This is a genomic window from Pseudomonas sp. BN417 (assembly GCF_029871205.1).
Lineage (GTDB): Bacteria > Pseudomonadota > Gammaproteobacteria > Pseudomonadales > Pseudomonadaceae > Metapseudomonas.
The window spans coordinates 40,516-95,850 of record NZ_SSOJ01000166.1; the positions used below are offsets into that span (position 1 = coordinate 40,516).

A 55,335-nucleotide genomic window follows, 5' to 3' on the forward strand; every position below is an offset into this window, starting at 1 on the left:
TCTCGCGGCATCCATGCCGCTCGTCCCCCTGCGCAACGCTTCCGCTCGGCCTCCTGACGGGGCCGAGTCGCCGCCCCACCTCTTCTGCACAGGTTCAGGCAATGAGCAGGCATCAGGATTGCCGCGCCCTGTCAGGCGCGAGTCACCCCTCGCCCTTTGGGGCGAAGCGGCACGCTGTCGGAAGCACCGCTTCCGGTGCCGATGAGCGACTGAGCGCGAAGCGATCAGGCTGGGGCGCAGGGCGGGGGTGAGGGATGAATCAGGCAAGTGCGGAGGTCTGAAAATACCGTGTTAGGGCGTTTTATTCGATGCAACAGCAGCTAACGCAGACAGAGCCAATTCATTCGCCAGGCAGACCGCAGGGCTGCCCTACAAAAGCCCACTGCGAATCTTCAGCACATCCAGCTGCAGGCTGGCCTCGCTGGACAGTTCGCCATCCTCGCCGAACACCGCCAATCCCGAGCGGCCGCGGGCCTTGACCTTGTACAGGGCCCGGTCGGCGGTCTGGTAGAGCCCGGAGAAATGCCGGGCGTGCTGCGGGAAGAGCGCCACGCCGATGCTGATGGTCACCGACAGCCGCTCCGCGCCGTAGCACACCGGGGCGGCCAGTTCGTCCAGCAGGCGCCGGGCCAGGTCACAGGCCTCGACTTCGGCGTCCGCCCCGCCGATCAGCACGGCGAATTCGTCGCCGCCCAGGCGCGCCACCGCGTCACCGCCGCGCACGTGCTCGCGCAGGCGCTGGCCGATGGTGCGCAGCATCTCGTCGCCGGCGTCGTGGCCGAAGCGATCGTTGATCGGCTTGAAGTTGTCGAGATCGATCAGCATCAGCGCCAGCGCTTCGTCGTGGCGCTTGGCGTTGGCCAGGGCCGACTCGGTGCGCTCGATCAGGTAGCGGCGGTTCGGCAACTCGGTCAGCGGATCGTGGAAGGCCGCATGCTGCAGGGCCCGCTCGCGCTCGCTGAGGCGCACGTTGGCCGCGGCCAGTTCGGCGGTCCGGGCGGCGACGGCTGCTTGCAGCTCATCGGCGCTGGCCTGCATTTGCGCCAGGCGTGCGGCCTTCTCGCGGTCGGCCTGCTCCAGGGCGGCGGCGCGGTCCTGCTTGAGCATCTGGATGCGGTAGGCCAGGGCGAAGGAGAAGAGGATGGATTCGGCGGCGACGGCGACGGGGAACATGTAGGCGGTGAAATTGATCGGCTGGATGATGCCGGCAGCACGCATCACCAGTACCGCGGTGCTGACCAGCACGGTGCCGTAGCCGATCAGGTAGAAGCGCGCCGGGATGAAGCCCTGGCGCCAGCGGATCAGCGCGCTGATCAGGGCGGTCGGCACCGTCACTATCGGGGTCAGGGCGATCAGGATGGCGCCCTCGGCGCGGTAGCCGAAGACGTTGATCAGGATGGCGATGGCGTAGAGCACGCAGGCCACGTTGAACAGGCGGTCGGCCCAGCGCAGGCCGCGGCGGGTGTACAGCAGCTCCTGGGTGAAGCGCATGACGAAGATGCCCCAGAGTGCCGGCAGGGTAATGCGGTCCAGCCACAGGGGCACCGGCGCATCCGGCCAGAAGTACTGGAAGCCGTGCCCGGTCATGCTGAGGATGAACACCAGCGCCGAGGCGGTGGCCAGCACGTACCAGAGGTAGGCGGGGTCGCGCAGCGCCACCAGGATGAACAGGTTGTAGAGGAAGAGCGCCAGGATCACCCCGTAGACCAGTCCGAAGCCGAGGTTCTCGGTGGCCTTCAGCTCCTTGAGGTCATCCAGTTGCCAGATCTTCAACGGGAAGGAGTTACCCGCCGGATCGAAACTGCGGAAGTACAGGGTCAGCGGCTGCGCGCCGATTTCCGGCAGCTTGAACAGCATGCGCCGGTAGGAGTAGTCGCGAGTCTCGGCGAAGGGCAGCGCTTCGCTGGACTCCCGGGCCATCCAGCGGCCGTTGCCGTCCGGCAGGTAGAGACTGACCCGATAGACGGTAATGCCGGCGTTCTCCAGCCACCACTGCTTCGGGGCCTCGTTGCTGCGGCTGAGCTGCACCCGCACCCACCAGACGCTGCGGCTCTGGCCGACGCTGGCGCGGCCGTTGGCCGGCGTGAAGCGCTGCTGCACCGCCGGGCTGGCCATGTCCTGAATGCCCAGTTTGCCGTCCGGGTCTTCCAGCAGGTCGATCTGCTCATTGAGTGACGCGCCGCTGCTCTGCGGGGTCAGTTCGAAAGCCGCCTGCGCTGGCACGGCGAGGCCGAGCCAGCAAAGGAGCAGGAAGAGGGGGAGGCTTGGACGAGGCACCGCGCACGCTCCTTGTAAGAGTTCTACTACGTACGGCCTGGCGGTTCTTATGTCGGCAGAAGTATAGCGATCTGGAGAATTTGTGATCACTCTGTAAGTAATTTCCTACAGGCTTGCGTTCGGCCTAGCAGAAACCCAGCGTGGGCGTCGGATTTGCTCAAAATTTGTGCTATATTCCGCGCCCCGTGAAAAAGCCCGCTGGTCAAAAAATATGCAAGCTGCGAAGCCGCTGTTCGACTATCCGAAGTACTGGGCCGAGTGTTTCGGTCCCGCACCCTTCCTGCCGATGAGCCGGGAAGAGATGGATCAGCTCGGCTGGGATTCCTGCGACATCATCATCGTGACCGGCGATGCCTACGTCGATCATCCGTCCTTCGGCATGGCCATCATCGGTCGCCTGCTGGAATCCCAGGGCTTCCGCGTGGGCATCATCGCCCAGCCGGACTGGCGTTCGAAGGACGACTTCATGAAGCTCGGCGAGCCGAACCTGTTCTTCGGCGTGGCGGCGGGCAACATGGACTCCATGATCAACCGCTACACCGCGGACCGGAAAATCCGTTCCGACGACGCCTATACCCCGGGCGGCCTCGCGGGCAAGCGCCCGGACCGCGCCAGCCTGGTCTACAGCCAGCGCTGCAAGGAAGCCTATACCCACGTACCGGTGGTGCTCGGTGGCATCGAGGCGTCCCTGCGCCGCATCGCCCACTACGACTACTGGCAGGACAAGGTGCGCCGCTCGATCCTGATGGACGCCACCGCCGACATCCTGCTCTACGGCAACGCCGAGCGCGCCGTGGTGGAGATCGCCCAGCGCCTGTCCTGGGGCGAGACCATCGAAAGCATCACCGATGTGCGCGGCACCGCCTTCCTGCGCCGTGACACCCCCGAAGGCTGGTTCGAGATCGACTCCACCCGCATCGACCGTCCGGGCAAGATCGACAAGATCATCAATCCCTACGTCAACACCCAGGACACCGCCGCCTGCGCCATCGAGCAGGAGAAGGGCCCGGTGGATGACCCGGAGGAAGCCAAGGTGGTGCAGCTGCTGCCCAACCCGCGGCTGACCCGCGAAAAGACCGTGATCCGCCTGCCGTCGTTCGAGAAGGTGCGCAACGACGCGGTGCTCTACGCCCACGCCAACCGCGTGCTGCACCTGGAGACCAACCCCGGCAACGCTCGCGCCCTGGTGCAGAAGCACGGCGAGGTGGACGTCTGGTTCAACCCGCCGCCCATCCCGATGACCACCGAGGAAATGGACTACGTCTTCGGCATGCCCTACGCCCGTGTCCCGCACCCGGCCTATGGCAAGGAGAAGATCCCGGCCTACGAGATGATCCGCTTCTCGGTGAACATCATGCGCGGCTGCTTCGGTGGCTGTACTTTCTGCTCCATCACCGAGCATGAAGGCCGCATCATCCAGAACCGCTCGGAAGAGTCGATCATCCGCGAGATCGAGGAAATCCGTGACAAGGTGCCCGGTTTCACCGGCGTCATTTCCGACCTGGGCGGCCCCACCGCCAACATGTACCGGATCGCCTGCAAGAGCACCGAGATCGAGAAGCACTGCCGCAAGCCGTCCTGCGTCTGGCCGGGCATCTGCGAGAACCTCAACACCGACCACTCGGCGCTGATCCAGCTGTATCGCTCGGCCCGCGCGCTGCCCGGGGTGAAGAAAATCCTCATCGCCTCCGGCCTGCGCTACGACCTGGCCGTGGAGTCCCCCGAGTACGTCAAGGAACTGGTGACCCACCATGTCGGCGGTTACCTGAAGATCGCTCCCGAGCACACCGAGGAAGGTCCGCTGGGCAAGATGATGAAGCCCGGCATCGGCTCCTATGACCGCTTCAAGCAGATGTTCGAGAAGTACTCGAAGGAAGCGGGCAAGGAGCAGTACCTGATCCCGTATTTCATCGCCGCCCACCCCGGCACCACGGACGAGGACATGATGAACCTCGCCCTCTGGCTCAAGCGCAACGGCTTCCGCGCCGACCAGGTGCAGGCCTTCTACCCCTCGCCCATGGCCAGCGCCACCGCCATGTACCACTCGGGCAAGAACCCCCTGCGCAAGGTCACCTACAAGAGCGAAGGGGTGAAGATCGTCAAGAGCGAGGAGCAACGCCGCCTGCACAAGGCCTTCCTGCGCTACCACGACCCGAAGGGCTGGCCGATGCTGCGCGAAGCGCTGGAGCGCATGGGCCGAGGCGACCTGATCGGCAACGGCAAGCACCAGCTGATTCCGGCCTACCAGCCCGCCACGGACGAGTACCACAGCGCCCGTCGCAAGAACTCCACCCCGGCCGGCAGCAAGAAGGTGGGCAAGGCGATGCTGACCCAGCACACCGGCCTGCCACCGCGTGGCAGCGACGGCAGCAATCCCTGGGACAAGCGCGAACAGGCCAAGGCCGCGGCTTTCGCCCGCAAGCAGGCGGAAAACAAGGCGGCCGCGTCCGAGAAGGGCGGCGGCAAGAAGAAGCCCGCCAAGCGGCCAGTAGCGCCGCGCTGATGTAAACGCCAGCCTTCGGGCTGGCGTTTTTGTTTCCGGGTCGGCCAGACGTCGAGAAGGGACTCGCACCGGGGCTGTGAAGTTACCAAAGACCGTAGGATGGTCGGGCGGCGTTCCGCGAGTAACGCGATACCCATCATTCTTCCCCACAGGTATTCGCAGCCCCATCGTTGGTGCTTATGCCCAATCGGCCTAAGCAGGCCCGCGCGAATTCCCTTCTCCTTCATCTTCCGCCGCTAGGCTTTGAATTCACCCCCTCGGTCGGGCCGTTGAACCATTTCTGTGCGGCTGCGCCGTCCGGGGGCGACTACGGCCCCTTTCCAGTGCTTGAAGGGGCGGAAATCCAAGGTACGGGGGCTGGCACAAGTCTTGCGCGGCTCCCGGCATCGCCCAGGCCCGCAGGAGGCACGCCGTGTCGATCCATGTCGCACTGCATCACGTCACCCACTATCGCTACGATCGCGAAGTCAACCTCGGGCCGCAGATCATCCGCCTGCGGCCGGCGCCCCACAGCCGTACGCGCATCCTCGGCTATACCCTGAAGGTGGCGCCCGGCAAGCACTTCATCAATTGGCAGCAGGACCCCCAGGGCAACTACCTGGCGCGGCTGGTCTTCCCGGAAAAGACCCGCGAGATGAAGGTGGAGGTCGACCTGGTCGCCGAGATGGCGGTGTTCAACCCCTTCGACTTCTTCCTCGAGCCTTACGCCGAACAGATTCCGTTCAGCTACACCGCCGACGAACAGCGCGAGCTGGCGCCCTACCTCAGCTGCCTGCCGGAGACGCCGCTGTTCGCCGAATACCTGGCGCGCATCGACCTCACGCCCAAGCGCAGCGTCGATTTCCTGGTGGCGCTCAACCAGCAGCTGTCGCGGGATATCCGCTATCTGATCCGCCTGGAGCCCGGCGTGCAGACCCCGGAAGAGAGTCTGGAGAAGACCTCCGGCTCCTGCCGCGACTCGGCCTGGCTGCTGGTGCAGCTGCTGCGCCACCTGGGGCTGGCGGCACGCTTCGTCTCCGGCTACCTGATCCAGCTCACCGCCGACCAGAAGTCCCTCGACGGTCCCAGCGGCACCGAGGTGGACTTCACCGACCTGCACGCCTGGTGCGAGGTCTACCTGCCGGGCGCCGGCTGGGTCGGCCTGGACCCCACCTCCGGCCTGTTCGCCGGGGAGGGCCATATTCCCCTGGCCTGCAGCCCGGAGCCTTCTTCCGCAGCGCCCATCAGCGGTGCGGTGGAAGACAGCGAGTGCGAGTTCGCTCACGAGATGCGCGTCGAGCGGGTCTGGGAGGCGCCGCGGGTGACCAAGCCTTATAGCGAGGAACAATGGCAGGCCATCCGCGAACTGGGCGCACGCATCGACGCCGACCTGGTTCGTGGCGACGTGCGCCTGACCATGGGCGGCGAGCCGACCTTCATCGCCATCGATTACCCCGACGACCCCGAGTGGAACACCACCGCCCTGGGGCCGAACAAGCGCCTGCTCGCCGCTGACCTGTTCTACCGCCTGCGCCGACACTATTCGCCCCAGGGGCTCGTGCACTTCGGCCAGGGCAAGTGGTACCCCGGCGAGCAGCTGCCGCGCTGGTCGCTGAACTGCTACTGGCGCCGCGACGGCGAAAGCCTCTGGCAGGACCCGGCGCTCTATGCCGATGAAGGCCGCAGCTATGGCGCCGACGCCACGCTCGCCGCGCGCTTTCTCAAGGGAGTGGCAGGGCGCCTGGGCGTTTCGGCGGAGCACCAGTTCCCGGCGTTCGAGGACTGGTTCTACTACCTCTGGCGCGAGCGCAAGCTGCCCGCCAACGTCACCCCGGAAGATGCGCGCCTGGCCGACCCGCTGGAGCGCGAGCGCCTGCGCCGGGTTTTCGAACGTGGCCTCGGGGATGTAGTCGGCCAGGTGCTGCCGCTGGCGCGCAGCGCGGCGGGCGACGCCTGGGACAGCAGCCGCTGGTACCTGCGCGACGAGCATTGCCGGCTGATCCCCGGCGATTCGCCCCTGGGCTACCGCCTGCCGCTGGAATCCCAGCCCTGGGCCAGCGAGGCCGACTACCCCTATGTGAATCCGGCTGATCCCAGCCAGGCCTTCCCGCCATTGCCTCGCGCCGCGCAGATCCGCCAGCAGCTGCGTGACGGCGCGCCGCGTCCCATGGCGCAAGCCCGCGAGCCGGGCCTGCATAAGTCGGCCGCCGGTATTGTCCGCACCGCCCTCTGCGCCGAGCCCCGCGAGGGCCGGCTCTACCTCTTCATGCCGCCCCTGGACGAGCTGGAGGCCTACCTGGAGCTGGTGGCCGCCATCGAGGCCACGGCCGGAGAACTGGACTGCCCGGTGCTGCTGGAAGGCTACGAGCCGCCCAGCGACCCGCGCCTGGTAAATTTTCGCGTCACCCCGGACCCGGGAGTGATCGAGGTGAACATCCACCCTTCGGCCAACTGGGACGAACTGGTGGAACGCACCGAATTCCTCTACGAAGCGGCGCGGCAGAGCCGGCTGTCCAGCGAGAAGTTCATGGTCGACGGCCGCCATGTCGGCACCGGCGGCGGCAACCACTTCGTGCTGGGCGGTGCCACGCCGGCGGACTCGCCCTTCCTGCGCCGCCCCGACCTGTTGCGCAGCCTGATCAGCTACTGGCACAACCACCCCTCGCTGTCCTACCTCTTCTCCGGCCTGTTCATCGGCCCCACTTCCCAGGCGCCGAGGGTGGACGAGGCGCGCAACGATGCCCTCTACGAACTGGAGATCGCTTTCAGGCAGATGCCCGAGCCCGGCGCCGACTGCCCGCCCTGGCTGGTGGACCGGTTGTTGCGCAACCTGCTGGTGGACGTCAGCGGCAATACCCACCGCGCCGAGTTCTGCATCGACAAGCTCTACTCGCCGGACAGCAGTACGGGCCGCCTCGGCCTGCTGGAGCTGCGCGCCTTCGAAATGCCGCCCCATGCGCGCATGAGCCTGGCCCAGCAATTGCTGCTGCGCGGCCTGGTGGCGCGCTTCTGGAACGAGCCCTACCAGCCGCCTAAGCTGGTGCGCTGGGGCACCGAACTGCACGACCGTTTCCTCCTGCCGCACTTCGTCCAGCAGGACTTCGAAGACGTGGTCCATGAGTTCAACGCCGCAGGCTATCCGCTGCGCAGCGAATGGTTCGCCCCGCACTTCGAGTTCCGTTTCCCGAAATATGGCGACTACTCGGTGAAGGGCATCGACCTGGAACTGCGCCAGGCCCTGGAACCCTGGCACGTGCTGGGCGAGGAGGGCGCCGCAAGCGGTGCCGTGCGCTACGTGGACTCCTCCCTGGAGCGGGTGCAGCTGAAGGTCAGCGGCATGACCCCGGACCGCTACGTGCTCACCTGCAATGGCCATCCCGTGCCGCTGCGGCCCACCGGGCGGGTCGGCGAGTTTGTCGCCGGCGTGCGCTACCGCGCCTGGCAGCCGGCGTCTTGCCTACAGCCCACCATAGGCGTGCAGGCGCCGCTGGTGTTCGACCTGGTGGACACCTGGATGCAGCGCTCCCTGGGCGGTTGCCAGTACCATGTGGCGCACCCTGGCGGGCGCAGCTACGACAGCTTCCCGGTGAACGCCTACGAGGCGGAAAGCCGGCGCCTGGCGCGCTTCTTCCGTCACGGGCACACCCCGGGCAAGCTGCAGGTCGGTCAGCCGCTGGTCGACGACGAACTGCCCATGACCCTGGACCTGCGCCGCCTGTAGGCTGCAAGGGTGGTGTCCCGGCCGGCGCCGCTGCGGCCGGGCGCCGCGTCGTCCGCTAAAGTTTCCCTGCTGCCCTTCTGCCGAGCCTGTCGATGTCCGAGCTGCTAGACAACTACCCCCTGACCGCCACGGCCTATCACGAACTGCTGGACGCCGAGGGCGCGGTGCGCCCGCACTGGCAGCGCCTGTTCCAGCAACTGGAGCGCGCCTCGCCTGCCCAGCTGAAGCAGCGCCAGGATCTGCTGGCGCGGCAGATCCAGGAAAATGGCGTCACCTACAACGTCTACGCCGACCCCAAGGGCACCGACCGTCCCTGGGAACTCGACCTGCTGCCCAACCTGCTTTCGGCCGAGGAATGGCAGCCCATCGCCGCCGGCGTGGCGCAGCGCGCGCGCCTGCTCAACGCCATGCTGGCCGACCTGTACGGCGAGCAGCAGCTGCTGGCCGAGGGGCTCCTGCCCAGTGAGCTGGTCTTCGGCCATCCCAACTTCCTCTGGCCCTGCCAGGGTGTACAGCCGCCCGGCGGCATCTTCCTGCACAGTTACGCGGTGGACCTGGCCCGCGACGCCGACGGCCGCTGGCACGTGCTGGCCGACCGCACCCAGGCGCCCTCCGGCGCTGGCTACGCCCTGGAGAACCGGCAGATCGTCTCCCGCGCCCTGCCGGAGCTCTACCGCGACTTGCGGGTGCAGTACCTGGCCGGCTACTTCCGCACCCTGCAGGAAACCCTGATCAGCCAGGCCCCCAGCGACGGCGAGACGCCCCTGGTGGTGTTGCTGACACCGGGGCGCTTCAACGAGACCTATTTCGAGCACCTTTACCTCGCGCGCCAGCTCGGCTTCCCGTTGGTGGAGGGCCATGACCTGACGGTGCGCGACGCCACCCTCTACCTCAAGACCCTGGGCGGTCTGAAGCGCGTCCACGCCGTGCTGCGCCGCCTCGACGACGATTACTGCGACCCGCTGGAGCTACGCACCGACTCGGCCCTGGGCGTGCCCGGCCTGCTGGACGCGGTGCGCCACGGCCGGGTGCTGGTGGCCAACGCCCTGGGCAGCGGCGTGCTGGAGTCGCCCGGCCTGCTCGGCTTCCTGCCCCGGGTCAGCCAGCGCCTGCTCGGCGAAGAGCTGTTGCTGCCCACGGTGGGCACCTGGTGGTGCGGCACCGGGCAGGGCATGGGCAAGTCGCTGGAAGGCCTGGCCGGACTGGTGATCAAGCCGGCCTTCCCCTCGCAGAGCTTCGAGCCGCTGTTCGGCCACGCCCTGGAAGATGGCGCCCTGCTGGGCCTGCGCAAACGCCTGCACGCCCACCCCCATGCCTATGTCGCCCAGCGCATGGCCCAACTGTCCCAGGCGCCGGTCTGGCAGGGCGACGGCGAGCGCGGCGAGCTGCAGTCGCGGGCCATCGGCATGCGCGTTTTCGCCGTGGCCGGCAGCGACGGCCGCTACTGGGTGATGCCCGGCGGCCTGACGCGCGTGGCCTCGGCGGCCGACGCCGAAGTGGTCTCCATGCAGCGTGGCGGCGCCAGCAAGGACACCTGGGTGCTGGCCGACCTGCCGGTGGTGGGCGAGCCCCTGCGCCCGCGTACCCTCGGCGTGCGCGACCTGATCCGCCAGGACCCCTACCTGCCGTCGAGGGTGGTGGAAAACCTCTACTGGTTCGGCCGTTATGGCGAGCGCTGCGATGACGGCGCGCGCCTCCTGCGGGTGGTGCTGTCGCGCTACGTGGATGCCGACGGCGACGAACAGGCGCTGCAATCGGCCCTGCAGCTGGCCGGCGCCATCGGCCTGCTGCCGCTGGGCGACGAGCCCTTGGAGGAGCGACTGCTGGCGGCCCTGCTGGACGACGAATGGCCGAGCAGCGTCAGTGCCAACTTGCGTCGTCTGCACTGGGCGGCGGCCCAGGTGCGCGGCCGGCTATCGCGGGAGAACTGGCACGCGGTGCTGGAGCTGAACCGCGAGGCCCAGGCGCTGGACCCTGCGCGCACCGACCTGGGCGAGGCCCTGGACTTCCTCAACCGCCTGCTGATGTCCCTGGCGGCCCTGTCGGGCTTCGCCCTCGACGACATGACCCGCGACGACGGCTGGCGCTTCCTGATGATCGGCCGGCGCATCGAGCGGGTGCAGTTCTATGCCGAGAGCATCGCCGGTTTTCTCGAAGGCGGCGCCGCCTGGGACCCGGTGGCCCTGGACTGGCTGCTGGAGCTGGGCAACAGCACCATCACCTACCGCTCGCGCTACCTGGCCTCGCCGCAGCTGATCCCGGTACTCGACCTGCTCCTCCTGCACGAGCAGAACCCCCACGCCCTGCGCTTCCAGTTGCAGGCGCTGGAGCGCTCCCTGGGGCGTCTGCACCTGGAGTTCGGCGCGCCCCAGGAGCTGGTGCTCAGCGGCCTGATCGGGCGCCTGCTGGCCTTCGACCTGGCGACCCTGGAAGACCCGCTGTTCGGCAGCGAAAGCCTCGATGAAGTGCTCGCCGGCCTGGCCGGGCTGCTGCGGGAGATCGCGCAGAACGTCGGACAGGTCTCCGATCGCCTCGGATTGCGCTATTTTGCCCACGTCGACGATGTCAGCCAGCAAACGGTGTCCACCTGATGCGAGCGCAAGCCCAGTCCAGCGCCCCTGTGCAGGGCGCCCGCTACCAGGTGTTCCACGACACCCACTATCGCTATTCGGCGCCGGTTTCCCTGTCCCAGCAGCTGGTCCACCTCTGGCCGCGGGACTGCCCCTGGCAGCGGTGCAGCGGCCAGCAGTTGCTGGTGGAGCCAGAACCCACCCTGCGCCAGGACCTCGCGGACGTGTTCGGCAACCCGCTGACGCGCCTCGCCTTCGAGCGCCCCCACGACGAACTGCAGGTGAACACCCGCCTGCAAGTCGAGGTGCTGCCCCACGCTCCGATCGACCTGGCTGCCTCACCGGCCTGGGAGCTGGTGCCGGCGAGCCTGGCCTATACCGGCCGCGCCTTGTCGCCCATCGAACTGGAAGCCTGCCGCTACCGGGTGGAGTCGCCCTATGTGCGCATCAAGCGCCAGTTCGCCGAGTACGCCGCCGGCAGTTTTCCGGCGGGTCGGCCGCTGCTGCAGGGCACGGCGGCGCTGATGGAGAAGATCTTCAGCGAGTTCGACTTCGACTCCGACGCCACCCAGGTGGCGACGCCGCTGACCGAGGTGCTGGAGCGCCGTCGCGGGGTCTGCCAGGACTTCGCCCACCTGATGCTCGCCTGCCTGCGCTCCCGCGGGCTGGCGGCGCGCTACGTCAGCGGCTACCTGCTGACCCAGCCGCCGCCTGGTCAGCCACGGCTGATCGGCGCCGATGCCTCCCACGCCTGGGTGTCGGTCTACTGCCCGCGCAGCGGCTGGGTGGATTTCGACCCCACCAACAACATCCTGCCCAACCTGGAGCACATCACCCTGGCCTGGGGCCGCGACTTCTCCGATGTTTCGCCCCTGCGCGGGGTCATCCTCGGCGGCGGCAGCCACGACCCCGAGGTGCGGGTGACCGTAATGCCGCTCTGGGAACTCGCCGTCTGACGCTCTTGTAGGTTGGGCTGAGCTACGCGAAGCCCAACGCGCCTGGCCAACTTCTGCACACCCGGCTACAGCGTTACTCCCCTACGGGCGTTACTCCGGGCCGGACAAGCACTTTACTGGCGCCGTGCTAGTTTTTTCGGGGCCACTTCTCTCCTGCAAGGTGCTTCGCCATGGATGAAACAACGATCGTCAATGTAGGTACCGAGAAGGTCAGCGCGTTCATGACCACCGTCATGCAGTACGCCACCACCTTCGGCATCAAGATCCTCGCGGCCATCGCCTTCTGGGTGATCGGCCGCTGGCTGATCAACTTCGCGGTAAGCCTGGTCCAGCGTTCCCTGGAGCGGCAGAAGGCGGACCCGACCGTGCTGCGCTATGTCGGCTCCTTCATCACCGTGACCCTGAACATCCTGCTGGTGGTGGGCATCCTCGGCTACTTCGGCATCCAGACCACCAGCCTGGCGGCGCTGATCGCGGCGGTCGGCCTGGCCATCGGCATGGCCTGGTCGGGGCTCCTGGCCAACCTGGCGGCGGGCGGCTTCATCATCGTCCTGCGCCCCTTCAAGGTCGGCGATTTCATCAGCGCGGGAGGGGTAACGGGGACGGTGAGTGAGATCGGCCTGTTCGGCACCACCATCAACACGCCGGACAACGTGATGACCCTGGTGGGCAACAACAAGATCTTCAGCGACACCATCCAGAACTTCAGCCACAACAGCTATCGCCGGGTGGAGCTGAAGGCCCAGCTGTCCGGCGCCGCCGACTATCAGGCCGCCGCGGCGCTGCTCAAGCAGCGCATCGCCGCCATCCCCAACGTCCTCACCGACCCGCCGGTGGATGTGGAAATCCTCGAGTTCAACCTGGTCGGCCCGGTGCTGGCGGTGCGTCCCTACTGCCACAACGACAACTACTGGCAGGTGTATTTCGATACCAACCGCACCATCAAGGACGCCCTCGGCACCGACTTCCCCGCGCCCATGCCGGCGCAGACCATCATCGTGCAGCAGCCGCAGGGGTAGCCTGTATCCGGGCTACACCCGAGGCACCGTTTGCCCCCTCTCCCTCCGGGAGAGGGTTGGGGTGAGGGAATCCGTGCCATCGCTGCGGCATTGAAGGGCAGGCCGGCGGCCTGCTTTCTGATACCGCATGGGTATCGCTCCGCTCGCGGAACGCCGCCCGACCCATCCTACGGTCTGCGCAGGTGCAGGACGGGAAACGCCTTGCCCAGGGCGTCGACTTCCGAGCGGCCGGCCCGGACGAAGCCCATGCGCAGGAAGAAGCCCACTGCCTGCGGGTTCTGTTCGTTAACGTCGACCGTCCGGGCCCCACAAGCCAGGGCGTGCTCCATCAGTGCGCGGCCGATGCCCCGGCCATGCTGCGCCGGATCGACGAAGAGCATGTCCACCCGGTCTCCGGTCGTACCGATGAAACCGGCGATGCGGCCTGCGGCGTCACGCAGGCAGGCGAGCCGCATCGAATCCAGGTAGGCGTCGCGTACCAGGGGCTTGAAGAACTGGATGTCGTCTTCGCTGAGGAAGTGATGGGTGGCGCGCACCGCGTCCTCCCAGACTTCCACCAGGCGCTGGCGGTCGGCGGGGGAGAGGGTCTTCAGGGTTTCGATCGTTGTCATGATTGGGTCACCAGTGGTGCAAGGACTTGTTCCAACGGTAGAGCAGGCGGGCGAAGGCCTTGTAGGCCAGTTGCGCCAGGCCGTGGATGAGCGGCAGGGAGAACAGCCGGGCCTTCCATTCCTCGCCCGGCGAGTGGCGCCAGAGCACGATGAAGGCGTCCACGCCCATGCGCTTCACGCCGTGCTCGTCCACCAGGTGCAGGCGTTCGCGGACGTATTCGAGGTTCTCGTCAATTTCACCGACCACGGCGTTGTCCTGGTGGATGTCTGCCCATTCCACCTGGCAGGCGGTGGTCTTGCCCTTCTGGCCCTCGATACTGGCTCTGCACACGGGGCAAGCGCTGTTGTAGTAGACCTTGATCCGCCCGTCGTCGCCTGCCATGCGCTGCTCCCTACTCGTAGGTGCGGCCCTTGTGCTTCAGCCAGCCGCCGACATGGCGGCCGGCCGGATCATGGTGGGTCCAGTGGATCACGCCGCCCTTGGCGTTCCATTCGTACTCGCCGAAGAAACCCACCTCGTCGCCTTCGCGCAGGCCGTCGATGCGTGGCGCCAGGTCGATATTGTGCGCCACCAGCAGCGACAGTCCATCGGTGGTGCGCAGGATGAAGCGCTGGTGGCGGCTGCCCTTGAGGTCATCGCGCAGGACCTTGGCCACCACGCCCTTGCCTTCGATCTGGAGGTCGCTGCGACGCTGCTCGAAGGCCTCGCGAAGCTGGCCATCGGCAGAGGCGTGCTGCTCGGCGGGGGAGAAGAGTTGCGGATTGCGGTCGTAGACGCCGTAGAGGCCGAGGCCCAGGGCGAGGATGAGGAGGATCTTCTTCATGGGGCAGGTCCTTTGCGTGGCCCGGCTGGGAGTCAGGATTCTGTACGAAAACTGCCTGCGCTCGGTGATGCGTCGTTAAAAATCGGTTCGGAATGCTCATTAACAGCTCGTTAACTCCGCTTCCTCACCGATTTTTGCCTAGCCTGACCGTCGCTCGGCGATTTTTCGTACAGAATCTAGCCGGGCCGGGCGGGGATCAATGAGGCTTGCGATCGACCCATTTCGGGGCGCTGCTGGGGCGCCAGGCTTCCAGGCGGTCGAGCAAGGTCTCCGGGTGGCCGCCGACCTGCAGCATGCCGCGGTGCTGGTCGCGGACGAAACGCTCTTCCACCAGGTGGTCGAGGAAATCGGTGAGCTTGTCGTAGAAGCTGTTCACTTCCAGCAGACCCAGCGGCTTGCTGTGGTAGCCGAGCTGGCCCCAGGTCCAGATCTCGAAGAGCTCTTCCAGTGTGCCGAGGCCGCCGGGCAGGGCGATGAAGGCGTCGGAGAGTTCGGCCATGCGTGCCTTGCGCGCGTGCATGCCATCTACCACTTCCAGGCGGGTCAGGCCCTTGTGGCCGATTTCGGCGTTCATCAGGCTCTGCGGAATCACCCCGATGACCTCGCCACCGGCGGCCAGGGCCGCATCGGCGACCGTGCCCATCAGGCCAACCGCACCACCGCCGTAGACCAGGGTGATGCCGCGTTCGGCCAGGGTGTGGCCCAGGAGGGCGGCGGTTTCACGGTAGATCGGCTTGGCGCCGGGGCTGGCACCGCAGAACACGCAGATGGAACGCAAGGACATGGGGGACTCCTGGTGCGAAAAAAAGCGCGCAAGAGTACCGGCTTCGCCCTCGGGCTCCAAGCTGCGTGAATGGTCAGCTTCCGAACGGTAGGACGGCAGGGCTATTCGGCGGAAGCGCCACAGGCCCCGGCGGCGTAGGCGGCGAGCAGGCTTTGCAGGAAGTTCATGGCGCATCTCCTTATGGATGAATGGCGCCATGCTAGGGCCGCCTCGCGCGGCCCGCCCGTTGATTGTGTCGATCAGCCCTATAGGGGTCAGGCCAGCTTCAGCAGTTCCGCCGCCGTCATGCCCGAAAGTCCCAGCAGGCACAGGCCGCAGGCGAGGTAGGTGAGGCGGTGCCAGAGGGTGGAGGCGGCGCGGCGGAACCAGTCCACCAGGCCGGCGCAGATAAAGCACCAGAGCAGCGAGGACAGCATGAAGCCGCCGAAGAAGACCGCCAGGTGCATGGGCGTCGGCTGCGCTACGCCAACGGCTGCCATGGCACCGCCCATGGCGGCCCAGTAGACGATGTTCTGCGGGTTGGTCAGGGACAGCGCCGCGCCCGAGGCGAAGGCGCTGCCGCTGGCGCCACCCTCTTCGGTCGAGGGCGGCGGCGGCCGGTGGGCGTCGCGCAGTGACTGCAGCCCGAGCCAGCCGAGGTAGAGGGCGCTGGCGATGGTCAGCGGATAGCGCACGGCGGCGCTGTCCAGCAACAGGGCGAGACCCGTGAGGCCAAGCGCGGCCCAGGTGGCGTCGCCCACCAGCGAGCCGATCTGCACCATCAGCGCGGGTTGGTAGCCACCCCGCAGGCCGCGTCGCAGGGTTTCGCTGAATACCGCACCGGGCGCGGCGTTGAACACGAAGCCCAGGAGCATCGCGGCGATGAAGAAGGACAGCATGGGGGGGCGAAACTCCTTGTAAACAGGGTTGCGGCCAGTTGCCGCAGGTCATGGGAACTCGCCGGCAAATCGGGCAGTCTCCCTAGTTGGGCCTTTTGCCCATTCTGCCAAGGAGACTCCCATGATTCGCAAGCTCGTCGTTGCATCCGTGCTGGCCCTGGCCAGTGCACCTCTGCTGGCTGCTGAATGTACCGTGGATGTGCAAGGCACTGACCAGATGACTTTCGATACGAAGGAAATCAAGGTCAGCAAAAGTTGCAAGACCTTCACCGTGAACCTCAAGCACTCCGGCAAGCTGGCCAAGAACGTGATGGGCCACAACTGGGTGCTGAGCAAGACCGCCGATGCCCAGCCCATCGCCACCGAAGGCATGACCGCCGGCCTCGACAAGGACTACCTGAAGGCCGACGACCCCCGCATCATCGCCCACACCAAGATGATCGGCGGTGGCGAGAGCGACAGCGTGACCTTCGAGGTATCCAAGCTGGCTGCCGGCGAGAGCTACGAGTTCTTCTGCTCCTTCCCAGGGCACGTGTCGATGATGAAGGGTACCCTGGCCCTGGTCGACTGACCCACAGGTGGATACGAAAAGGCCGCTCCGTGTAGCGGCCTTTTTGTTTCTGGAGCAACCGCCGGGTTCATTCCGTTTTTTCCTGAAACCGCGGGGAGTCATTGGACTTGCCCCTACGGAAAAACAGCCGGTCGTGATCCTCCTACAGCGGTTCCTGATCCATCTGCTCCAGCATCCAGCGCACGAAGTCGCGCACCTTGGGCACTTCGGCCACGTGCTCAGGGTAGGCCAGGTAGTAGGCGTTGCGGCTGGGCATCGGGTGGTCCCAGGGGATCACCAGCTTGCCTTCGGCCAGTTCCTCTTCCACCAGGAAGCGTGGCAGCAGGGCCACGCCGCAGCCGGCCTGGGCGGCACGGATGCACATGTAGGAGGTGTCGAAGCGCGGCCCGTGGTAGCTGTGCTCGGTATGCCGGTCCTGGCTCTGGAACCACTCGTGCCAGGCTTCCGGGCGGGTGGCGTTCTGCAGCAGCACCAGCTCGGTGAGCTGGGTCGGCTCGGTGAAGGGCTGCGTGGGCATCACGCTCGGTGCGCAGACCGGCACCACTTCCTCGCCGAACAGGCGGATGCACTCGGCGCCGGGCAAGGCGCCCTGGCCGAAGAAGAAGGCCAGGTCGCAGCGGCCCTGGGTCAGGGCGGTGGGCTCCAGCTCGTTGCGCAGGTCCAGGTGAATGTTCGGGTGGCGCAGGCGCCAGCCCTTGAGCCGGGGGATCAACCAGCGCGCACCGAAGGTCGGCGGGGTGGCCACCCGCAGCACGTCGGTGTCGCCGCCGTAGGACAGCATGTAGTGGGTGGACATCTCCACCTGGGTGAGGATCTTGCGCACCTCGGTGAGGTAGAGCGAGCCCGCCGGGGTCAGCTGCAGGCGTCGGCGCACGCGGCGGAACAGCAGGTGCTGGAGCAGTTCCTCCAGTTGTGCCACCTGTTTGCTCACCGCGCTCTGGGTCAGGGCGAGCTCCTCGGAGGCGCGGGTGAAACTGAGGTGCCGGGCCACCGCCTCGAAGCATTGCAGGGCGGTGATCGAGGGCATGTGACGTTTCAGCATCGGTTTTCTCTTGTACGGGCTGATCCATGAATTAACGGAATGATATGTGTCGGAAAGGTCGTTTGTTGGCAAGCCCTTTTCGCGGCTATTACTGGTGCCATTCCGACTCGGCTTTGATCGGTAGGAGCCAGCTTGCTGGCGAATCTTCGCGAGCGAGCTCGCTCCTACAGGTATGGAGCCATCATTTTTGTGACAGGAGTTCCCATGGTTACCGCACTGCTTGACCGCCTCGGTGTCAATTCATCCCTCTACCAGCAGGGCGAGCACGCCGTCCATTCGCCCATCGACGGCAGCCGCATCGGCACCGTGCGTCTGGAAGGCCGCGCCGAGGTGGAACAGAAAATCGCCCGTGCCGTTGATGCCTTCGCGGCCTGGCGCAAGGTACCGGCGCCACGCCGTGGCGAGCTGATCCGCCAGTTCGGCGAAGTGCTGCGCCAGCACAAAGCGGAACTGGGCGAACTGGTGTCCTGGGAAGCCGGCAAGATCACCCAGGAAGGCCTGGGTGAAGTGCAGGAAATGATCGATATCTGCGACTTCGCCGTCGGCCTGTCGCGCCAGCTCTACGGCCTGACCATCGCCTCCGAGCGCCCTGGCCACCACATGCGCGAGACCTGGCACCCGCTGGGCGTGGTCGGCGTGATCAGCGCCTTCAACTTCCCGGTCGCGGTCTGGTCCTGGAACGCTGCACTGGCTCTGGTCTGCGGCAACCCGGTGGTGTGGAAACCGTCCGAGAAGACACCGCTCACTGCCCTGGCCTGCCAGGCGCTGTTCGAGCGCGTGGCGAAGAATTTCAGCGACGCGCCGGCGCATCTCAGCCAAGTGGTGATCGGCGCCCGCGAGGCCGGCGAAGCCCTGGTGGATGATTCGCGCGTGGCCCTGGTCAGTGCCACCGGCAGCACCCGCATGGGGCGCGAGGTCGGTCCCAAGGTGGCGGCGCGCTTCGGCCGCAGCGTGCTGGAGCTGGGCGGCAACAATGCGATGATCCTCTCCCCGAGCGCCGACCTCGACCTGGCGGTGCGCGCCATTCTCTTCAGCGCCGTCGGCACCGCCGGCCAGCGCTGCACCACCCTGCGCCGGCTGATCGCCCACGAATCGGTGAAGGCCGAGATCGTCGAGCGCCTCAAGGCCGCCTACGCCAAGGTGCGCATCGGTCATCCGCTGGAGGGCAACCTGGTCGGTCCGCTGATCGACCAGCAGAGCTTCGACGCCATGCAGCGCGCCCTGGAACAGGCCCGCGGCGAAGGCGGCAAGGTCTTCGGCGGCGAGCGCCAGCTGGCCGCGCAGTTCCCCAGCGCCTACTACGTGTCGCCGGCCATAGTCGAAATGCCGGGGCAGAGCGCCGTGGTCTGCCACGAGACCTTCGCGCCCATCCTCTACGTGGTCGGCTACAGCGATTTCGCCGACGCCATCCGCCTGAACAACGCGGTGCCCCAGGGGCTGTCTTCCTGCCTTTTCACCACCGACGTGCGCGAGGCTGAGCTGTTCCAGTCGGCGGTGGGCAGCGACTGCGGTATCGCCAACGTCAATATCGGCCCCAGCGGCGCCGAGATCGGCGGTGCCTTCGGCGGCGAGAAGGAAACCGGCGGCGGCCGCGAGTCCGGCTCGGACGCCTGGAAGGCCTACATGCGCCGGCAGACCAACACTGTGAACTATTCCCACGAGCTGCCGCTGGCCCAGGGCATCACCTTCGACTGAGCGGGTTCCGGCCCTAAGGATTGACCCCATGACCCTGCGCCAGGAATGCCTCTGGGAGTATCTGACGCCCGAACTGCCGGAAAGCCCCGTGCTGCACGGCGAGGTCAAAGTCGATGTGTGCGTGATCGGGGCCGGTTTCACCGGCCTCTCCGCCGCCCTGCACCTGCTGGAGGCCGGCAAGCGCGTGTGCCTGCTCGAAGCCCACACGGCCGGGCACGGCGGTTCCGGGCGCAATGTCGGGCTGGTCAACGCCGGCATGTGGATACCGCCGGACGAGATCGAGGCCGGCCTTGGCCGCCAGGCCGGCGAGCGACTTAATCGGACTCTGGGCGCCGCGCCATCGCTGGTGTTCTCCCTGGTCGACCGTTACGACATCGACTGCCAGCTGCGTCGCGAAGGCACCCTGCACATGGCTCACAATGCCCGTGGCCAGGCCGACCTCGCCAGCCGCTGCGAGCAGTGGCAGCGCCGTGGTGCGCCGGTCGAGCTGCTGACCGGCGCCGCCTGCCGCGAAGCCACCGGTACCGACCGGATCGCCGCCGCGCTGCTCGACCGCCGCGCCGGCACCCTCAACCCCATGGGCTACACCCGTGGCCTGGCCCGTGCGGTGAAGTATCTCGGCGGCCAGCTCTTCGAACGTTCGCCCGTGCTGCGCCTGGAGCGCCAGGGCGCCAACTGGTGTGTGGTCAGCGAACACGGTGCGGCCATCGCACCCCAGGTGGTGATCGCCTCCAACGCCTACACCGAGGGTGAGTGGACCGAGCTGCGTCGTCACTTCTTCCCCGGTTACTACTACCAGGTGGCGTCCACGCCCCTCTCGGGCGAGGCTGCCGCGCGCATCCTGCCGGGCGGGCAGGGCTCCTGGGACACTCGCCAGGTGCTCAGCAGCATCCGCCGCGACGCCGATGGCCGCCTGCTGCTCGGCAGCCTGGGCGACGGCTCGCGCAAGCCGGCCTGGTTCCTGCGCGCCTGGGCCGACCGCATCCAGCGCCACTACTTCCCGTATCTCGGCAAACTGGACTGGGAATTCACCTGGACCGGCCGCATCGATTTCACCCCCGACCACCTGATGCGCCTTTACGAACCGGCGCCCGGCCTGCTGGCCTTCACCGGTTACAACGGACGCGGGGTCACCACCGGCAGCGTGGTGGGCAAGGCCTTCGCCGACTACCTGCTGAGCGGGGACGAGCAGGCGCTGCCGATGCCGTTCCAGCCCATGCGTGCGGTGGCGGCGGCGGGGCTCAGGAGTTCGCTGTATGAAGCGGGTTTCTCGCTCTATCACGCAGGGCAATGCCTGCGCGTGGTGATCTAGCAGGAAGGGGAGGATGGCGTAGGGTGGGCCACGCTTCACCGGTCCACCATGGACGTTCGGGCCAGCATCGAATGGTGGAAATGAAAAGCGATTTCCACCCTACGAAAAGGCGTCATGCAGTGGGCGCCGGTTATTGAGCACGTGATGAAGATCGCAAAAAAGTTGTGCTGCACCGCTTTGTGACAGGTGACACTTTCTTGCAGGATGGGAGGAATAAGGGCATATCAGTAACAGTGCGCTGTGGGAAATTTCGCGCACCAGTGATGTGCAAATAGGTACCGTGGGGCTATTGTTACCAACCGTGCTGGCATGCTGATGCCAGGCGGCTTGCAGGCACGCCTGCAGGTTTATTGAATCGATTTGGAAGTTATTGATTCATAAGAATAAAAATAAGAAATAAGGAGGTGGGAAAGGCCTTTCAGGGCGCGGAGCAACTACAAGAATTAATGGCACGCCACTTGCTGAATACGAGCGCTAACCCTAAAAACCTCAGGAGCAAAACTCCATGTCGCAGAAGATTTTCAGAAAAGGCTTTCTGGCTCTGGCGGTTACCACCGCGCTGGGCGTTTCTTCCGTTGTACAGGCTGATGTTGTAATCGGCGTTGCCGGGCCGCACACCGGCGCCAACGCTTCCTTTGGCGAACAATACTGGCGCGGCGCCACCCAGGCCGCCGAGGACCTCAACGCCGCCGGCGGTATCAACGGCGAGAAGATCAAGCTGGTGAAGGCCGACGACGCCTGCGAGCCGAAGCAGGCCGTGGCCGTGGCCAACCGCCTGGTCGACCAGGACAAGGCCATCGCCGTGGTCGGTCATTTCTGCTCCTCCTCCACCATCCCGGCTTCCGAGGTCTACGACGAAGCGGGCGTCATCGCCATGACCCCGGGCTCCACCAACCCCGCCGTGACCGAGCGCGGCCTCTCCGGCATGTTCCGCATGTGCGGCCGTGACGACCAGCAGGGCATCGTCGCCGGCGACTACATCGTCGACAAGCTCAAGGCCACCAAGGTCGCCATCATCCACGACAAGGACACCTACGGTCAGGGCCTGGCCGACGCCACCAAGGCGCAGCTGGCCAAGCGCGGCGTGAAGGAAGTCCTGTACGAAGGCCTGACCCGTGGCGAGAAAGACTTCAACGCGCTGGTCACCAAGATCCGCGCCACCGGTGCCGAGGTCGTCTACTTCGGCGGCCTGCACCCCGAAGCCGGTCCGCTGGTCCGCCAGATGCGCGAGCAGGGCCTGACCGCCGTGTTCCTCTCCGGCGACGGCATCGTCACCGACGAACTGGTCACCACCGCCGGCGGCCCGCAGTACACCAAGGGCGTGCAGATGACCTTCGGCGCCGACCCGCGCAAGATTTCGGACGGCAAGGCGGTGATCGAGAAGTTCCGCGCCGGCGGCTTCGAGCCGGAAGGCTACACCCTGTATGCCTACGCCACGCTGCAGGCCCTGGCTGCAGGCTTCAATGGTGCCGGTTCCAACGATCCGGCCAAGGCTTCCGAATGGCTGAAGAGCCATCCGGTGCAAACCGTGATGGGCAAGAAGGAGTGGGACTCCAAGGGTGACCTGAAGGTCTCCGACTACGTGATCTACGAGTGGGACGACAAGGGCAAGTACAGCCAGCAGTGATGACCGGTTCGCGCGACCCGAACGGGCCGCGGACCTTTAGCTCGGCTGACCGGCCAGGTGCCACCCGCATCTGGCCGGTCGGTGCATTCCGGGAAACTGCTGAAGTCCTTTTCTGCTTGAGCCGGGTGTGGAAGCACCCGATTTGACACGGTAATTCAGTGGTGCCCGTCTGATTCCACTCGCGGAGGCCGACCGAACCCAAGGTCGGTCCCCCAAAAGACGAGACTGAGTGATGGACGGTATTATCCTGCAACAGCTGATCAACGGGCTGACCCTCGGGTCGGTCTATGGTCTGATCGCCATCGGCTACACCATGGTTTACGGCATCATCGGCATGATCAACTTCGCCCACGGCGAGGTGTACATGATCTCCGCCTACATCGCCGCGATTACCCTGGCCCTCCTGGCCTTCTTCGGCCTGGAATCCTTCCCCCTGCTGATCCTCGGCACCCTGCTGTTCACCATCCTGGTGACGGGTGTGTACGGGTTCGTGATCGAGCGCATCGCCTACAAGCCGCTGCGCAACTCCACCCGCCTGGCGCCGCTGATCTCCGCCATCGGCATGTCGCTGATCCTGCAGAACTACGTGCAGCTCAGCCAGGGAGCCCGCCAGCAGGGCGTGCCCACCCTGCTCGACGGCGCGCTGAAGTTCCACGTCGGTGACGGCTTCGTGCAGCTCACCTACACCAAGGTGTTCATCCTGGTCGCCGCCTTCCTCGGCATGGGTGTGCTGACCTACATCATCCAGCGCACCAAGCTCGGCCGCATGTGCCGCGCCACCCAGCAGGATCGCAAGATGGCCTCGATCCTCGGCATCAACACCGACCGGGTGATCTCCTACGTGTTCGTCATCGGCGCCGCCATGGCCGCCCTGGCCGGCGTGCTGATCACCATGAACTACGGCACCTTCGACTTCTATGCCGGCTTCATCATCGGCATCAAGGCCTTCACCGCCGCGGTGCTCGGCGGCATCGGCTCGCTGCCCGGGGCCATGCTCGGCGGCATCATCCTCGGCATCGCCGAGGCGCAGTTCTCCGGCATGGTCAACACGGACTACAAGGACGTGTTCAGCTTCTCCCTGCTGGTCCTGATCCTGATCTTCCGTCCCCAAGGCCTGCTTGGCCGTCCGCACGTCGCGAAGGTGTAAGCATGTCCTCGGCTATCGCAAGCAAACCCATCGATATCAAGAAAAGCCTGCTGGATGCGGTGCTCGCCGGCCTGCTGGCGCTGATCGTGTTCGGCCCCATCGTCGGCGTGGTCCTCGACGGCTACAGCTTCAACCTGGAGTTCAAGCGGGTCGGCGCGATGATCGGCGTCGTCATGCTCGGTCGCTTCGCCCTGAGCCTGTACCTGCAGACCGCCCGCGGCGAGCTGCTGATGCAGCGCTTCGAGAGCGCCGGCTCCGGCGTCCACGTGCGCGCGCCGGACTACAAGAGCCGGCTGCGCTGGATCATCCCGTTGATCATGCTCGCCGCCGTGATCTTTCCCCTCTTCGCCGGCAAGTACCTGCTCACCGTGGTCATCCTCGGGCTGATCTACGTGCTGCTCGGCCTCGGCCTGAACATCGTGGTTGGCCTGGCCGGTCTGCTCGACCTCGGCTACGTGGCCTTCTACGCCATCGGCGCCTACGGCCTGGCGCTCGGCTACGAGTACCTCGGCCTGGGCTTCTGGTCGGTGCTGCCGCTGTCGCCCCTGATTGCGGCGATGGCCGGTGCGCTGCTCGGCTTCCCGGTGCTGCGCATGCACGGTGACTACCTGGCCATCGTCACCCTGGGCTTCGGCGAGATCATCCGCCTGATCCTCAACAATTGGCTGGACTTCACCGGCGGCCCGAACGGCATGTCGGTGCCGTCGCCGACTTTCTTCGGCCTCGAGCTGGGCCGGCGGGCCAAGGAGGGCGGGGTGCCCTTCCACGAGTTCTTCGGCATCGCCTACAACCCCAACCTGAAATTCCTGTTCATCTACGTGGTGCTGTTCCTGGTGGTGATGCTGGTGCTCTACATCAAGCACCGGCTGACCCGCATGCCGGTCGGGCGTGCCTGGGAAGCGCTGCGCGAGGACGAGATCGCCTGCCGCGCCATGGGCCTCAACCATGTGCTGGTGAAGCTCTCGGCGTTCATGCTGGGCGCCTCCACCGCCGGCCTGGCCGGGGTGTTCTTCGCCAGCTACCAGGGCTTCGTCAACCCCTCGTCCTTCACCTTCTTCGAGTCGGCGCTGATCCTCGCCATCGTCGTGCTCGGCGGCATGGGCTCGACCGTCGGGGTGGTGATCGCCGCCTTCGTCCTCACTGTCGCCCCGGAGCTGCTGCGCGCCTTCGCCGACTATCGTGTGCTGCTGTTCGGCATCCTCATGGTGCTGATGATGATCTGGCGGCCGCGCGGGCTGATCCGCATCAGCCGCAGCGGCTTCACCCCGCGTAAAGGAGTCGCGCCATGAGCGAATACATCCTCAGCGTCGAGCACCTGATGATGCACTTCGGCGGCATCAAGGCGCTCAACGACGTCAGCCTGAAGATCAAGCGCGGCTCCATCTCTGCGCTGATCGGCCCCAACGGCGCCGGCAAGACCACCGTGTTCAACTGCCTGACCGGTTTCTACAAGGCCACCGGCGGGCGTATCCACCTCAACACCCGCGAGACCAGCACCGACATCATCAAGGTGCTCGGCGAGCCGTTCCAGCCGACCGACTTCGTCCAGCCCGCGCAGTTCGCCAGCCGCCTGCACTACAAGATGTTCGGCGGCACCCACCTGGTGAACCGCGCAGGTCTTGCGCGCACCTTCCAGAACATCCGCCTGTTCCGGGAGATGTCGGTGGTGGAGAACCTGTTGGTAGCGCAGCACATGTGGGTCAACCGCAACCTGCTGGCCGGCGTGTTCAACACCCCGGGCTTCCGCAGGGCCGAGGAGGACGCGCTGAACCACGCTTTCTACTGGCTGGAGGTGGTGGACCTGGTGGACTGTGCCAACCGCCTGGCCGGTGAACTCTCCTACGGCCAGCAGCGCCGCCTGGAGATCGCCCGCGCCATGTGCACCCGGCCGCAGCTGATCTGCCTGGACGAACCGGCCGCCGGCCTCAACCCGGCCGAAACCGAGGCGCTCAGCCGGATCATCCGCAAGCTGCGCGACGAACACGACCAGACCGTACTGCTGATTGAACACGACATGGGCATGGTGATGAGCATTTCCGACTACATCGTGGTGCTGGACCACGGCGAAGTGATCGCCGAGGGCAATCCCCACGCGATCCGCCACGATCCAAAGGTAATCGCCGCCTACCTGGGCGCCGAAGAGGAGGAAGTGGCATGAGCGCGTCCCTCCTGGAGTTCAAGGATGTCGACGTCTTCTACGGACCCATCCAGGCCCTGAAGAAGGTCAGCCTGCACATCAACGAAGGCGAGACGGTGAGCCTGATCGGCGCCAACGGCGCGGGCAAGTCGACTCTCTTGATGTCGATCTTCGGCCAGCCGCGCGCGGCAGCCGGGCAGATCGTCTACCACGGCACCGACATCACCCACCGCTCGGCGGACTACGTCGCCTCCAACGGTGTCGCCCAGTCGCCGGAAGGGCGCCGGGTGTTCCCCGACATGAGCGTGGAGGAGAACCTGCTGATGGGCACCATCCCCATCGGCATGGACCATGCCGACGAAGACATGCAGCGCATGTTCGAGCTGTTCCCGCGCCTCAAGGAGCGGCGTAACCAGCGCGCCATGACCATGTCCGGCGGCGAGCAGCAGATGCTCGCCATCGCCCGCGCGCTGATGAGCCGGCCCAAGCTGCTGCTGCTCGACGAGCCGTCCCTGGGTCTCGCGCCCATCGTGGTCAAGCAGATCTTCCAGACCCTGCGGGAACTGGCCCAGACCGGCATGACCATCTTCCTCGTCGAGCAGAACGCCAACCACGCGCTGAAGCTCTCCGACCGCGCCTACGTGATGGTCACCGGGGAAATCCGCATGAGCGGCACGGGCGAGGAACTGCTGGGCAACCAGGACGTCCGCAACGCCTACCTCGGCGGTCACTGACTGCTGTTCCTCCCCTCTCCCTCTGGGAGAGGGGCCGGGGGTGAGGGCCTGCCAAGGAGCTCAATATGCAATCTGTCCGCTTCTTCACCAACGCCGACGTCGCCACGGCGCTGGATTATCCACAACTCATCGAGGCCCTGCGCAAGGGCCTGGCCAACCCGGCCGAGGCGCCGGTGCGCGCCTGCCACGCCCTGCCGCAAGACGCCACGCTGCTGTGCATGCCGGTCTGGCAGAAAGGGCAGGGCGTCGGGGTGAAACTGGTCACCGTGTTCCCGAACAACGGCGCCAAGGGCCTGCCCTCGGTCGCCGCGCTCTTCACCCTGTTCGACGACGCCACCGGCCAGCCCCTGGCGGTGCTGGAGGCGTCCGAACTCACCGCCCGCCGCACCGCCTGCACCTCGGCCCTGGCCGCCAGCGCGCTGGTCCGCCATGACGCCAGCCGCCTGCTGGTGGTGGGCACCGGCGCCCTGGCCGCGCACATGGTCCGTGCCCACAGCGTGGTGCGCCAATACGAACGTGTGGATATCTGGGGCCGCGACCCGGAAAAGGCCGCGGCACTGGCGCGCCAGCTCAATGCCGAGGGCTATCCCGTGCAGGTGGCCGCCGATCTGCAGACCTGCGCCCAGCAGGCCGACTGCATCAGCTGCGTCACCACCTCGACCTCGCCGCTGATACTCGGCGACTGGCTGCGGCCGGGCTGCCACCTGGACTTGGTGGGCGCCTTCCTGCCGAGCATGCGCGAAACCGACAGTGCGGCGGTGGCCCGCTCGCGCATCGTGGTCGACACCCGCGCCGGCGCGCTGGAAGAGGCTGGCGACCTGCTCTTCGCCATTGCTGACGGCGCCATCAGCGAACAGAGCATCCACTTCGAGCTGAGCGACCTGCTCCACGGCCGTGGCCATCGCCAGACCAACAGCGAGATCACCCTGTTCAAATCCGTCGGCTATGCCCTGGAAGACCTGATCGCCGCGCAGTTGCTGCTGTCCCTGGCGGACTCCGCGTAGGTTGGCGCTGAGCCAGCGAAGCCCAACGATCCGTGCGCAGCCTGTTGGGCTTCGCGGAGCTCAGCGGAGCGCCGCCCGGCTCAACCTACGGATGCGCTTGCGTGCCTAGAACTCTTCGTCCTCCTCGGCGACAGGCAGCTTGGCCGCCAGCACCTCCACCCGTTCGATCTGCGGCGGTTCGCTGAACAGCTCACCGGCGCGCTCCATCAGGGCGGCGGCCACCTTACCGGCGAGGTGGGCCTGCAGCCCCACCTCGCCTTCGAACGCGTCGAAGATGCCGAAGCTCTGCGGACCCATGCGCAGGGCAAACCAAGCCGTGGTATCGGGTTCCTCTTCCACCAGCGGCAGGCCGGCGCGGAGGAAATCCTCCACTTCGGCGACTTTGCCTGGCTTGGCTTCCAGGCGTACCAGCAAGGCGACTCTGACCATGACCCGATCTCCTCTGTGACTAGGCAGAGAAGTCTAGGCCCGTGGGAAAAAGGGCCTGGCCCGCCTGTCCGATGGGGGATATCCACAGGCGTAGTGCGCGGCCTGCGCTTCTCCTGTGGGGGCGAATTCATTCGCCAAGCAGGCCGTAGGCCTGCCCATGGTCGCCGGGTGGGACTGCTGCGCAGCCCTTGGCGAATGAATTCGCACCTACAACGGACAGGCAAGGCTGCGATGTACCCACAAATCCTGTGCAGCGTTCTGTGGATAACTTGGGAGCAGTTGCTTCCACAGCCCGCAATTCGCTGTCCGCAAAGCCCTGATCAGAAAACGACCATTCAGGGTTTATCCTAGGGAAACAGCGGGTTAGCCATTTCATCCACTGCTCTTGCTCACTCGGAAACTTGTCCCCGCCAGCTGTGCGAAAGACTGTGGATAAGCTTGGGAAGCCTGGCTCTGCCCCAGACGCAACGGGGGCTGCGTGGTCCTGGTGATTTTTTCGCCAACTGTACCGCCCTGTGGATGGCGTAACCTATGTCGGTCAAATCGCAGATGGGCTCGTGCCCAGGAGCAAGGAGAACAGCATGACTTCCACCCTATTCATCACCGGCGCCACCTCGGGATTCGGCGAAGCCTGCGCCCGGCGTTTCGCCCAGGCCGGCTGGTCGCTGGTGCTGACCGGCCGCCGCGCAGCGCGGCTGCAGGCACTCAAGGACGAACTCTCGGCACTGACCGATGTGTACACCCTGGAGCTGGATGTGCGCGACCGCGCCGGCATGGAGGCGGCCATCGCCAGCCTGCCGGCGAAGTACGACAGGATCCGCGGGCTGATCAACAATGCCGGCCTGGCCCTGGGCACCGATCCGGCGCCCAAGTGCAGCCTGGATGACTGGGACACCATGGTCGACACCAACATCAAGGGCCTGCTCTACAGCACCCGCCTGTTGCTGCCGCGGCTGATCGCCCATGGCCGGGGTGCCGGCATCGTCAACCTCGGCTCCATCGCCGGCACCTGGCCCTATCCGGGCAGCCATGTGTACGGCGCCACCAAGGCCTTCGTCCGCCAGTTCTCGCTGAACCTGCGCAATGACCTGGTGGGCACCGGCGTGCGGGTCACCAACATCGAACCGGGGCTGTGCGAAAGCGAGTTCTCCCTGGTGCGCTTCGGCGGCGACCAGGCGAAGTACGACGCGACCTACGCCGGCGCCGAAGCGATCCAGCCGGAAGACATCGCCGAAACCATCTACTGGGTGCTGGAGCAGCCGGCCCACATCAACATCAACAGCCTCGAGTTGATGCCGGTGAGCCAGACCTGGGCCGGGTTCGCTATCGATCGCTCAGCGAAGTGATGCGGGTGGAGCGCCCGAGCAGTTGCAGGGCGCGATCCGGGTAGTCGGTGATCAGGCCATTGGCGCCCATGTCCAGCAGGTGGCGCATGGCCGGCTGCTCGTTGATGGTCCACATCTGTACCGCCAGCCCGCGTTGCAGCGCGGTCTGCATCAGGCCTTCGCTTGCCACCTGCAGACCGCCGCTACGCTCGGGAATCTGCAGGGCCTGGTAAGAGGGGCTGACCAGGCTGCCGAGGCCAATCCAGTTCAACGCCACCAGCAGCCGCACCGAGGTCGGTCCGGCCGAGGTGGCGACGCCCGGGCAGACCTGGCGGAAGCGCTTCAGGCTGCGCTCGTAGAAACTGCCCACGAGAACGTGATCCCGCTGCTCGTGCTCGTCCAGGAGGGCGCAGAGTTGCTCTTCCATGCCGACGTCCGGCACCTTGATCTCCACCACCTTGGGCCGCTCCGGGAAGCGCGCCAGCACCTGGGCGAAGGTCGGGATGCGGATGCCCTGGCCACGGTAGGGATGACTTTCGCCGCCATCGGCGCTCCAGCGGTAGCCGGCGTCCAGCAATTGCACTTCGGCAAGGCTCAGGTCGGCCACCTTGCCGGTGCCGTTGGTGGTGCGGTCCACCAGCGGGTCGTGCAACACCACCAGCTCACCATCGCGGGTGCGGCGCACATCCATTTCCAGCATGTCCACATCGAGGGCGTTGGCGCGCTCGAAGGCGAACAGGGTGTTCTCCGGCCAGAGACCTCGGCCGCCGCGGTGGGCGATCACCAGGGGCTTGTCGCCGAAGCCGGCGAGCACGCCGGGGCGCTCCGCCGGGCGGCTGGTCAGGGCCAGTGCCAGCAGGGCGATGGCAAGCAGGAAGAGGGGCGCGAGAAAGAATCGGGCGAAGCGCTTCATGTTGTTCTTATCCGTAAGACGTGGACGGGCGTGCCGAATCAAACGCGGGGACTATGACAAAGACGTGAAGGCGAGGCGAGGGGAGCGAAGAGAAATGAGAAGGGGACCGCGTTGTGGTCCGTGTGGGGATCCTGAGACAGGCGGCTTTTCTGTGGGGGCGATTTCAATCGCTAAGCAGACCGCAGGTCTGCCCTTCTGACTTCCAAGTGGGCAGCTGCGCCGCCCTCAGCGAATGAATTCGCCCCCACAAGGCGCTGGGCGTCTTCTGACGGGCTTCAACCCGCCAGCAACCACACCCCGGCACCCGCCGAGGCGCCACCGGCGATCCGCACCAGCGGTGCGGCGGCCTGCGGCAGGGCGCGGACGAGGCCGTAGCCGGCAGCGTGCAGGGCGGCGGTAACGGCGACGAAGCCGGCGGCGTAGCCCCAGGGGCTGGTCAGTTCGGGCAGTTCCAGGCCGTGGGCGACACCATGGGGCAGGGCGAACAGGGCGGTCAGGCCAGCGGCCAGCCGCAGCGGCGGGCGCATGGCCACCGCCACCAGCAGGCCGAGGGCCAGCACCGAGCCGGCGATGCCGGTTTCCATCAGCGGCATTTCCAGCCCGGCGAAGCCCGCCAGGCCACCCAGCAGCATGGTGCCGACGAAGGTCAGCGGCAGCACCCAGCGCGCCGAGCCCTGTTGCTGCGCGGCCCACAGGCCGACGGCGAGCATCGCCAGGAGGTGGTCGAGGCCGGTGACCGGGTGGGCGACGCCGGCCATCAGGCCGGAATGGTCGTGGCCGGCATGGGCGAAGGCCATGGCCGGGGTGAGGAAGAGGGCGATGGCGAAGAGCGATTTGCGCAGGTTCATGGTGCGGCTCCTTGAAGGCGAATCCTGTCGGGCGAAGTGATCAGGCGGCGGTCAGCAGGCCCTGCTTCTCGATGAAGGCGATGATCTCGTCGAGGCCCTGGCCGATTTTCTGGTTGCTGAACACGAACGGGCGCTCGCCGCGCATCTTGCGGGCATCGCGCTCCATCACCTCCAGAGAGGCGCCGACCATGGGCGCCAGGTCCACCTTGTTGATCACCAGCAGGTCGGACTTGCAGATGCCGGGTCCGCCCTTGCGCGGCAGCTTGTCGCCGGCGGAAACGTCGATCACGTAGAGGGTCAGGTCGGAGAGTTCAGGACTGAAGGTGGCCGACAGGTTGTCGCCACCGGACTCGACCAGGATCAGGTCCAGGGCGGGGAAGCGGCGGTTGAGCTGGTCCACGGCTTCCAGGTTGATCGAGGCGTCCTCGCGGATGGCGGTGTGCGGGCAGCCGCCGGTCTCGACGCCGATGATGCGCTCGGGCGCCAGGGCCTCGTTGCGCACCAGGAACTGGGCATCTTCCTGGGTGTAGATGTCGTTGGTCACCACTGCCAGGTTGTAGCGGTCGCGCAGGGCGCGGCAGAGGGCCAGGGTCAAGGCTGTCTTGCCGGAGCCGACGGGGCCGCCGATGCCTACGCGCAGGGGTTGGCTGTTCATATGCTGTGCATCTCCTAGGAACGAAACAGACGGCTGTACTGGCGCTCGTGCGCCATGCTCGCCAGGGCCAGGCCGAAGGCGGCGCTGCCCCAGCGGTCCGGGGGGATTTCAGTGGCCTCGCGCTGGGCCTGCTCCAGGCGCGGTAGCAGGGCCGAGGTCAGGCGCTGGGCGGCCTGCTGGCCCAGCGGCAGGGTTTTCATCAATACGGCGAGCTGGTTTTCCAGCCAGCCCCAGAGCCAGGCGGCGAGGGCATCCAGCGGGGTGATGGACCAGGCGCGCGCGGCCAGGGCCCAGGCCACGGCGAGGCCGGGTTGCTCGAGTTCCTCGAGCAAGGCGCGGCCGGCCTCGTCCTGTTCGGGCAGGTCGTTCAGCAGTTGCTGCAGGGAATAGCCCATTTGCCGGTTTTCCAGGTGCAGCTCCCGGGTCTCGCGGCTGGCGCGGTGGCGCCCGGCCAGGGTCTTGAGTTCGGCCCAGTCGCCCTCTGCGGCGGCTTCGCAATGGGCCAGCAGCAGCGGCGCCTCGAAGCGCGCGAGGTTCAGCAGCAGCTGGTCCTCGATCCAGCGCGCGGCGCTGTCCGGGTCATGCACCAGGCCAGTGTCCACCGCCAGCTCCAGCCCTTGGGAGTAGCTGTAGCCGCCGATGGGGAGTTGGGGACTGGCGAGCCTGAGTAGCTGCCACGCAGTGTTCACTTGCGCACACCGAACTGGTGCAGGCGTGGTGCGTAATTGAAATCCGCCTCGAGCTGGTGGGAATGGTGGTGGCCGCCGCCGTAGGCGCCATGCTCGGGCTGGAAGCCGGCTTCGACCTGCGCCACCGTGGCGCCGAGCTGTTCCAGCATGGCCTTGAGCACGTAGTCGTCCAGCAGGCGCAGCCAGCCGTCGCCGATCTGCAGGGCGACGTGGCGGTTGCCCAGATGGTAGGCGGCACGGGTGAGTTCGAAGGCGTTGGCGCAGGTGACATGGAGCAGCGCCTCCGGGCGGGCGCTGACGCGTACCGTGCGGCCATCCTGGGCGCGCAGGCAGTCGCCATCGCGCAGGGGCGGCTGGCCCCGTTCGAGGAACAGGCCGACGTCCTCACCCTTCACCGTGAAACAGCGCAGGCGGCTCTTGCTGCGTGCCTCATAGGTCAGCAGCAGCTCTTCGTCCCAGTTCGCCCGGGTATCAATTCGTTCGTGAATGACCAGCATCGGGGGAATCCGGCAGTGTGCAATGCCGGGTCCAGAGCAAGGCCCTTGCCAAGATGGGCGGATGCCTGTTCATGCGCCGTGGCGCGGGCGCGTGCCTGCCTGTGGGGCGCGAGTGTGGTCCTGGATGGTGCGCAGCGCACCAGGCGGGTGCGCCGCTGCTGGCGCTTCGGTCAGCTTTGCGGCTTGCCCGGCCCGAGCCAATGCTTGCCGCCGATCATGATGAAGCGCAGCTGCTGGGTGATCTTGGCGGCAGGGCGCAGGTGCGGCGGCAGGTTGTCCGCTGGCGGGTCGATCAGCTCGGGCAGGGTGGCGAATACCGTCTTGACCACCAGGTCGGCCACCAGTTCCAGGCCGTCGTCTTCCAGTTGCGGCATGCGCTTGACCAGCTTGAGGTCGGCGGCCAGGTCGGCGGTGATGCGCAGGCGCAGCGCGCCGATGGCCTGGCGCACCGGCTGCGAGCCACCGTACTGCTCGCGGGCGAGGAAGAGGAATTGGCCACGGTTGGCGGCCACGGCGTCGAGGAAGATGCGCACCGAGGCTTCGATGATGCCGCCCAGTTCGAACTCATTGCGCCGCACCATGCGAATGGTGGCGCGGAAGGTTTCGCCCACTTCCTCCACCAGGGCCAGGCCAAGCTGGTCCATGTCCAGGAAATGGCGATAGAAGCCGGTGGGCACTATGCCGGCGTTGCGCGCCACTTCCCGCAGGCTCAGGCTGCCGAAGCCGCGGCCGCTGTCCATCAGGAGGCGCGCGGCGTCCATCAGGCCCTGGCGGGTCTGCTGCTTCTGTTCCGAGCGTTGGGTCATGGACGAGGCCAGTGGCGAATGTGCGGCGCACTCTAGCAAATGGCCTTTGCGGGCGTCGAACCGGTTTCGGTGGGCAGGTGTTGGCTGTAATTCAATCGCGAAAGCTGTCGGGGCGGTAGGGTGGACCACGCTTCATCGGTCCACCATGGGCGCCCAAGCCTGGCATCGATGGTGGATAGGAAAAGCGCTATCCACCCTACGGGGCCGCTTTGCGGCCCTTCGCGAATGAATTCGCCCCCACAAACAAAAAGCCCGGTGTCCGCCGGGCTTTGAAGGGGTAAAGCGCGCGTCGATCAGCTCAGGCGCTGGGCTTGCAGCAGACGGTCGGAGCCACCTTCGGCGACGCGGAAAGCATTGGTGCGATCGGAGCCGCTTTCAGCGACGCGGTTGGCGCCGGTACGGTCGGAACCGCTTTCAGCGATGCGGTTGGCGCCGGTGCGGTCGGAGCCACCTTCGGCGATGCGGTTGGCGCCGGTGCGGTCGGAGCCGCTTTCAGCGACGCGGAAAGCATTGGTGCGATCGGAGCCGCTTTCAGCGACGCGGTTGGCACCGGTACGGTCGGAACCGCTTTCAGCGATGCGGTTTGCGCCAGTGCGGTCGGAGCCGCCTTCGGCGACGCGGTCCAGGACCATGAAGCTGCCTTCAGCGGCGACCGGGTCGATCACCTGGATGTAGCTGCCTTCGCGGGACTCGCCCAGCACCGGCTGGGGATCGGACGGCAGGGCAAAGACGCTGGTGCTCAGGGTGGCGAAGAACAGGGCGGCGAAGGCTTGGGTTTTCATGATCTGGGCTCCTCGAAGGGGCTGGAAACTGGGTACGGAGCCAATCTTACGGATGGGGTGCTGATTAAAAAGTGATCACGCCCGATAGAGAACATCAACGCCGTTGATGTTGCTCCAGCGCCTTTATAATCAGGGACTTGACGCTATATTGCCGGCTCTTTTGCGGCCTTGTCCGCGCGCTGCCCTGCGACGATGCTGAGTATCCCGGGGCTTTTTCGGGTCGATAGGGAATGGACATCACACTGCGCTGCCTGAGGCCGCGGTGGGAAAAGGGGAGAAGTGCATGACGCGAGGTCTTCGCATCCTGGCCAGGACGGTACTGGCGCTGGCGCTGCTGCTGGCAGCCTGGTTGGTACTGGTCGCCACCTTCGACTGGAACCGCATCAAACCCGCGCTGAACGAGCGGGTATCCGCTGAGTTGGGTCGCCCTTTCGCCATCGAGGGCGACCTGCGGGTGATCTGGCAGCGGGAGGTCGGGGAGGGCGGTTGGCGGGCGCTGGTGCCCTGGCCTCATTTCGTTGCCGAAGAGCTGCACCTGGGCAACCCTGAATGGGCCAGGGGCGGGGATTTCGTCAGCCTGCAGCGGGTGGAGTTCCGTGTCGCGCCCCTGCCGCTGCTCTGGCGGCAATTGAGCATTCCGCGCATCGAACTGGGTGGCCCCCAGGCCAGCGTCAAGCGCCTGGCCGATGGCCGCAACAACTGGACATTCGAGCTGCCGGCCAAGCCGGAAGGCGAGGAGGAAAAGGCCTCCAGCTGGACCCTCGACATCGGCACCATCGGCTTCGACAAGGGCCAGGTCGAGGTGGACGATGCCAAGACCCGCACCCGCCTGGACATCCAGGTAGACCCCCTGGGCAAACCCATTCCCTTCAGCGAGCTGCTGCCTGCCAAAGGCGCCAGGCCGGCCACGGTCGGTGCCCAGGACTACGCTTTCGGCTGGCAGGCCAAGGGCAGCTACCAGGGCCAACCGCTGAAGGGTAGCGGCAAGGTGGGCGGACTGCTGGCGCTGCAGAATGCCGACCTGCCCTTTCCCCTGCAGGCCGAGATCAAGGCCGGCGATACCCGCATCGTCCTGATGGGCACCCTGACCGATCCCAGGCAGCTGGGCGCACTCGACCTGCGCCTGCAGCTCTCCGGCAAGAGCCTGGCCCAGCTCTATCCGCTGATTGGCGTGCCCCTGCCGGAAACCCCGGCCTACTCCACCGATGGCCGGCTGCTGGCGAAGTTGCAGGAGCCCGGCGGCGCGGAGTTCCGTTACCAGGGCTTCAATGGCCGCATCGGCGGCAGCGATATCCATGGCGACCTCAGCTACGTCGCCCGGCAACCGCGCCCCAGACTATCCGGCAACCTGACATCGGAGCAGCTGCGCTTCGCCGACCTTGCGCCGCTGATTGGCGCCGATTCCAAGGCCGCGCAGCAGGCCCGTGGCGTCGCCAGCCGGCAACCGGCGGACAAGGTATTGCCGGTGGAGCAGTTCCGCACCGAGCGCTGGCAGGTGATGGACGCCGACGTGACCTTCACTGGCAAGCGCATCCAGCACAGCGAGAAACTGCCCTTCAACGATCTCTTCAGCCATGTACTGCTCAACGATGGTCAGCTGAGCCTGGACCCCCTGCGCTTCGGCGTTGCCGGCGGCAGCCTGGACGCCACCATCCACCTCGATGGCCGCCGCGCGCCCCTGACCGGCAAGGCGCGGCTGCAGGCCAACCACTTCAAGCTCAAGGAGCTGTTCCCCAACGTCCAGGCCATGCGCAGCAGCCTGGGTGAGCTCAACGGCAAGGCCGACCTCTCTGGCACCGGCAACTCGGTGGCGGCGCTGCTGGGGACAGCCAGCGGCAATCTGCAGATGCTGGTCAACGACGGCACCATCAGCCGCAACCTGATGGAGATCGCCGGGCTCAACGTGGGCAACTATCTGGTAGGCCGGTTGTTTGGCGACGAGGAAGTGAAGATCAACTGCGCCGCGGCGGACCTGGGCATGACGGACGGCCTGATGACCCCGCGGCTGTTCGTGTTCGATACCGAGAACGCCCTGGTGCAGATCGACGGCAGCGCCGACTTCCGCAACGAACGTCTGGACCTGCGGGTCAATCCGGAGTCCAAGGGCATGCGGGTGTTCTCGCTGCGTTCGCCCCTCTATGTGCGCGGGACTTTCAAGAATCCACAGGCCGGAGTGCAGGCTGTGCCGCTGATGGTGCGTGGGGCGGGGATGCTGGCGCTGGGTGTGGCGGTGGCGCCGGCTGCGGCCTTGCTGGCGCTGGTGGCGCCTGCGGCCGGAGGCGAGGAAGGCAATGCCTGCGTGCCGCTGCTGGAGCAGATGCGCAAGCGCTAGGCGCGGTTCAGAGCTGGTCGCGCTCCGCCTGTTCGCGTTGGCCGCAGGTCATGAAGCCCTTGTGGCGCACACGGCCGGCGCTGTCGAAGCTGACGTGGTAGGGCTGCTGGTGGCCTTCCTCGTTGAGGATGTAATTGTTGCAGGAACCTGGGTGGACGCTGCGCTGGATGATGGAAGAGGGGCGGCCGCCGATGATCAGCACCTGCTGGCGGCTCATGCCGGGCTCGACATCCTTCACCAGGGGTTGATTGCGGAAGGTGAAATAATCCGTGGGGTTTTCGATCTTGCTGGCGCAGCCCGCCATCGATGCCAGGGCACAAGCCATGACAAGCGCTTGCTTGTACATCATGGGTCCTCATGGGTTAACGCATTTGAAACACTGCGCTTGGAACATCGGAAAGTGGGGAGAGTTCGCCCGAGAACGCCCGAAGATCGAGCAGGCGATGGACGGCATTGCGCCAGTAGCTGGCGAATTGCCTGGCGAAAGGATCGAAAGCCACGGCCGGTGCGGCTTTCAGCTGTCAGTGGTGGCGAAGTGATGGTTGTCGCTCCGCTCGAGCCTTTCTGCGAAATGCGACTGCTCAGTAACCGCCACCGCGATCGACTTTCTTGCTATCGGCTTTCTCGCGTTCGGCAGTTTCGCGCTGCGCGCAGGTCATGAAACCCTGCTCCTCCACCCGGCCGCTGCCATCGAAGCTCACGTGGTAGGCCTGCTGGTGGCCGTCCTGGTTGAGGATGTAGTCGTTGCAGATGCCGGGGTTCACGGCCCGGCGAACGGAGGAGGATGGCGGACCGCCGATGGTTTTCACCTGTTGCTCGGTCATGCCTTCCTCGACCTGCTTGACCAGCGGCTGGTCACGGTAGGTGTAGTAGTCGGTGGGGTTTTCCATCTTGCCGGCGCACCCGACCAGCGAAGCCAGGGCGCAGGTCAGGATCAACGCTTGCTTGCTCATGGCGGACCTTCCCTATCTGGCGCGGGATTGCCCCGCGATGGGTTTCAGCCTAGTCCGCCAGGCCGGCCCGACCGTTCGGAGCGGGCCTTTTTACCGATGAGCGGTCAGCCGTAGCGTTTCCTCGCCTCGATGGCCAGGCCGCTGCCGATGCTGCCGAACAGGTTGCCTTCCACCTGGCGGGCGTTGGGCAGCATGGCGGCGACGCTCTGGCGCAGCGCAGGGATGCCGCTGGAGCCGCCGGTGAAGAACAGGGTGTCGACCTGCGTGGCGCTGACGCCCGCCTGGGCCAGCAGGGCATCGACGCTGGCGCGGATGCGTACCAGCAGCGCGTCGATGGCTTCCTCGAACAGCGGGCGGTTCAGTTCCACCGCCAGGCCCGGCTCGACGCGCGCCAGGTCGATGCGGCGCCTGTCGGCCTGGGTCAGCTCGATCTTGCTCTCTTCCACTTGCATCGCCAGCCAGTGGCCGGCGCGCTGCTCGATCAGGCTGAACAGGCGATCGATGCCGGTGCCGTCGACTATGTCGTAGCGCATGTTCTTCAGCGCCAGCTGCGACTTCTGTGCATAGACGGCGTTGATGGTGTGCCAGGTGGCCAGGTTCAGGTGGTAGCTGGTGGGCATCAGCGCGTCGCTCTTCATCCGGCTGCCGTAACCGAACAGCGGCATCACGCCGGCCAGCGAGAGCTGCTTGTCGAAATCGGTCCCGCCGATGTGCACGCCGCCGGTGGCGAGGATGTCGTCCTGGCGCTCGGCCACTTCGCGACGCTGGGGCGACAGGCGCACCAGGGAGAAGTCCGAGGTACCGCCGCCGATGTCGACGATCAGCACCAGCTCCTCGCGCTCGATGCCGCGCTCGTAATCGAAGGCCGCGGCGATGGGTTCGAACTGGAAGGAAACGTCCTTGAAACCGAGCTTCTGCGCCACCGCTACCAGGGTGTACTGCGCCTCCTGGTCGGCCTCGGGGTCTTCATCCACGAAGTACACCGGACGGCCCAGCACAACCTGCTCGAACTCGCGGCCGGCCGCGGCCTCGGCACGCTTCTTCAGCTCGCCGATGAACAGCCCCAGCAAGTCCTTGAAGGGCAGGGCGCTGCCCAGCACCGTGGTCTCGCTTTTCAACAGGGGAGAGCCCAGCAGGCTTTTCAGCGAGCGCATCAGGCGACCTTCGTAGCCTTCCAGGTATTCGTGCAGGGCCTGTCGGCCATAGGCCGGACGGCGCTCCTCGGTGTTGAAGAACACCACCGAGGGCAGGGTGATCTTCTCGTCCTCCAGGGCGATCAGCGGCTCCACATCCGGGCGCCACCAGCCGACGGTGGAATTGGAGGTACCGAAGTCGATGCCCAGGGCGCGAGCGGGGAGGACGTTGTTCATGCTGCGGGTGTTCCGGGGAAAAAACGGCCGCGCAGTTTACGCGAGCGGGACGAGGATTGCTGCCGTCCCGCGGCGCACTTCGTCGCGGCGGCTAGAGGTAGGCCAGCAGCCGGCCGGCCGACATCACGCCGCACCAGATCAGGATCGACAACGCCACCTGCAACCTTCCGGCCAGCGGCGGCCGCACGTCCCAGTCGGCCAGGCGTGTCGACCAGCGCGCGCGGAACAGCAGCGCATTGGCGATGCCCAGCCCCACCAGCAGGAGCTTGAGCTGCAGCAGCCAGTTGCCCAGGAGCGGCCTGGCATCGGCGGCGAACAGGCAGAAGCCGGTACCCAGGAGCAGCAGCAGGCCGGCGACGCCGATCGGCGTGAGGCGCCGCGATACCTCGAGCAGCGGCACCTCCCGGGCGGCGCCGAGCAGTCGCAGGTCGAGCAGCAGCATCGAGCCCAGCAGCATCACCAGGCCCGCCAGGTGCAGCAGGTTGGCCGCCGGATAAAGCACCTCCGAGTTGCGCATCAGGGCGCCAAAGCTCGATGCCTCCAGGCGCTCGGCCCAGGGCAGCAGCGCGTCCATCGCCATGTCTCAGCGCAGCTCGATCGTGCGCCCGTCGACGATGATGCGCTCGGCGCGGATCTCCGCCGTACCGTCCTTGCGTGGGTAGCCGACTATGGTCACGGTCTTGCCGCTGGTCAGGTCGGCCTCCGGCAGCCCGCGAGCCTTCATGCGGTTGATGGGCGCCAGCACCACATGCCATTCGCGGCCTTCATAGTCGATTGTCACGTGGGCATGGGGGTTGCGGTAGGCCACCTCCTTCAGCGCCGCCTCGATGGTCAGCGTCTTGTCCGCGTCGTAGGAGCTCCAGCCGTGGTGCGCCAGGGCAGCAGTGGCGCCCAGCACCAGGGCGAAGAAGGCGATCAGCAGGGAGAGCTTTTTCATGCTATTGGCTTCCGGACAGCGACCGGGAAAGCGTAGGCGCTGAATCAGCCGTCGGCGCGCAGGGCAGTATTCCGAAACACAATGGCCGCGCTCGCAGACGTAGGGTGGATATCGCTTTTCATATCCACCAACGAGGGCCATTCCACCTCCGATGGTGGATCGGTGAAGCGTGATCCACCCTACGAAAGCCCGCTCCATCCCAGGGTCAGCATGGCCAGCGCCAGGTATCGCCCGGCCTTGGCCAGGGTCACCAGCATCAGGAACACCCAGAAGGATTCCCGCATCACCCCAGCCACCAGGGTCAGCGGGTCGCCGATCACCGGTACCCAGGCCAGCAGCAGCGACCAGCGGCCATAGCGGTGGTAGAAGGCCTGGGCCTTTTCCAGCTGCGCCTGCTTCACCGGGAACCAGCGGCATTCGCGGAAATGCTCCAGATAACGCCCCAGCCACCAGTTCAGCAGGGAGCCCAGCACGTTGCCGCAGGTCGCCACCGCCACCAGTGCCCAGGCCGGATGCGCCTTGGCCAGCAGCAGGCCGACCAGCAGCGCTTCCGACTGCAGGGGCAGCAGGGTGGCGGCGCCGAATGCGGAGAGGAACAGGCCCAGGTAGGCGGTGAATGCCAGCACGTGGAGGTCTCGGTAAAGCGGGGCGCCAGTGTGGCGGCCGACGAAGGGCGGGACAAGGCGCAGGGGCGTTAAGCGGACTGAAAGACTGATCCGTTAGAATGGGCGCAGTCTGACAATGGAAAAACGGGGGCGCCGGCTCCAGAGTTATGGAACCGGCTTCATCCTGACCCCCTCTGATCTTTGGTGCCCTTATGCGTAGAGCTTCTCATCACGAGTTGCGCACGGCTTTCCGTGCGTTGCTGGATTCGGATTCCTGCTTCCACACCGCTTCGGTGTTCGACCCCATGTCCGCCCGCATCGCCGCCGATCTCGGCTTCGAAGTCGGCATCCTCGGCGGCTCGGTGGCCTCCCTGCAGGTGCTGGCTGCACCCGACTTCGCGCTGATCACCCTGAGCGAATTCGTCGAGCAGGCCACCCGCATCGGCCGCGTCAGTCGCCTGCCGGTGATCGCCGACGCCGACCATGGCTACGGCAACGCCCTCAACGTGATGCGCACGGTGGTCGAGCTGGAGCGCGCCGGCATCGCCGCGCTGACCATCGAAGACACCCTGCTGCCGGCCCAGTTCGGCCGCAAGTCCACCGACCTGATCCCGGTGGAAGAGGGCGTCGGCAAGATCCGCGCGGCCCTGGAAGCGCGCGTCGATCCGGACCTCGCCATCATCGCCCGGACCAACGCCGGCGTGCTCGACGTGGACGAAGTGATACGCCGCACCAAGGCCTACCAGGCTGCCGGCGCCGATGGCATCTGCATGGTCGGGGTGGCCGACTTCGAGCACCTGGAACAGATCGCCGAGAACCTGCAGATTCCACTGATGCTGGTCACCTACGGCAACCCCAAGCTGCGCGACAACGAACGCCTGGCCCGCCTTGGCGTGCGCATCGTGGTCAACGGCCATGCCGCCTACTTCGCCGCCATCAAGGCCACCTACGACTGCCTGCGCGACCAGCGCCAGGTCGCCACCGGTTCCGAACTCAGCGCCACCGAACTGACCCACAAGTACACCCAGCCCGAGGAGTACATCGTCTGGGCTGAGGAGTTCATGGACGTCAAGGAATAGGCCACCCACGACCTCCGCTTGTCGCCTGCCGACTCCCACCCTTGCAAAAGGCCGGGCACTGGCCCCATAACTCGGGCGTAGGCCTGAAAAATCGTGGGAGGTCAGCATGGCCAGTGGTTGGGCCGGCGACGGCGCCGTCCAGGAACAGATCGACAGCACCATCGAAGACGCCATCCAGCGCGCGCGCAGCCAGTTGCCGACGGGCGAGAGTCTGGTGCACTGCGAAGAATGCGACGCGCTCATCCCCGAAGCCCGGCGCAAGGCGATTCCCGGCGTGCGGTTGTGCGTTGCCTGCCAGACCGAACACGACAAGGAAAACGCCGCTTTCACCGGGTACAACCGGCGGGGGAGCAAGGACAGCCAGTTGCGGTGATGGTCGCGGGTGGGAACGGAGATTGGTTTTGTAGGTTGGGAAGAGCGCAGCGAAGCCCAACAATCCCACCCTGCCATCTGCGATTTCCGACGCCTATCTCGGATTTGTCCCCAAATATCGCTTTCTAGACTGCCCCCTTGGCATTGGTACCAGGGAGGGTAAGGCCATGCGCTATCGACGCGCGTTCGTGCCGGGCGGCACGTTCTTTTTCACGGTCAATCTGGCGGATCGTTCGCAGCGCCTGCTGACGGAGCATATCGACTGCCTGCGCTTTGCAGTTCAGCGGGTGAAGATGCGCCATCCGTTTGAGATCCCCGCCATGGTCGTACTACCCGAGCATTTGCATGCCATCTGGGTACTGCCTGACGGCGACGCCAACTTCCCGCTGCGTTGGGGCCAGATCAAGGCGACCTTTTCGCGTTACTTGCCCATGCACGAAGCGGTGGCCGATTCCCGTCATGGCAAGCGTGAGCGGCAAATCTGGCAACGACGCTATTGGGAGCATCAGATCCGAGACGAGGGGGACCTGGAGCGACACATGGATTACATCCACATCAATCCGGTGAAGCACGGGTACGTCCGGCGCGCGGCGGATTGGCCGCATTCGTCGATACACAAATACATTCGCGCTGATGTGATGAGTGCCGATTGGGCGTGTGAGCCCGAGATCGGCGTATTCGGCGAGCGCTGACATGCCCTTGTAGGTTGGGAAGAGCGCAGCGAAGCCCAACGGCGGTGCAACCGGCGAGATTGGCTGTTGGGCTTCGCGTAGCTCAGCCCAACCTACGAGTCCTCTCCGGCAGCGTCAGAACAGGAAATACCGCTGCGCCATCGGCAGCACCTCGGCCGGTTCGCACCAGAGCAACTGGCCGTCGGCCTTCACCTGGTAGTTCTGCGGGTCGACTTCGATGGTCGGGGTGTAGCCGTTGTGGATCAGGTCCTTCTTCTGCACGTCGCGGCAGCCCTTGACCACGCCGATCTGCTTCTTCAGGCCGAGCTGCTCGGGGAGGCCGGCGTCGAGGGCGGCCTGGCTGATGAAGGTGATGCTGGTGGCGTGGCGGCTGCCGGCAAAGCTCGCGAACATCGGCCGGTAGTGCACCGGTTGCGGCGTGGGGATAGAGGCGTTGGCGTCGCCCATCAGGCTGGCGGCGATGGCGCCTCCCTTGAGGATCAGGCTGGGTTTGACGCCGAAGAAGGCCGGACGCCAGAGCACCAGGTCGGCCCATTTGCCCACTTCCACCGAGCCCACCTCATGGCTGATGCCGTGGGTGATGGCCGGGTTGATGGTGTACTTGGCGATGTAGCGTTTGGCGCGGAAGTTATCGTTGCCCGGTGCATCCTCGGGCAGGGCGCCGCGCTGCTTCTTCATCTTGTCGGCGCTTTGCCAGGTGCGCGTGATGACTTCACCGACGCGGCCCATGGCCTGGCTGTCGGAACTGATCATGCTGAAGGCACCGAGGTCGTGGAGGATGTCTTCGGCGGCGATGGTTTCGCGGCGGATGCGGCTCTCGGCGAAGGCCACGTCCTCGGCGATGCTCGGGTCCAGGTGGTGGCAGACCATGAGCATGTCCAGGTGCTCGTCGATGGTATTGCAGGTGAAGGGCCGGGTTGGGTTGGTGGAGCTGGGCAGCACGTTGGCGAAGCCGCAGGCCTTGATGATGTCCGGCGCGTGCCCGCCGCCGGCGCCTTCGGTGTGGTAGGTGTGGATGGTGCGGCCCTTGAAGGCGCCCAGGGTGGTCTCGACGAAGCCGGATTCGTTGAGGGTGTCGGTGTGGATGGCCACCTGCACGTCGTAGCGGTCGGCGACCGAGAGGCAGTTGTCGATGGCCGCCGGGGTGGTGCCCCAGTCCTCGTGCAGCTTGAGGCCGATGGCGCCGGCCTTCACCTGTTCGATCAGCGGCTCCGGCAGGCTGGCGTTGCCCTTGCCGGTGAAGCCGATGTTCATCGGGAAGGCGTCCGCAGCCTGGAGCATGCGCGCCATGTGCCACGGCCCCGAGGTGCAGGTGGTGGCGTTGGTGCCGGTGGCCGGCCCGGTGCCGCCGCCGATCATGGTGGTGACGCCGCTCATGAGGGCTTCTTCGATCTGCTGTGGGCAGATGAAGTGGATGTGGGTGTCCATGCCGCCGGCGGTGAGGATCATGCCTTCGCCGGCGATGACTTCGGTGCTGGCGCCGATGGCGATGCTGACGTTGGGCTGGATATCCGGGTTGCCGGCCTTGCCGATGGCGTGGATGCGCCCGTCCTTGAGGCCGACGTCGGCCTTGACGATGCCCCAGTGGTCGATGATCAGGGCGTTGGTGATCAGGGTGTCGACCACCTCCGCCGCCAGCAACTGGCCCTGGCCCATGCCGTCGCGGATCACCTTGCCGCCGCCGAACTTCACTTCTTCGCCGTAGGTGGTGAAGTCCTTCTCCACTTCGATCCACAGCTCGGTGTCGGCCAGGCGCACCTTGTCGCCGACGGTGGGGCCGAACATGTCGGCGTAGGCTTGGCGGGAGATCTTCATCGTTTCCGATCCTTCCGTAGGGTGGACAGCGCTTTTCTGTCCACCGGCAGACTTGAACGGTGGAAAAGCCTTCGGCGTTTCCACCCTACGCAACGGGGCGCGTTACAGATCGCCCATCACCCGGCCGGCGAAGCCGAACACGCGGCGCTTGCCGGCCAGCTCCACCAGTTCCACCTCGCGGCTCTGGCCCGGCTCGAAGCGCACCGCGGTGCCGGCCGGGATGTTCAGGCGCATGCCTCGCGCGCTGTCGCGGTCGAAGGCCAGGGCGTCGTTGGCTTCGAAGAAGTGGTAGTGGGAGCCGACCTGGATGGGGCGGTCGCCGCTGTTGGCCACGCTCAGGGTCAGGGTGCGGCGGCCGGCGTTGAGTTCGATCTCGCCGTCCTGGATCTGGTATTCGCCGGGAATCATCGCGTCACTCCAGGATCAGTTGCATGAAGGTGAGATCGAGCCAGCGGCCGAACTTGCGGCCCACCTGGGGCATCTGCCCGGTGGTGACGAAGCCGAGGCGTTCGTGCAGGCGGATGGAGGCGGCGTTCTCGCTCTCGATGGCGGCCACCATCACGTGCAGCGAGGCGGCGCGGGCACGCTCGATCAGCGCCTGCATCAGCGCCGGGCCCAGGCCCTGGCCGCGCTGGTCGCCGCGCACATAGACCGAGTGCTCCACGGTGTGGCGGAAGCCCTCGATGGTGCGCCAGGTGCCGTAGCTGGCGTAGCCCAGCACCTCGCCGGAGGCGTTCACCGCCACCAGCACCGGGAAGCTGGCGGCGCGGCGGTCGGTGAGCCAGGCGCGGCGGTTGGCCAGGTCCACCAGGGTTTCGTTCCAGATCGCCGTGGTGTTCTCCACGGCGTCGTTGTAGATGGCGAGGATGCCGGGCAGGTCGGCTTCTGCTGCATCACGAATGATCATGTTTCCGGTCTCCAGGAAGTCGTTCAATGTCGTAGCGAGCGCAGCTCAGGCAAGGCGCAAGTCGGCGAGGATGCGGAGTTGACGCCTGTCAATGAGCAATCCGAGCCGACTTGCAACGCGGCATGGGCAAGCGCAGTAGACATTGGACGATTTCCTCACGCGATGGGTTGGTGGACGGTGACCAGCTTGGTGCCGTCGGGGAAAGTGGCTTCGATCTGGATCTCCGGGATCATCTCCGGCACCCCTTCCATCACCTGCTCGCGGGAGAGCAGGGTGGTGCCGTAGTGCATCAGTTCGGCCACGGTCCGGCCGTCGCGGGCGCCTTCCAGCAGGGCAGCGGAAATCAGCGCCATGGCTTCCGGGTAGTTGAGCTTCAGGCCACGGGCCAGGCGGCGCTCGGCCACCAGCCCGGCGGTGAAGATCAGTAGCTTGTCTTTCTCGCGGGGAGACAAATCCATCTCAGGTACTCCAGATTCTCGGGGGCTTGGCCTCGCGGCCGAGCAAGGCAGGGCGCAACAGGCGCCAGAGGTCGATCAGCCAGGCGCGGGCGTGCAGCGCCTCGGAGGCGAGGCAGCGGGCCACCAGCAGGCCGGGCAGTTGGGTCAGGTCGCCGCGTCCGGCACAGGGGCGTTCGCGGCAGCGTTCGAGCAGGTCGGCGTCGATCTCGCCGGTGGCGATCAGGGTGGCGAACACCGGCTGCCCGGCGAGGCCGATAGGCGAGTCGAGCAGGCCGTCGCCGCCAATGATGCGCTGGCGTTCGTGCCACAGCAGCGTACCGTTCCAACGGATATCCAGCTGTGCCTGGAAGTGTCCTTCGGCGAAGCGTTCACCGGCAGCCGGGCGACCGAGGGCGACCATGTCCCAGTAGCAAAGGCGGGCGTCGTCGGCCAGCTCGATGCGGGTGGCGATTTCGGCCTGGGCGCCGGAGTAGACAATGGTTTCCTGGGGCAGCCATTCCAGGGTGGCGCCGGCCTCGACGCTGAGTGCCACTTCCTGGAAGGCCGGACCGGCAGCGCGGTACCACTTGGCTGCGCCGGGGCTGGTGAGCTGCGCCCAGGCCCGCTCGCCGACGTGGGCGGAAATGTCCAGGCGATCACCGCCGGCGATGCCGCCGGGCGGGTGGACGATGATGTGCTGGCACACCTCCGGTCCTTCGGCATGCAGGTGCTTCTGCACCCGCAGCGGGCCCTGGTGGCGGCGCAGAACCGGGCGCGTAGCGGCGCCGTCACGGGCGTAGCCGAGCTCCAGCTGGGCATGCCAGTTGGGGGTGAAGAGGGCAGTGTCGGCAGGTGCGTTCATGGCGTGCTTTGGTAGGGTGGGTTAGCCGCGAAGCGGCGTAACCCACGCGGTGCAATGGTGTTCATATTGCCACGAGGCCGCGGACGCCCTCGGCCTCCATGGCCTCGCCGCGGCCTTGCTGGATGATCTCGCCCCGGCTCATCACCAGGTAGTGGTCGGCCAGTTCGGCGGCGAAGTCGTAAAACTGCTCCACCAGCAGGATGGCCATGTCGCCGCGCTCGGCGAGCTTCCTGATCACCGCGCCGATTTCCTTGATCACCGAGGGCTGGATGCCTTCGGTGGGCTCGTCGAGGATCAAGAGGCGTGGCTGGCTGGCCAGGGCACGGCCGATGGCGAGCTGTTGCTGCTGGCCGCCGGAGAGGTCGCCGCCACGGCGGTGCTTCATTTCTCGCAGCACCGGGAAGAGTTCGTAGATGGATTCCGGCACCGCCTTGGCGTCCTTCGCGCTGAAGCGCGACAGCCCCATCAGCAGGTTCTCCTCCACCGTCAGGCGCGGGAAGATCTCGCGGCCCTGGGGCACGTAGGCGATGCCGGCGTGGACGCGCTGGTGCGGCTTGAAGCCGGTGATGGCGCGGCCTTCCCAGCTCACCGCACCTTCCTTCGCCGGAATCAGGCCCATCAGGCATTTCAGCAGGGTGGTCTTGCCCACGCCGTTGCGCCCGAGCAGGCAGGTGACCTCGCCCACCTTCGCCTCGAAGGACAGGCCACGGAGAATATGGCTGCCGCCGTAGTACTGGTGGAGCTTGTCGACTTGGAGCATATGCATGTCCTTGTGGCCTTGCGGCACGTTTCGGTGCGCATGGCGCACCCTACGAGGGGCGCCACGCCGTGTAGGGTGCGCCGTGCGCACCAGCTTCAGCGGCCGAGGTAGACCTCGATCACCTGTTCGTTGGCCTGCACGTCCGCAAGCGAGCCTTCGGCCAGAACGTGGCCCTGGTGCAGCACGGTGACGTGGTCGGCGATGGTGCCGACGAAGCCCATGTCGTGTTCCACCACCATCAGCGAATGCTGGCGCGCCAGGCCCTTGAACAGCTCGGCGGTGAACTCGGTCTCGGCATCGGTCATGCCCGCCACCGGCTCGTCGAGCAGCAGCAATTGCGGGTCCTGCATCAGCAGCATGCCGATCTCCAGGAACTGCTTCTGGCCATGGGAGAGCAGGCCGGCCGGGCGATTGCGCGAGGCGTCCAGGCGGATGGTCGCCAGCACTTCATCGATGCGGTCCTTCTGCTCGCCGGAGAGTTTCGCCCGCAGGCTGGCCCACACGGACTTGTCGGTCTTCTGCGCCAGCTCCAGGTTCTCGAACACGCTGAGCGCCTCGAACACCGTGGGCTTCTGGAACTTGCGGCCGATGCCGGCCTGGGCGATCTCCACCTCGCTCATGCGGGTCAGGTCGAGGGTTTCGCCGAACCAGGCCTTGCCGGTGTCCGGGCGGGTCTTGCCGGTGATCACGTCCATCAGCGTGGTCTTGCCCGCGCCGTTGGGGCCGATGATGCAGCGCAGTTCGCCGACGCCTATGTAGAGGTTCAGCTCGCGCAGGGCCTTGAAGCCGTCGAAGCTGACGCTGATTTCTTCGAGGGTGAGGATGGTGCCGTGGCGCACGTCCAGGCCGGGGCCGGCGACATGGCCGAGGCCCAGCGAATCGCGGCCGCTGCCGGCGTCGCGGTTGGGGTCGAAGATGGGTTCGAGCATGAGTTCGGGTACCGGGGCTGCACGCATTTACTTGTCCCCCTTCTTCACCAGGCCGATCAGGCCCCTGGGCAGGTACAGCGTGACCAGGATGAACAGGGCGCCGAGGAAGAACAGCCAGTACTCCGGGAAGGCCACGGTGAACCAGCTCTTCATGCCGTTCACCAGGCCGGCGCCGAGCAGCGGGCCGATCAGCGAACCGCGCCCGCCCAAGGCGACCCACACGGCCGCCTCGATGGAGTTGGTGGGCGACATCTCGCTGGGGTTGATGATGCCCACCTGCGGCACGTAGAGCGCGCCGGCCAGGCCGCAGAGCACGGCCGACAGCACCCAGATGAAGAGCTTGTAGCCGCGTGGGTCGTAGCCACAGAACATCAGGCGGTTCTCGGCGTCGCGCAGGGCGGTGAGCACCCGGCCGAACTTGCTTCGCGCAAGGTGCCAGCCGAGCAGCAGGCTGCCCATCAGCAGCGCCACGGTGGCGAGGAACAGCACGGCGCGGGTGCCCGGCGCGGTGATGTCGAAGCCGAGGATGCGGCGGAAGTCGGTGAAGCCGTTGTTGCCGCCGAAGCCGGTCTCGTTGCGGAAGAACAGCAGCATGCCGGCGAAGGTCAGGGCCTGGGTCATGATCGAGAAGTACACGCCCTTGATCCGCGAGCGGAAGGCGAAGAAGCCGAACACCAGGGCCAGCAGTCCCGGCGTCAGCACCACCAGGCACAGCGCCCAGAGAAAGTGCTGGGTGCCGGCCCAGTACCAGGGCAGCTCGGTCCAGGCGAGGAAGCTCATGAAGGCCGGCAGGCCGCTGCCCGCCGCCTCGCGCATCAGGTACATGCCCATGGCGTAGCCGCCGAGGGCGAAGAACAGCCCGTGGCCGAGGGACAGCAGTCCCGCGTAGCCCCAGACCAGGTCCAGGGCCAGCGCCACTATGGCGTAGCAGAGGATCTTGCCCACCAGGGTCAGGGTGTAGGCCGAGACCTGCAGCGGGTTGTCGGCCGGCAGCAGGTGCAGCAGCGGCAGGGCCAGCAGGACCGCCAGCACCAGGGTGCCGATGGCCAGTGAGGTGCGCGGGCCGAGGGTGGCCGTGGTGCGGGCGAGCAGGGTCTGGTTGAGTGGTTGCGTCATCAGTCGATCACCCTGCCTTTTAACGCGAAGAGACCCTGGGGCCGCTTCTGGATGAAGAGGATGATCAGCGCCAGGATCAGGATCTTGCCCAGCACGGCGCCGATCGAAGGTTCGAGGATCTTGTTCGCCACGCCCAGGCCGAAGGCGGCCATCACGCTGCCGGCGAGCTGGCCGACGCCGCCCAGCACCACCACCAGGAAGGAGTCGATGATGTAGCCCTGGCCGAGGTCGGGGCCGACGTTGCCGATCTGCGACAGGGCCACGCCGCCGAGGCCGGCTATCCCTGAGCCGAGGCCGAAGGCGAGCATGTCCACGCGCCCGGTGGGCACGCCGCAGCAGGCGGCCATGTTGCGGTTCTGGGTGACGGCGCGGACGTTCAGGCCGAGGCGCGTCCTGTTCAGCAGCAGCCAGGTGAGGGCCACCACGAACAGGGCGAAGCCGATGATCACGATGCGGTTGTAGGGCAGCACCAGGTTGGGCAGCACCTGGATACCGCCGGAGAGCCAGGCCGGGTTGGCCACTTCGACGTTTTGCGCGCCGAAGATCACCCGCACCAGCTGGATCAGGATCAGGCTGATGCCCCAGGTGGCCAGCAGGGTTTCCAGCGGACGGCCGTAGAGGTGGCGGATCACCGTGCGCTCCAGGGCCATGCCGATCAGCGCGGTGACGATGAAAGCCGCCGGCAGCGCCACCAGCGGGTAGAGCGCGAGCAGTTCGGGCGCCAGGCGCTGGAAGCCCAGTTGCACCAGGTAGGTGGTGTAGGCGCCAAGCATCAGCATCTCGCCGTGGGCCATGTTGATCACCCCCAGCAGGCCGAAGGTGATGGCCAGGCCGAGGGCCGCCAACAGCAGGATCGAGCCCAGGGACAGACCGCTGAAGGCCTGGCCGAGCAACTCTCCGACCAATAGCCGGCGCTTGACCTGGGCCAGGCTGGTTTCGGCGGCGGTGCGCACCGCGGCGTCGGTTTCCACTGCCGGGTCGAGCAGGGCTTCGAGGCGGGTGCGAGCCAGCGGATCGCCGGTTTCGCCGAGCAGGCGCACGGCGTTGAGGCGGATCGCCGGATCGGGGTCCACCAGTTGCAGATTGGCCAGGGCCAGGGAGAGGGCGTCGCGCACGCCGGCATCTTCCTCGGCGACCAGGCGGCCGTTGAGCAGGGCCAGCTGCGCTGGCTTGGCGCTTTTCTGCAACTGGCGGGCGGCTTCCAGGCGGATGGCGGGTTCGGCGGCGAGCAACTGGTGGCTGGCCTGGGCGGTGATCAGCAGGCCGCGCAGGCGGTTGTTCAGGCGCAGTTTCTTCGGTGTGCCGCTGGGGGCGGCATCACCTTCGGCAGCGTGGAAGGCGCCGTCTTGCTCGATGAAGGCCTGCTTGGCGTCGATGGAGAGGCGGCCTTGTTGCAGGGCGTCCAGCAAGGGCTGGCGCGCGGCGTCGGGCTCAGCGGCCCAGTGTTCCAGCAGCTTGGCCTGTTGCGCTGGGTTGGCGGCGGCGAAGTCGTTGGCGTCGCCGGCCTGGGCTGTTAGCGGCAGGAGCAGCGTGAGGGCGAGGAGTATTCGGAGGAGGGCAGTGGGCATGCGCAAATCCTTGGGATTCCACTGGTGTGTCAGTCAGGTTGAGGAATGTGCCGGATGACACAGCCCTCCCCCCTAACCCCTCTCCCTCCGGGAGAGGGGTTAGGGGGGAGGGATGCCAGGCCGGGCTCGGATTCCCCAGGCGTCATTCAGCTCAATTGCTCTTCACCGCATAGTCCGGCTTCTTGTCGTTGCCAGGGATGAAGGGGCTCCAGGGCTGGGCGCGCAGCGGGCCTTCGGTTTGCCAGACCACCGAGAACTGACCGTCTTCCTGGATCTCGCCGATCATCACTGGCTTGTGCAGGTGGTGGTTGGTCTTGTCCATGGTCAGGGTGTAGCCCGACGGCGCGGCGAAGCTCTGGCCGGCCAGGGCTTCGCGGACCTTGCTCACGTCGGTGGTGCCGGCCTTTTCCACGGCCTGGGCCCACATGTGGATGCCGACGTAGGTGGCCTCCATCGGGTCGTTGGTCACCGCGGTCTGGTAGTTGGGCAGGTTCTTGGCCTTGGCGTAGGCCTTCCACTGCTCGACGAACTTGCCGTTGACCGGGTTATCCACCGACTCGAAGTAGTTCCAGGCGGCCAGGTGGCCCACCAGCGGTTTGGTGTCGATGCCGCGCAGTTCCTCTTCGCCCACCGAGAAGGCCACCACCGGCACGTCGGTGGCTTCCAGGCCCTGGTTGGCCAGTTCCTTGTAGAAGGGCACGTTGGAGTCGCCGTTGACGGTGGAGATCACCGCGGTCTTTCCGCCGGCGGAGAACTTCTTGATGTTGGCGACTATGGTCTGGTAGTCGCTGTGGCCGAAGGGGGTGTAGACCTCTTCGATGTCCTTGTCGGCCACGCCCTTGCTGTGCAGGAAGCTGCGCAGGATCTTGTTGGTGGTGCGCGGGTAGACGTAGTCGGTACCCAGCAGGAAGAAGCGCTTGGCGCTGCCGCCGTCTTCGCTCATCAGGTATTCCACCGCCGGGATGGCCTGTTGGTTCGGCGCGGCGCCGGTGTAGAAGACGTTGGGCGAGAGTTCTTCACCCTCGTACTGCACCGGGTAGAAGAGCAGGCCGTTGAGTTCCTCGAAGACCGGCAGCACGGATTTGCGCGATACCGAGGTCCAGCAGCCGAAGACCACGTCCACCTTGTCCTTGGTCAGTAGCTGGCGCGCCTTCTCGGCGAACAGCGGCCAGTTGGAGGCCGGGTCCACCACCACCGGTTCCAGCTGCTTGCCGTTGACCCCGCCCTTGGCGTTGATCTCTTCGATGGTCATCAGCGCCATGTCTTTCAGCGAGGTTTCGGAGATCGCCATGGTGCCGGAGAGCGAATGCAGGATACCGACCTTGATGGTCTCGGCCGCCTGGATGCTCCAGGACATGCCCATGGCGGCGATGGACGCGGAAAGGGTGAAGGCCTTGATCAGGCTGCGACGTTGCATGGGGCGCTCTCCATTCTTTGCAAGTATTTGAAATGACTGCGTTTATTGGTCTGTTGTCCGGGCAGTTTTCAAAGGGTCTTCCACGTCACCCTTGGGCTGGCTGCGGTCTCTGCCGCGCGCTGTGCAACATGTGCAGGGTGATCTTGCGTACTTCGGCCTTGCTCGTTTCGATATGGGTCCTCAGCAATTGCTGTGCCTCTTCGCAGTTCCGCTCGCCGATGGCCTGCAAAATCGCCTGGTGTTCGGCGTAGGTGGCCTCGATTCGCGCGTCCTGGGTGAAGTCCAGGCGGCGGATGATGCGGATCTTTTCGCTGACTTCACGGTGGATGCGTGCCATCTCGCGATTGCCCGCCGCCTCCACCAGTTGGCAGTGGAATTCCTCGTCCAGGCGCGACACCTCGGGGCCGTCGTCCAGTCGCGGTTGCACCATCCAGGTGCGACGGAGCCGTTGCAGTGCTTCGAGTTGCGCAGCGCTGGGGCGCGCGCAGAGGCGGCGCAGCGCTTCCAGTTCGAGGACGATGCGCAGCTCGTACAACTCCTCGAAATGTTCGAAGTCGAAGGCCTTCACCTGCCAGCCGCTGCGAAAGCGCACTTCCAGGTAGCCCTCGCGCTCCAGGCGATGCAGGGCCTGGCGCACCGGAGTACGGCTGGCGGCCATGCGCTCGGCCACGTCGCCTTCGCTGAAACGGTCGCCGGGCAGCAGGCGGAATTCACTGATCTCGGCCTTGAGCCGGGCGTAGATGCGTCCGGCCAGGCTCTCGGGGTGCTGGCGACGCCCGCTGCTGGTGCCGGCGAGTTGCATGCTCAGCGCTGCTGGCTGGCGATGAAGGCGTGCCAGTCGCCGAATCCGGTGATGTCGCGGGCGCCATCCAGGGCGTAGGGCTCGCAGATGAAGCCTTTCACCCAGCGGCCGTCTTCCAGCTGCAGGTTGGGGGCGAATGGGGTGGTTCCGGTCGCAGGTTGGTGCGTGTCCGTAGGGGGATAGCGCTCTTTTATCCACCATTGCGGTGGAAATCCCACAGGTGGATTTCCACCCTACGGCATGCCCGCGTCAGAGCACGAGGTAGTTCTTCACCCCGGTGAAGATGATCTGTGCGGCCAGGGCGCAGACGAACAGGCCCATCAGCCGGCTGACGATCTGCAGGCCCTGGTCGCCGAGGATGCGTTCGATGCGGTCGGACAGGTAGAGGATCGCTCCCACCGTGGCGCTGGCGATGGCAATGGCGATCAGCGCGGTGAGCTTGTCGTTCCAGTGCACGTGGCCCGCGCCCATCACCAGCATGGCGCCGATGGTGCCGGGGCCGACGGTGAGGGGGATGGTCAGCGGCACTATGGTGACGTCCTGCTGCACGTTGTCGGCCTGCACCGCCGACTTGCCCTGGGCCATGCCGAGGGCGGAGATGAACAGCACGGTGCCGGCGCCGATGCGGAAGGCATCGATGGTGATGCCGAAGACGTTGAAGATGGCCTGGCCGAACAGGTAGAGCAGGGCGCTGGCCACCAGGGTGCCGAGGGCGACCTTCCAGGCGAGCTTCTTGCGTTCCTTCACCGTGTGGCCGCGGGTCAGGCCGATGAAGCAGGAGAGCACGAAGAAGGGGCTGTAGAGCACCAGCATCTTCAGGTACAGACTGGAAAGGCTTTCAAGCATGGTGGGGGCATCCGTTCGTCGCTACCAGGACCGCCTGCTCAGTGTAGAGGCTGCCCTGCCGTTGGGCGCACAACTATAACCGCACCGCCGGGCTCGGCTATACCTTCCCCCACTGGGGCGTCTTGCCGCGCAGGGAACTGTCCATGGCGCATATCAGCTTCACTCCCAACTTGCAGCGTCACCTCGACGTGCCCGAGCTGGATGTCGCGGCCGCCACCGTGGCCGCCGCCCTGGACGCGGCCTTCGTCGCCAATCCGCGCCTGCGCAGTTACCTGCTTGACGACCAGGGGCGCCTGCGCCGGCATGTGGCGATCTTCGTCGATGCCCAGCAAGTGAATGACCGCCGCCGGTTGAGCGATCCGGTGGGGCCGGCCAGCGACATCTTCGTCGTCCAGGCGCTGTCCGGCGGCTGAGACGGGACAAGGAGAAGGACATGAGCCGATGCATCCATGTAGCGACCCGAAAGGGCCTGCTGCGTTTCGAGCCGCAGGGAGGCAGCTGGCGCCTGGCGCGCCAGGACTTCCTGGGCGAGCCGGTGAGCATGCTGCTGGCCGACCCGCGCGACGGCCACCTCTACGCGGCCCTGCACCTGGGCCACTTCGGACCCAAACTGTGGCGCTCGGCGGACGCCGGGGAAAACTGGGAGGAAATCCCCGCACCGGCTTTCGCACCCGCCGCCGAAGGCGAGGAGGGGCCGTCTGTGGAAATGATCTGGTGCCTGGAGCCGGGTGGCCCGGACCAGCCCGGTACGCTCTGGGCCGGCACCCTTCCCGGCGGCCTGTTCCGCTCCCGCGACCACGGCAATTCCTGGGCGCTGGTGGACAGCCTCTGGCAGCGCCCGGAGCGGGCGAACTGGTTCGGCGGCGGCTATGACCAGCCGGGCATCCATTCCATCTGCGTCGATCCGCGCAATAGTCGCCACCTGACCCTGGCCGTGTCCTGCGGCGGTGTCTGGCACAGCGAGGACGAGGGCGCCAGCTGGAACTACCGCACCCGCGGCATGCGTGCCGCCTATATGCCGCCGGAGCGCGCCGAGGAGCCGGACATCCAGGACCCGCACCGGATGGTGGCCTGCCCGGCGGACCCGGAGCGGCTCTGGGTGCAACATCACAACGGCATTTTCGTCAGTTCGGACCGCGGGCTGAACTGGCGTGAAGTGCAGCAGGCCGGGCCGTCCACCTTCGGCTTCGCCGTGGCGGTG

The 55,335-nt window shown here is 66.3% G+C and carries 54 protein-coding genes and 1 pseudogene (1 of these 55 only partly in view); 21 read left to right on the forward strand and 34 right to left on the reverse strand.

Annotated elements, in window-relative coordinates:
* Window positions 1-369: 369 nt before the first annotated feature.
* Window positions 370-2,277, reverse strand: coding sequence for a diguanylate cyclase (locus E8F11_RS29765; RefSeq protein ID WP_280292513.1), 1,908 nt, complete (start codon window positions 2,275-2,277; stop codon window positions 370-372).
* A gap of 211 nt (window positions 2,278-2,488) precedes the next feature.
* On the opposite strand from E8F11_RS29765, the gene E8F11_RS29770 reads away from it, so the two are divergent.
* From E8F11_RS29770 to E8F11_RS29790, 5 genes are all read left to right on the forward strand, one after another.
* Window positions 2,489-4,780, forward strand: coding sequence for a YgiQ family radical SAM protein (locus tag E8F11_RS29770; protein WP_280292514.1), 2,292 nt, complete (start codon window positions 2,489-2,491; stop codon window positions 4,778-4,780).
* A 412-nt stretch (window positions 4,781-5,192) separates the two neighbouring features.
* The gene (locus tag E8F11_RS29775; protein WP_280292515.1) at window positions 5,193-8,480 is read left to right on the forward strand and encodes a transglutaminase family protein; all 3,288 of its coding nucleotides are present in this window, start codon (window positions 5,193-5,195) and stop codon (window positions 8,478-8,480) included.
* A 92-nt stretch (window positions 8,481-8,572) separates the two neighbouring features.
* The gene (locus E8F11_RS29780) at window positions 8,573-11,071 is read left to right on the forward strand and encodes a circularly permuted type 2 ATP-grasp protein (RefSeq protein ID WP_280292516.1); all 2,499 of its coding nucleotides are present in this window, start codon (window positions 8,573-8,575) and stop codon (window positions 11,069-11,071) included.
* Window positions 11,071-12,006: a transglutaminase family protein gene (locus E8F11_RS29785; RefSeq protein ID WP_280292517.1), complete on the forward strand. Its 936-nt coding sequence runs from the start codon at window positions 11,071-11,073 to the stop codon at window positions 12,004-12,006. The genes E8F11_RS29780 and E8F11_RS29785 overlap by 1 nt, the downstream gene beginning before the upstream one ends.
* Window positions 12,007-12,176: 170 nt before the next feature.
* Window positions 12,177-13,025, forward strand: a complete 849-nt coding sequence (locus E8F11_RS29790) for a mechanosensitive ion channel family protein (RefSeq protein ID WP_280292518.1) — start codon at window positions 12,177-12,179, stop codon at window positions 13,023-13,025.
* Between the two features lie 167 nt (window positions 13,026-13,192).
* Here E8F11_RS29790 and E8F11_RS29795 read toward each other — a convergent pair whose 3' ends face one another.
* The 5 genes from E8F11_RS29795 to E8F11_RS29815 form a co-directional block, all read right to left on the reverse strand.
* Complete coding sequence (locus E8F11_RS29795) at window positions 13,193-13,636, reverse strand: GNAT family N-acetyltransferase (RefSeq protein ID WP_280292519.1); 444 nt, start codon at window positions 13,634-13,636, stop codon at window positions 13,193-13,195.
* A gap of 7 nt (window positions 13,637-13,643) precedes the next feature.
* Window positions 13,644-14,018: a DUF393 domain-containing protein gene (locus E8F11_RS29800; protein WP_280292520.1), complete on the reverse strand. Its 375-nt coding sequence runs from the start codon at window positions 14,016-14,018 to the stop codon at window positions 13,644-13,646.
* Window positions 14,019-14,028: 10 nt separating this feature from the next.
* Entirely contained in the window at window positions 14,029-14,460 is a 432-nt protein-coding gene (locus tag E8F11_RS29805) for a DUF3465 domain-containing protein (protein WP_280292521.1), read from the reverse strand.
* Window positions 14,461-14,656: 196 nt separating this feature from the next.
* A complete protein-coding gene (locus E8F11_RS29810) occupies window positions 14,657-15,244 on the reverse strand; it encodes a TIGR00730 family Rossman fold protein (protein ID WP_280292522.1) in 588 nt (195 codons plus the stop codon).
* Window positions 15,245-15,498: 254 nt separating this feature from the next.
* Window positions 15,499-16,122, reverse strand: a complete 624-nt coding sequence (locus tag E8F11_RS29815; RefSeq protein ID WP_280292523.1) for a LysE family transporter — start codon at window positions 16,120-16,122, stop codon at window positions 15,499-15,501.
* Window positions 16,123-16,243: 121 nt separating this feature from the next.
* On the opposite strand from E8F11_RS29815, the gene azu reads away from it, so the two are divergent.
* On the forward strand, window positions 16,244-16,693 hold the full coding sequence (azu, locus tag E8F11_RS29820) for an azurin (protein ID WP_280292524.1): 450 nt from the start codon (window positions 16,244-16,246) through the stop codon (window positions 16,691-16,693).
* Window positions 16,694-16,835: 142 nt separating this feature from the next.
* Here the strand turns inward: azu and E8F11_RS29825 are convergent, their stop codons facing one another.
* Entirely contained in the window at window positions 16,836-17,735 is a 900-nt protein-coding gene (locus tag E8F11_RS29825; protein WP_280292525.1) for a LysR substrate-binding domain-containing protein, read from the reverse strand.
* Window positions 17,736-17,939: 204 nt separating this feature from the next.
* Between E8F11_RS29825 and E8F11_RS29830 the strand changes: the two genes are divergently transcribed.
* From E8F11_RS29830 to E8F11_RS29865, 8 genes are all read left to right on the forward strand, one after another.
* Window positions 17,940-19,430, forward strand: coding sequence for an aldehyde dehydrogenase family protein (locus E8F11_RS29830; RefSeq protein WP_280292526.1), 1,491 nt, complete (start codon window positions 17,940-17,942; stop codon window positions 19,428-19,430).
* Between the two features lie 28 nt (window positions 19,431-19,458).
* Window positions 19,459-20,742, forward strand: a complete 1,284-nt coding sequence (locus E8F11_RS29835) for an FAD-binding oxidoreductase (protein ID WP_280292527.1) — start codon at window positions 19,459-19,461, stop codon at window positions 20,740-20,742.
* A gap of 505 nt (window positions 20,743-21,247) precedes the next feature.
* On the forward strand, window positions 21,248-22,369 hold the full coding sequence (locus E8F11_RS29840; RefSeq protein WP_280292528.1) for a branched-chain amino acid ABC transporter substrate-binding protein: 1,122 nt from the start codon (window positions 21,248-21,250) through the stop codon (window positions 22,367-22,369).
* A gap of 232 nt (window positions 22,370-22,601) precedes the next feature.
* Window positions 22,602-23,516, forward strand: coding sequence for a branched-chain amino acid ABC transporter permease LivH (locus E8F11_RS29845; RefSeq protein WP_280292529.1), 915 nt, complete (start codon window positions 22,602-22,604; stop codon window positions 23,514-23,516).
* A 2-nt stretch (window positions 23,517-23,518) separates the two neighbouring features.
* Window positions 23,519-24,805: a high-affinity branched-chain amino acid ABC transporter permease LivM gene (gene livM / locus E8F11_RS29850; protein ID WP_280292530.1), complete on the forward strand. Its 1,287-nt coding sequence runs from the start codon at window positions 23,519-23,521 to the stop codon at window positions 24,803-24,805.
* Complete coding sequence (locus tag E8F11_RS29855) at window positions 24,802-25,674, forward strand: ATP-binding cassette domain-containing protein (protein WP_280292531.1); 873 nt, start codon at window positions 24,802-24,804, stop codon at window positions 25,672-25,674. Before livM ends, E8F11_RS29855 begins: the two co-directional genes overlap by 4 nt.
* A complete protein-coding gene (locus E8F11_RS29860) occupies window positions 25,671-26,387 on the forward strand; it encodes an ABC transporter ATP-binding protein (RefSeq protein WP_280292532.1) in 717 nt (238 codons plus the stop codon). Before E8F11_RS29855 ends, E8F11_RS29860 begins: the two co-directional genes overlap by 4 nt.
* A gap of 65 nt (window positions 26,388-26,452) precedes the next feature.
* Window positions 26,453-27,391: an ornithine cyclodeaminase family protein gene (locus E8F11_RS29865; RefSeq protein WP_280292533.1), complete on the forward strand. Its 939-nt coding sequence runs from the start codon at window positions 26,453-26,455 to the stop codon at window positions 27,389-27,391.
* Between the two features lie 105 nt (window positions 27,392-27,496).
* Here E8F11_RS29865 and E8F11_RS29870 read toward each other — a convergent pair whose 3' ends face one another.
* Window positions 27,497-27,820, reverse strand: coding sequence for an antibiotic biosynthesis monooxygenase (locus tag E8F11_RS29870; protein WP_280292534.1), 324 nt, complete (start codon window positions 27,818-27,820; stop codon window positions 27,497-27,499).
* Between the two features lie 581 nt (window positions 27,821-28,401).
* On the opposite strand from E8F11_RS29870, the gene E8F11_RS29875 reads away from it, so the two are divergent.
* The gene (locus tag E8F11_RS29875) at window positions 28,402-29,166 is read left to right on the forward strand and encodes an SDR family oxidoreductase (RefSeq protein ID WP_280292535.1); all 765 of its coding nucleotides are present in this window, start codon (window positions 28,402-28,404) and stop codon (window positions 29,164-29,166) included.
* Here the strand turns inward: E8F11_RS29875 and E8F11_RS29880 are convergent.
* From E8F11_RS29880 to E8F11_RS29910, 7 genes are all read right to left on the reverse strand, one after another.
* The gene (locus tag E8F11_RS29880; protein ID WP_280292536.1) at window positions 29,144-30,058 is read right to left on the reverse strand and encodes a glycerophosphodiester phosphodiesterase; all 915 of its coding nucleotides are present in this window, start codon (window positions 30,056-30,058) and stop codon (window positions 29,144-29,146) included. The genes E8F11_RS29875 and E8F11_RS29880 overlap by 23 nt on opposite strands.
* A 275-nt stretch (window positions 30,059-30,333) precedes the next feature.
* On the reverse strand, window positions 30,334-30,906 hold the full coding sequence (locus E8F11_RS29885) for a HupE/UreJ family protein (protein WP_280292537.1): 573 nt from the start codon (window positions 30,904-30,906) through the stop codon (window positions 30,334-30,336).
* Window positions 30,907-30,946: 40 nt separating this feature from the next.
* Window positions 30,947-31,561, reverse strand: coding sequence for an urease accessory protein UreG (ureG, locus tag E8F11_RS29890; protein WP_280292538.1), 615 nt, complete (start codon window positions 31,559-31,561; stop codon window positions 30,947-30,949).
* Between the two features lie 14 nt (window positions 31,562-31,575).
* Complete coding sequence (locus tag E8F11_RS29895) at window positions 31,576-32,250, reverse strand: urease accessory UreF family protein (protein ID WP_280292539.1); 675 nt, start codon at window positions 32,248-32,250, stop codon at window positions 31,576-31,578.
* Window positions 32,247-32,747 (reverse strand): urease accessory protein UreE, encoded by a 501-nt coding sequence (gene ureE / locus E8F11_RS29900; protein ID WP_280292540.1) that lies wholly within the window; start codon window positions 32,745-32,747, stop codon window positions 32,247-32,249. Before ureE ends, E8F11_RS29895 begins: the two co-directional genes overlap by 4 nt.
* Window positions 32,748-32,917: 170 nt before the next feature.
* The gene (locus E8F11_RS29905) at window positions 32,918-33,553 is read right to left on the reverse strand and encodes a TetR family transcriptional regulator (protein WP_280292541.1); all 636 of its coding nucleotides are present in this window, start codon (window positions 33,551-33,553) and stop codon (window positions 32,918-32,920) included.
* 293 nt (window positions 33,554-33,846) lie between these two features.
* On the reverse strand, window positions 33,847-34,335 hold the full coding sequence (locus E8F11_RS29910; RefSeq protein ID WP_280292542.1) for a phage infection protein: 489 nt from the start codon (window positions 34,333-34,335) through the stop codon (window positions 33,847-33,849).
* 283 nt (window positions 34,336-34,618) lie between these two features.
* Between E8F11_RS29910 and E8F11_RS29915 the strand changes: the two genes are divergently transcribed.
* Window positions 34,619-36,667 carry an AsmA family protein gene (locus E8F11_RS29915; RefSeq protein WP_280292543.1) on the forward strand — a complete coding sequence of 683 codons (2,049 nt, stop codon included), beginning with the start codon at window positions 34,619-34,621 and terminating at the stop codon, window positions 36,665-36,667.
* Window positions 36,668-36,674: 7 nt separating this feature from the next.
* On the opposite strand, the gene osmE (E8F11_RS29920) is transcribed toward E8F11_RS29915, so the two are convergent.
* The 6 genes from osmE (E8F11_RS29920) to E8F11_RS29945 all read right to left on the reverse strand — a co-directional run bounded on the left by osmE (E8F11_RS29920) (window position 36,675) and on the right by E8F11_RS29945 (window position 40,553).
* Window positions 36,675-37,013 (reverse strand): osmotically-inducible lipoprotein OsmE, encoded by a 339-nt coding sequence (gene osmE / locus E8F11_RS29920; protein WP_280292583.1) that lies wholly within the window; start codon window positions 37,011-37,013, stop codon window positions 36,675-36,677.
* 235 nt (window positions 37,014-37,248) lie between these two features.
* Complete coding sequence (osmE, locus tag E8F11_RS29925; protein ID WP_280292544.1) at window positions 37,249-37,620, reverse strand: osmotically-inducible lipoprotein OsmE; 372 nt, start codon at window positions 37,618-37,620, stop codon at window positions 37,249-37,251.
* A gap of 104 nt (window positions 37,621-37,724) precedes the next feature.
* Window positions 37,725-38,990 (reverse strand): Hsp70 family protein, encoded by a 1,266-nt coding sequence (locus tag E8F11_RS29930; RefSeq protein ID WP_280292545.1) that lies wholly within the window; start codon window positions 38,988-38,990, stop codon window positions 37,725-37,727.
* 91 nt (window positions 38,991-39,081) lie between these two features.
* Complete coding sequence (locus E8F11_RS29935) at window positions 39,082-39,564, reverse strand: DUF6644 family protein (protein WP_280292546.1); 483 nt, start codon at window positions 39,562-39,564, stop codon at window positions 39,082-39,084.
* A gap of 9 nt (window positions 39,565-39,573) precedes the next feature.
* A complete protein-coding gene (locus tag E8F11_RS29940; protein WP_280292547.1) occupies window positions 39,574-39,927 on the reverse strand; it encodes a DUF6152 family protein in 354 nt (117 codons plus the stop codon).
* Window positions 39,928-40,106: 179 nt separating this feature from the next.
* Window positions 40,107-40,553 (reverse strand): YqaA family protein, encoded by a 447-nt coding sequence (locus E8F11_RS29945; RefSeq protein ID WP_280292548.1) that lies wholly within the window; start codon window positions 40,551-40,553, stop codon window positions 40,107-40,109.
* Window positions 40,554-40,744: 191 nt separating this feature from the next.
* Here E8F11_RS29945 and E8F11_RS29950 point away from each other — a divergent pair, with 191 nt between their 5' ends.
* From E8F11_RS29950 to E8F11_RS29960, 3 genes are all read left to right on the forward strand, one after another.
* The gene (locus E8F11_RS29950; RefSeq protein WP_280292549.1) at window positions 40,745-41,611 is read left to right on the forward strand and encodes an oxaloacetate decarboxylase; all 867 of its coding nucleotides are present in this window, start codon (window positions 40,745-40,747) and stop codon (window positions 41,609-41,611) included.
* A 106-nt stretch (window positions 41,612-41,717) separates the two neighbouring features.
* Window positions 41,718-41,984 (forward strand): DksA/TraR family C4-type zinc finger protein, encoded by a 267-nt coding sequence (locus E8F11_RS29955; protein ID WP_280292550.1) that lies wholly within the window; start codon window positions 41,718-41,720, stop codon window positions 41,982-41,984.
* A gap of 166 nt (window positions 41,985-42,150) precedes the next feature.
* Window positions 42,151-42,675, forward strand: coding sequence for a transposase (locus E8F11_RS29960; protein WP_280292551.1), 525 nt, complete (start codon window positions 42,151-42,153; stop codon window positions 42,673-42,675).
* Window positions 42,676-42,789: 114 nt separating this feature from the next.
* Here the strand turns inward: E8F11_RS29960 and ureC are convergent, their stop codons facing one another.
* From ureC to E8F11_RS30025, 13 genes and pseudogenes are all read right to left on the reverse strand, one after another.
* A complete protein-coding gene (gene ureC / locus E8F11_RS29965; RefSeq protein WP_280292552.1) occupies window positions 42,790-44,490 on the reverse strand; it encodes an urease subunit alpha in 1,701 nt (566 codons plus the stop codon).
* A 102-nt stretch (window positions 44,491-44,592) separates the two neighbouring features.
* The gene (locus tag E8F11_RS29970; protein ID WP_280292553.1) at window positions 44,593-44,898 is read right to left on the reverse strand and encodes an urease subunit beta; all 306 of its coding nucleotides are present in this window, start codon (window positions 44,896-44,898) and stop codon (window positions 44,593-44,595) included.
* 4 nt (window positions 44,899-44,902) lie between these two features.
* Complete coding sequence (locus E8F11_RS29975; protein ID WP_280292554.1) at window positions 44,903-45,397, reverse strand: N-acetyltransferase family protein; 495 nt, start codon at window positions 45,395-45,397, stop codon at window positions 44,903-44,905.
* A gap of 155 nt (window positions 45,398-45,552) precedes the next feature.
* Window positions 45,553-45,855, reverse strand: a complete 303-nt coding sequence (gene ureA / locus E8F11_RS29980) for an urease subunit gamma (RefSeq protein ID WP_021701463.1) — start codon at window positions 45,853-45,855, stop codon at window positions 45,553-45,555.
* Window position 45,856: 1 nt separating this feature from the next.
* Window positions 45,857-46,696 carry an urease accessory protein UreD gene (locus E8F11_RS29985; protein ID WP_280292555.1) on the reverse strand — a complete coding sequence of 280 codons (840 nt, stop codon included), beginning with the start codon at window positions 46,694-46,696 and terminating at the stop codon, window positions 45,857-45,859.
* A 61-nt stretch (window positions 46,697-46,757) separates the two neighbouring features.
* Window positions 46,758-47,456 (reverse strand): urea ABC transporter ATP-binding subunit UrtE, encoded by a 699-nt coding sequence (gene urtE, locus E8F11_RS29990; RefSeq protein ID WP_280292556.1) that lies wholly within the window; start codon window positions 47,454-47,456, stop codon window positions 46,758-46,760.
* Between the two features lie 95 nt (window positions 47,457-47,551).
* The gene (gene urtD, locus E8F11_RS29995; RefSeq protein ID WP_280292557.1) at window positions 47,552-48,412 is read right to left on the reverse strand and encodes an urea ABC transporter ATP-binding protein UrtD; all 861 of its coding nucleotides are present in this window, start codon (window positions 48,410-48,412) and stop codon (window positions 47,552-47,554) included.
* On the reverse strand, window positions 48,413-49,501 hold the full coding sequence (urtC, locus tag E8F11_RS30000) for an urea ABC transporter permease subunit UrtC (protein ID WP_280292558.1): 1,089 nt from the start codon (window positions 49,499-49,501) through the stop codon (window positions 48,413-48,415). It abuts the gene before it with no gap.
* Complete coding sequence (urtB, locus tag E8F11_RS30005; protein WP_280292559.1) at window positions 49,501-51,069, reverse strand: urea ABC transporter permease subunit UrtB; 1,569 nt, start codon at window positions 51,067-51,069, stop codon at window positions 49,501-49,503. Before urtB ends, urtC begins: the two co-directional genes overlap by 1 nt.
* 151 nt (window positions 51,070-51,220) lie before the next feature.
* On the reverse strand, window positions 51,221-52,486 hold the full coding sequence (gene urtA, locus E8F11_RS30010) for an urea ABC transporter substrate-binding protein (protein ID WP_280292560.1): 1,266 nt from the start codon (window positions 52,484-52,486) through the stop codon (window positions 51,221-51,223).
* 85 nt (window positions 52,487-52,571) lie between these two features.
* The gene (locus tag E8F11_RS30015) at window positions 52,572-53,288 is read right to left on the reverse strand and encodes a GntR family transcriptional regulator (RefSeq protein WP_280292561.1); all 717 of its coding nucleotides are present in this window, start codon (window positions 53,286-53,288) and stop codon (window positions 52,572-52,574) included.
* 2 nt (window positions 53,289-53,290) lie between these two features.
* Window positions 53,291-53,416: pseudogene (locus tag E8F11_RS30020) on the reverse strand (allophanate hydrolase); the annotation flags it as partial.
* Window positions 53,417-53,537: 121 nt separating this feature from the next.
* Window positions 53,538-54,134, reverse strand: coding sequence for a MarC family protein (locus tag E8F11_RS30025; RefSeq protein WP_280292562.1), 597 nt, complete (start codon window positions 54,132-54,134; stop codon window positions 53,538-53,540).
* A gap of 143 nt (window positions 54,135-54,277) precedes the next feature.
* Here E8F11_RS30025 and E8F11_RS30030 point away from each other — a divergent pair, with 143 nt between their 5' ends.
* Window positions 54,278-54,547: a MoaD/ThiS family protein gene (locus E8F11_RS30030; protein WP_280292563.1), complete on the forward strand. Its 270-nt coding sequence runs from the start codon at window positions 54,278-54,280 to the stop codon at window positions 54,545-54,547.
* A 20-nt stretch (window positions 54,548-54,567) separates the two neighbouring features.
* Window positions 54,568-55,335, forward strand: partial view of an exo-alpha-sialidase gene (locus E8F11_RS30035; protein ID WP_280292564.1) — the 5' portion only. The gene runs 315 nt beyond the window's last position; the window shows 768 of its 1,083 coding nt (coding positions 1-768); the start codon lies at window positions 54,568-54,570; its stop codon lies off the right edge, out of view.

Excerpts from the sequence above, each read along its gene's own strand:
- E8F11_RS29770 (WP_280292514.1), top strand. The coding sequence starts at position 2,489 with ATGCAAGCTGCGAAGCCGCTGTTCGACTATCCGAAGTACTGGGCCGAG.
- E8F11_RS29780 (WP_280292516.1), top strand. The coding sequence starts at position 8,573 with ATGTCCGAGCTGCTAGACAACTACCCCCTGACCGCCACGGCCTATCAC.
- E8F11_RS29785 (WP_280292517.1), top strand. The coding sequence starts at position 11,071 with ATGCGAGCGCAAGCCCAGTCCAGCGCCCCTGTGCAGGGCGCCCGCTAC.
- E8F11_RS29790 (WP_280292518.1), top strand. The coding sequence starts at position 12,177 with ATGGATGAAACAACGATCGTCAATGTAGGTACCGAGAAGGTCAGCGCG.
- E8F11_RS29795 (WP_280292519.1), bottom strand. The coding sequence starts at position 13,636 with ATGACAACGATCGAAACCCTGAAGACCCTCTCCCCCGCCGACCGCCAG.
- E8F11_RS29800 (WP_280292520.1), bottom strand. The coding sequence starts at position 14,018 with ATGGCAGGCGACGACGGGCGGATCAAGGTCTACTACAACAGCGCTTGC.
- E8F11_RS29805 (WP_280292521.1), bottom strand. The coding sequence starts at position 14,460 with ATGAAGAAGATCCTCCTCATCCTCGCCCTGGGCCTCGGCCTCTACGGC.
- E8F11_RS29810 (WP_280292522.1), bottom strand. The coding sequence starts at position 15,244 with ATGTCCTTGCGTTCCATCTGCGTGTTCTGCGGTGCCAGCCCCGGCGCC.
- E8F11_RS29815 (WP_280292523.1), bottom strand. The coding sequence starts at position 16,122 with ATGCTGTCCTTCTTCATCGCCGCGATGCTCCTGGGCTTCGTGTTCAAC.
- azu (WP_280292524.1), top strand. The coding sequence starts at position 16,244 with ATGATTCGCAAGCTCGTCGTTGCATCCGTGCTGGCCCTGGCCAGTGCA.
- E8F11_RS29825 (WP_280292525.1), bottom strand. The coding sequence starts at position 17,735 with ATGCTGAAACGTCACATGCCCTCGATCACCGCCCTGCAATGCTTCGAG.
- E8F11_RS29830 (WP_280292526.1), top strand. The coding sequence starts at position 17,940 with ATGGTTACCGCACTGCTTGACCGCCTCGGTGTCAATTCATCCCTCTAC.
- E8F11_RS29835 (WP_280292527.1), top strand. The coding sequence starts at position 19,459 with ATGACCCTGCGCCAGGAATGCCTCTGGGAGTATCTGACGCCCGAACTG.
- E8F11_RS29840 (WP_280292528.1), top strand. The coding sequence starts at position 21,248 with ATGTCGCAGAAGATTTTCAGAAAAGGCTTTCTGGCTCTGGCGGTTACC.
- E8F11_RS29845 (WP_280292529.1), top strand. The coding sequence starts at position 22,602 with ATGGACGGTATTATCCTGCAACAGCTGATCAACGGGCTGACCCTCGGG.
- livM (WP_280292530.1), top strand. The coding sequence starts at position 23,519 with ATGTCCTCGGCTATCGCAAGCAAACCCATCGATATCAAGAAAAGCCTG.
- E8F11_RS29855 (WP_280292531.1), top strand. The coding sequence starts at position 24,802 with ATGAGCGAATACATCCTCAGCGTCGAGCACCTGATGATGCACTTCGGC.
- E8F11_RS29860 (WP_280292532.1), top strand. The coding sequence starts at position 25,671 with ATGAGCGCGTCCCTCCTGGAGTTCAAGGATGTCGACGTCTTCTACGGA.
- E8F11_RS29865 (WP_280292533.1), top strand. The coding sequence starts at position 26,453 with ATGCAATCTGTCCGCTTCTTCACCAACGCCGACGTCGCCACGGCGCTG.
- E8F11_RS29870 (WP_280292534.1), bottom strand. The coding sequence starts at position 27,820 with ATGGTCAGAGTCGCCTTGCTGGTACGCCTGGAAGCCAAGCCAGGCAAA.
- E8F11_RS29875 (WP_280292535.1), top strand. The coding sequence starts at position 28,402 with ATGACTTCCACCCTATTCATCACCGGCGCCACCTCGGGATTCGGCGAA.
- E8F11_RS29880 (WP_280292536.1), bottom strand. The coding sequence starts at position 30,058 with ATGAAGCGCTTCGCCCGATTCTTTCTCGCGCCCCTCTTCCTGCTTGCC.
- E8F11_RS29885 (WP_280292537.1), bottom strand. The coding sequence starts at position 30,906 with ATGAACCTGCGCAAATCGCTCTTCGCCATCGCCCTCTTCCTCACCCCG.
- ureG (WP_280292538.1), bottom strand. The coding sequence starts at position 31,561 with ATGAACAGCCAACCCCTGCGCGTAGGCATCGGCGGCCCCGTCGGCTCC.
- ureE (WP_280292540.1), bottom strand. The coding sequence starts at position 32,747 with ATGCTGGTCATTCACGAACGAATTGATACCCGGGCGAACTGGGACGAA.
- E8F11_RS29905 (WP_280292541.1), bottom strand. The coding sequence starts at position 33,553 with ATGACCCAACGCTCGGAACAGAAGCAGCAGACCCGCCAGGGCCTGATG.
- E8F11_RS29910 (WP_280292542.1), bottom strand. The coding sequence starts at position 34,335 with ATGAAAACCCAAGCCTTCGCCGCCCTGTTCTTCGCCACCCTGAGCACC.
- E8F11_RS29915 (WP_280292543.1), top strand. The coding sequence starts at position 34,619 with ATGACGCGAGGTCTTCGCATCCTGGCCAGGACGGTACTGGCGCTGGCG.
- osmE (WP_280292583.1), bottom strand. The coding sequence starts at position 37,013 with ATGTACAAGCAAGCGCTTGTCATGGCTTGTGCCCTGGCATCGATGGCG.
- osmE (WP_280292544.1), bottom strand. The coding sequence starts at position 37,620 with ATGAGCAAGCAAGCGTTGATCCTGACCTGCGCCCTGGCTTCGCTGGTC.
- E8F11_RS29930 (WP_280292545.1), bottom strand. The coding sequence starts at position 38,990 with ATGAACAACGTCCTCCCCGCTCGCGCCCTGGGCATCGACTTCGGTACC.
- E8F11_RS29935 (WP_280292546.1), bottom strand. The coding sequence starts at position 39,564 with ATGGACGCGCTGCTGCCCTGGGCCGAGCGCCTGGAGGCATCGAGCTTT.
- E8F11_RS29940 (WP_280292547.1), bottom strand. The coding sequence starts at position 39,927 with ATGAAAAAGCTCTCCCTGCTGATCGCCTTCTTCGCCCTGGTGCTGGGC.
- E8F11_RS29950 (WP_280292549.1), top strand. The coding sequence starts at position 40,745 with ATGCGTAGAGCTTCTCATCACGAGTTGCGCACGGCTTTCCGTGCGTTG.
- E8F11_RS29955 (WP_280292550.1), top strand. The coding sequence starts at position 41,718 with ATGGCCAGTGGTTGGGCCGGCGACGGCGCCGTCCAGGAACAGATCGAC.
- E8F11_RS29960 (WP_280292551.1), top strand. The coding sequence starts at position 42,151 with ATGCGCTATCGACGCGCGTTCGTGCCGGGCGGCACGTTCTTTTTCACG.
- ureC (WP_280292552.1), bottom strand. The coding sequence starts at position 44,490 with ATGAAGATCTCCCGCCAAGCCTACGCCGACATGTTCGGCCCCACCGTC.
- E8F11_RS29970 (WP_280292553.1), bottom strand. The coding sequence starts at position 44,898 with ATGATTCCCGGCGAATACCAGATCCAGGACGGCGAGATCGAACTCAAC.
- E8F11_RS29975 (WP_280292554.1), bottom strand. The coding sequence starts at position 45,397 with ATGATCATTCGTGATGCAGCAGAAGCCGACCTGCCCGGCATCCTCGCC.
- ureA (WP_021701463.1), bottom strand. The coding sequence starts at position 45,855 with ATGGATTTGTCTCCCCGCGAGAAAGACAAGCTACTGATCTTCACCGCC.
- E8F11_RS29985 (WP_280292555.1), bottom strand. The coding sequence starts at position 46,696 with ATGAACGCACCTGCCGACACTGCCCTCTTCACCCCCAACTGGCATGCC.
- urtE (WP_280292556.1), bottom strand. The coding sequence starts at position 47,456 with ATGCTCCAAGTCGACAAGCTCCACCAGTACTACGGCGGCAGCCATATT.
- urtD (WP_280292557.1), bottom strand. The coding sequence starts at position 48,412 with ATGCGTGCAGCCCCGGTACCCGAACTCATGCTCGAACCCATCTTCGAC.
- urtC (WP_280292558.1), bottom strand. The coding sequence starts at position 49,501 with ATGACGCAACCACTCAACCAGACCCTGCTCGCCCGCACCACGGCCACC.
- urtB (WP_280292559.1), bottom strand. The coding sequence starts at position 51,069 with ATGCCCACTGCCCTCCTCCGAATACTCCTCGCCCTCACGCTGCTCCTG.
- urtA (WP_280292560.1), bottom strand. The coding sequence starts at position 52,486 with ATGCAACGTCGCAGCCTGATCAAGGCCTTCACCCTTTCCGCGTCCATC.
- E8F11_RS30015 (WP_280292561.1), bottom strand. The coding sequence starts at position 53,288 with ATGCAACTCGCCGGCACCAGCAGCGGGCGTCGCCAGCACCCCGAGAGC.
- E8F11_RS30025 (WP_280292562.1), bottom strand. The coding sequence starts at position 54,134 with ATGCTTGAAAGCCTTTCCAGTCTGTACCTGAAGATGCTGGTGCTCTAC.
- E8F11_RS30030 (WP_280292563.1), top strand. The coding sequence starts at position 54,278 with ATGGCGCATATCAGCTTCACTCCCAACTTGCAGCGTCACCTCGACGTG.